The following is a 57,671-nucleotide window of genomic DNA, read 5'->3' as shown; positions in this document are numbered from 1 at the left end:
TTCCACTCACCGGCCGATCCGTCCCGCGGTGACGCCGCCCTGTACAACAGCAACGACGCCATCGAGACCTACCTGCAGCGCGGCGTGCCAGCTGCCAAGTTGAACCTGGGCGTGGGCTTCTACGGCCGTGGCTGGACCAATGTGGCCGCGACCAACAACGGCCTGTACCAGAGCGGGCGGCCGGCAAACGGCAGGTTCGAGGCCGGCATCGAGGACTGGAAAGTGCTCAAGAACCTCGGCTGGCCGGTGTATACCGACCCGGCCGCACAGGCCACCTGGCTGTACAACGGCAGCACGTTCTGGAGCGTCGATACCCCGGAAATGCTGGGCCGCAAGATGGCCTACGTCAAAGCGCAGGGCCTGGGCGGCGCCTTCTTCTGGGAGTTCAGCGGCGATGACGCCCAGGGCACCCTGGTCAACAGCATCGGCAAGGGCCTGAAATAAGCCTCAGCCAAAACTAAAACGCCCCTCTCGTTGCCGGGAGGGGCGTTGCCTGTTCATGCCTTGGCCTGCTGCAGCGCTATCAGCGGCTGCCGCTGCCTTCCAAACGGTCCAGCGCAGCCTTGAGCTGGGCCGGCGGCAGGTAGCCACCCAGCTGGGTGCCATCGGCGGCAAAAATCGCCGGCGTGCCATTGATACCCAACTGCTGGCCCAGGTTGTACTGCATGGCCACCGGGTTGGTGCAGTTCTTTGCCGGAACCGGCTGGCCGGTCTTGGCCGCGGTCAGTGCGGCCTTGCGGTCGCTTGCGCACCAGACCGAGATCATGTCGGTGGCGTCCTTGCTGGCCAGGCCCATGCGCGGGAACGCCAGGTATTCCACCGCAATGCCGTTGCGGTTCAGCTCGGCAATGTCCTGGTGCAGCTTGCGGCAGTAGCCGCACTCGATGTCCGTGAACACGCTGATGGTGTGCTTGGCATTGGGCGGCGCAAACACGATGCGGTCCGAATGCGGCAGGGTTTCCAGCAGACCGCGACGGTAGGCCAGCAGGCCCGGGCTGGTGGCCTGGGTCTTGTTGGCGATGTCATACGGCGTGGTCTGCAGCAGGTAGCGGCCGTCGTCGGTGACGTACAGCACCTGCCCGGACACGATCACCTCGCGGAAACCGGCGAACGGTGCCGCGCCGATGTAATCGGGCTTGAAATTCGGATCGAGTTCCTTGAGCGCATCGCGCACGCGCTTCTCGACCGCCGCATCGGTGGCCGGGGCGGCAGCTGCGGTGGCGGTTTTGGAGGCTGCGGGCTGTTGTGCACAGGCAGTAAGGCTCAGCGCTCCCAACAGCGCGGCAATGGCAAATCGGAACATGGCGACCCATCGAAAGAGAACGGGGAGATTCTCGCACACCCGCCGTGCACAGCTCCGCAACCGGCAGCTCACCGGCGGCGCGGGTTGCGTAAGAGCGCAGGCCTGTAGGAGCGGCGTCAGCCGCGAAGCAACTGAACCCGAAGCCAGTCTGTAGTGCCGAGCCACGCTCGGCAGAGGCTTTCCCGGTAGTGCCCCAGCCGAACATGGCTCGGCTCTACAGGGCATTTCAGGCTTTACGTGCTTCGCGGCTTACGCCGCTCCTACAAAAACACACGGCGGCCTGCAACGCAGCCTCAGCCGCGCGGGTGGTGCTTGCGGTGCAGCTTCTGCAGGTGTTCGCGAGCCACCAGGGTATATATCTGGGTGGTGGACAGGGAGCTGTGGCCGAGCAGCATCTGCAGCGCGCGCAGATCGGCGCCGTGATTGAGCAGATGGGTGGCAAAACTGTGGCGCAGGCCGTGCGGGCTGATCTTGCCGGGATCGATGCCGGCCACCGCCGCACTGGTCTTCACCAGCGCCCAGAACTGCTGGCGACTGAGCGGGGTACGGTCCACATCGACAAACAAAGGCACCTGCCCGCTCGGGGTCGCCGCGACCGGCTTGCCACCGGCAAGCTGTGGCCGTGCGGTGGCCAGGTAGCGCTCCAACCAGTACTGCGATTCTTCGCCCAACGGCACCAGCCGCTCCTTGCTGCCCTTGCCGGTCACCCGCAGCACGCCCTGACGCAGATTGACCGCATTGGCCGGCAGATTGACCAGTTCGCTGACCCGCAGGCCGGCCGCATACATCAGTTCCAACATGGCGCGGTCACGCAGGCCGACCGGTGTCTCCACATCCGGCGCCGCCAGCAAGGCCTCGATCTGGCTCTCAGCCAGCGCCTTGGGCAAGGAGCGCGGCAGCTTGGGCGATTCCAGCAGCGCAGCGGGGTCTTCGCTGCGTTCGCCGCGCTTGAGCGCCTGGCCGAAGAAGGCCCGCAGCACCGACAGCAGACGCGCGTTGCTGCGCGCGGTCCAACCGTGCCGGGTACGCCAGGCCAGGTAATCGAACAGGCCGGCGCGATCGATCCCGGCCAGGCCGTCATTGGTGCCATCGCGCCAGCGCGACAGGCCTTCCAGGTCACGCCGATAGCTGTCCAGCGAGGCCCGGGCCAGGCCGTGCTCGGCCCAGATCGCATCCAGGAAACGTTGGATCAGGCGCTCATCGGCAGCGCGCAGGGGCGGCAACTGCTGTACCAGCTGGCGGCGTTCGGCGGGAGTAAGTGCGGCAGACATCGGCGCAAGGATAAGCGCTGCGCCCGCGCCTGCCCATGCACGCCGACAGCCACAAATCGTATGCTCGGCGCATGAGCACACCTGCCCTCGCCCAGACGCCCCGTCCTTCCGCGTTGTTGCTGCGCCGCCTGGCCGCGCTGTTCTATGACCTGTGGCCGGTACTGGCCTTGTGGATGCTGGTCTCGGCACTGTTCACCGTCGGCTACGCGCTGGCCGGACACGCCAGCCGCGAGAACATCCACCCGTTCAGTGCCCTGCAGTGGCTGCTGTGGCTGAGCTGCTGGCTGATTGCCGGGCTCTACGCCACCGAAAGCTGGAAGCGTGGCGGGCAGACCCTGGGCATGCGGCCATGGCGCTTGCGCCTGCAGACCATGGACGGGCAGTCGCCAAGCCGGGCGCTGCTGTGGAAACGCTATGCGCTGGGCAGCCTGTCGCTGCTATTGGCAGGGCTGGGATTCTTCTGGGCACTGGTCGACCGCGAACGCCTGACCCTGCACGACCGCCTGAGCGGCACCCGCCTGCAAAAACTGTAGTGCCGAGCCATGCTCGGCAGGGGCATTACCAATATTGCCGCCTGTAGTGCCGAGCCATGCTCGGCAGAGGCCTTACCGATATTGCCAATGTAGTGCCGAGCCATGCTCGGCAGGGGCCTTCCACGCAGCCTATGTAGGAGCGGCGTAAGCCGCGAAGCTGGAGATCCCTACGATGGCAGGGATGCCGGTGATTTCATTGTCACCGGCTTCGCGGCTTACGCCGCTCCTACAACAACCTTGCTATCAGCCGACCCGCCGTCGTGACAGCCAGGCGGAGATGCCCAGCATCATGATCGGCGGCAATGCGTAGGCAATGCGGTAATCAAATTTCAGCGCACCGGCCATGCGCCCGAAGAACATCTGCAGCAGCAGGAAGCCCAGCGCGAACAGCATGCCCAGGAACAGGCGCTTGCCCATGCCACCGCTGCGCAGCGAGCCAAAGGCGAACGGCACCGCCGCCAGACACAGTGCCAGCACGTTCAGCGGGTAGAACCAGCGCCCCCAATAGGTGTCTTCGTAGTCGCGCGCGTCCAGGCCATTGCGCTTGCGGTAGTCGATGCTGGTTTTCAGCTCGCCGGCACTGAGGTTGCGTGGCTTGGCCAGGCCGGAAGCCAGCGCTGCCGCATCCAGCTTGGAGGCCCACTTCTCGGTGGGCAGCTCCTGGCGGCTGACCGAACGCTCGCCGAAGGTGTCGCGACGCACCGTTTCCAGCACCCAGCCCTGATGGTCGTGGCGCGCGGTCTTGGCGTAGGTCAGGCTCAACAGACGCCCGTCTTCACCCAACTGGTACAGGCGCACGTCATGCAGCAGCAGGATCGCCTGCCCATCAGCGCTGACCTGCTCTTCGCCGGTCTGCGCATTGAGGAAAATATCGCCTTCGCGCGCCCACAGGCCCGAATAGCGGGCCGTGGCCATATCGGTGTTGTAGCGGGCACTGGTCTTGAGCGCATCGGCGCGGTTCTGCGCCCAGGGCGACAGAGTCTCGCCGTTGACCACCATCAGCACGGTCAGCAGCGACAAAGAAATCGCCACAGAGACGGCTATACGTCGACGCGACAGGCCAACCGCACGCAATGCGGTCAGCTCCGAGGTGGCCGCCAACTGGCCCAGGCCCATCAGCGCACCGATCACCGCCGCCATCGGGAACACGGTGTAAGCACGGCGCGGCAAGGTATAGGCCAGCCAGGCCAAGGCGTGGCCGAAGCTGTAATGCCCCTGGCCGATTTTCCCGGCCTCGCCGGACAAGGCCATGATCGCGTCCAGGCCCAGCAACACCATCCACACCACCAGCACCGTGAGCAGCACGGTACGGCCTACGTAGATATCGTGAATCCGCGGCAGCAGCCTCATGCCTTGGCTCCCACGCGGCGGCGGCCCAGGCGCCCATCACGGAAATACAGCCACAACGCCAGGATCAGCAGGGGCAAGGTCAACCACCACATGCCCGCCTCCACCGGCAGTTTGCCTGCTGCCAACCACTGTTTGCCGAGAATGCTCAGGCTCACGCCCAGCGTATAAGCGAGGAAGGCCATCATGATGCGGCCGTAGCGCTGCTGGCGCGGTGCGCTGCGGGCAAGCGGCAGGGTCAGCAGGGCAAAGGCCAGGGCCAGCAGCGGCGGGGTCAGCCGCCAATGCAGCTCAGCCTTGGCCTCGGACCGTGCATCCCCCAGCAACTGACGGGTGGGCAGCATTTCCGGATCATTCTGGTCGCGCACTTCGTCACGGTCCGGCAGGGCGACTTCATTGCGCGCATAGCGCATCAGCCGGTAGTCCAGGGCGCCGTTTTCCGGGCCTTCGACCCGATAACCGTCTTCCAGCCGGAGGTAGCGCTGGCGCTCGCCTTCAAAGAACATCGCGCCGCTGTTGGCCGATACCACGTCGATACGCCCTTCCTTCTGCCGCTGCATGAACACCTTGCCCATCTTGGTGCCGTCGCCCGCCAATGAAGACAGGTAGACCACGCCACCACCGGACAGCGGCGTGAACTGGCCCGGCTCCAGCCCGGCCACCACCATGCTGCGACTGGCTTCCTGCAGCATCCGCTCGGCGTTGCGGTCGGCCCAGGGGCCCAGCCACAGCGAACAGGCCGCGACCAGCGCCACGACCGGCACGGTCAGCAGCAGGATCGGCTTGAGCAGGCGCTTGGGGCCGACACCGACACCGGTGAGCACCGCCATTTCCGAATCGCGGTACAGCCGCGCGATCGACAGCGCCAGCCCCAGCATCAGGGCCAGCGGCAGGATGATGGGCAGGTAGACGATGAACTGCAGGCCCAGCTGGGACAGCATCAGCCCGGCAGGGATGCGCCCATCGGCGATGCGGCCGAGGATGTCGACCAGCACACCGCCCATGCTGACTACCAGAAGTACGGTCAAAGTGGCCAGAAAGCTCTGGAGGAAGTCACTCAGCAGGTAGCGGTCAAGCTTCGCCATAGGGTCGGTGGTTTAAACTCTCGGTTTAGTCCGCAGAACGCCCGGCCTCGATGGCCCCGCGTATACAGCCTGCGATTGTACGGATTTGGCAACGGAATCTGATCAATGTCTCTGGAATTCACCCTGAACCACGCCGCCCCCGCCTCTGCCGAGGTGGATTGCGTCATTGTTGGCGCCTTCTCTGACAAGTCGCTGTCACCGGCCGCAAAGGCCCTGGATACGGCCTCTGACGGCCGTTTGGCGGCGCTGATTGAGCGCGGCGACGTCGGCGGCAAGACCGGCAACACCACCTTGCTTCACGATCTGGCCGGCGTCAGCGCCGCGCGCGTGCTGGTGGTTGGCCTGGGCGACCCGGCCAAATTTGGCGTGGTGCAGTACCTGAAGGCCGCCGGCGACGCCGCCCGCGCCCTGAAGAGTGGCAACACCCGCAGCGCGCTGTTCACCCTGAACGAACTGGACGTCAGCGGCCGCGACAGCGCCTGGAAGGTGCGTCAGGCGGTGATCACCGCCAACCACGCCAGCTACCGCTACACCGCCACCCTGGGCAAGAAGAAGCCCGAAGCCCCGGGTCTGGAGTCGCTGGCCATCGCCAGCAGCGACGAAACCGCGCTGCTGCAGGGCCAGGCCATCGCCGCCGGCGTGGAATACGCCCGCGAACTGGGCAACCTGCCGCCGAACTACTGCACCCCGGCCTATCTGGCTGAATCCTCGGTCAAGTTCGCTGCCGAGCACGATGGCGCCGAAGCCGAGATCCTGGACGAGGCGCAGATGGAAGCGCTGGGCATGGGCTCGCTGCTGGCCGTGGCCCGTGGCTCGGCCAACCGCCCCAAGCTGGTCGTGCTGAAGTGGAACAACGGCGGTGAGGCCAAGCCCTACGTGCTGGTCGGCAAGGGCATCACCTTCGATACCGGCGGCGTCAACCTGAAGACCCAGGGCGGCATCGAGGAAATGAAGTACGACATGTGCGGTGGCGCCAACGTCATCGGCACCTTCGTCGCCACGGTCAAGGCCAAGCTGCCGCTGAACCTGGTGGTGGTGGTGCCGGCGGTGGAAAACGCCATCGACGGCAATGCCTACCGTCCGTCGGACGTGATCACCTCGATGTCGGGCAAGACCATCGAAGTGGGCAATACCGACGCCGAAGGGCGTTTGATCCTGTGCGATGCGCTGACCTATGCGCAGCGCTTCGAGCCGGCCGCACTGATCGACGTTGCCACGCTGACCGGCGCCTGCATGGTGGCCCTGGGCCACCAGACCGCCGGACTGATGAGCAAGCACGACGACCTGGCCAACGAGCTGACCGCCGCCGGCGAGAACGTGTTCGACCGCGCCTGGCGTCTGCCGCTGTGGGACGAGTACCAGGGCATGCTGGATTCGAGCTTTGCCGACGTCTACAACATCGGCGGCCGCTGGGCCGGCGCCATCACCGCTGGCTGCTTCCTGTCGCGCTTCACCGAAGGCCAGCGCTGGGCGCACCTGGATATCGCCGGCGTTGCCAGCGATGAAGGCAAGCGCGGCATGGCCACCGGTCGCCCGGTCGGCCTGCTGACCCAGTGGTTGCTGGATCGCGTTGCCTGAACAAAGCCGGGCTCGAAAGCAGGGCCAGCGTCGGGGCTTACCCGGCGCAGGCCCCTGCTGACCCTGCTGTTTCACCCTCTTCCCTCCACTTCCTAGTGACCTGATGCGCGCCGACTTCTACCTGATCGCCAAGCCGCGTTTTCTCACCGAACCGTTGAAGCTGGTGTGCGAGCTCGCACGCAAGGCCAACGACGGCGGTCTGTACACGCTGGTGCTGGCCCGCGACCAGGCCCAGGCCGAGGAACTGGACGAGCTGCTGTGGTCGTTCGACCCGGACGCCTATATCCCGCACCAGATCATCGGTGAGGACGTGGACGAGGAAGAAGCCATCGTGCTGATCGCCGCGCCCGGCGCCGAAGCACCGGAGCGGCCACTGGTCATCAACCTGCGCAATGAGCCCTACCTGGGCAGCTGCGACCGTGTACTGGAAGTGGTGCCGGCCGATCCGGAAGCCCGCGAACCGCTGCGTGAGCGCTGGCGCCAGTACAAGGCCGCCGACTACACGCTCAACAAATACGACATGTAAGGGATTAGACGCATGCGCCTGCTGATTGCCATCCTGCTGCCGTGGCTGGCCTTTTTCACCATCGGTCGTCCGATTTCCGGCATTGTCTGTCTCATCCTGCAGATCACCTTGATTGGCTGGCTGCCCGCAGCCATCTGGGCTGCCTATGCCGTCAGCCAGTACCACACCGACAAAAAGATCCAGCGCGCACTCGGCCGCTGATCCCCCTCCCGCTTTTACCGGTTCCCCCGCATGACCCAACTCGCCTCCAGCTACGACCCCAAATCCTTTGAAACCGCGCTCTATGAGTCGTGGGAGAAGGCCGGCCTGTTCAAGCCGTCCGGCAAGGGCGAGCCGTACACCATCCTGCTGCCGCCGCCGAACGTCACCGGCACCCTGCACATGGGCCATGCCTTCCAGCAGACGCTGATGGATGCGCTGATCCGCTACCACCGCATGCGTGGCTACGACACGTTGTGGCAGGTGGGTACCGACCACGCCGGCATCGCCACCGAAATGGTGGTCAGCCGCAACCTGGCGCTGGAAGGCAAGGGCGAAACCCGCGATTCGCTGGGCCGCGATGGCTTCATCGGCAAGGTCTGGGAGTGGAAGGCGCACTCCGGCAACGTGATCGAAGGCCAGATGCGCCGCCTCGGCACCTCGGCCGACTGGTCGCGCAGCACCTTCACCATGGACCCGGGCCCGAGCGAGGCAGTGATCGAGTCCTTCATCCGCTGGCATGAGCAGGGCCTGATTTACCGTGGCCAGCGGCTGGTCAACTGGGATCCGGTGCTGAAGACCGCCATTTCCGACCTGGAAGTGGAGAGCGTGGAAGAAGACGGCTTCATGTGGTCGATCGCCTACGCGCTCAACGACGGTGCCAGCTATGAGCACATCGAAGTGGACGCCGACGGCAACGAAACCCTGCGCGAAACCCGCAACTACCTGGTCGTGGCTACCACTCGCCCGGAAACCCTGCTGGGCGACACCGCGGTGATGGTGCACCCGGAAGACAGCCGCTACGCGCACCTGATCGGCAAGAGCGTGACCCTGCCGCTGACCGGCCGCAGCGTGCCGGTGATCGGCGACGACTACGTCGACAAGGCGTTCGGCACCGGCGTGGTCAAGGTGACCCCGGCGCACGACTTCAACGACTACCAGGTGGGCGTGCGTCACAGCCTGCCGATGATCAACCTGTTCACCACCACCGCCACGCTCAACGAGAACGCCCCGGAACAGTACCGTGGCCTGGACCGTTACGACGCGCGCAAGATGATCCTGGCCGAGCTGGAAGACCTGGGCATCCTGGTCGAGACCAAGGCGCACAAGCTGCAGGTGCCGCGCGGCGACCGTACCGGCCAGGTGATCGAGCCCTACCTGACCGACCAGTGGTTCGTGAAGATGGACGGGCTGGCCAAGCGTGGCTTGGAACTCGTCGAGAACGGTTCCATCAAGTTCGTGCCGGGCAACTGGATCAACACCTATCGCCACTGGATGGAGAACATCCAGGATTGGTGCATCAGCCGCCAGCTGTGGTGGGGCCATCGCATTCCGGCGTGGTTCGACGAAGCCGGCAACTGCTACGTGGGCCGCAACGAAGCCGAAGCCCGCGCCAAGGCCGCGCTGGGTGACGACGTTGTGCTGACCCAGGACAGCGACGTGCTGGAGACCTGGTTCTCCTCGCAGCTGTGGCCGTTCTCCACCCTGGGCTGGCCGAACGAAGCAGCGATGGCCGAGCGTGGCTTTGACCGCTACCTGCCGTCAAACGTGCTGGTCACCGGCTTCGACATCATCTTCTTCTGGGTGGCGCGCATGATCATGGCCACCGACAGCTTCACCGGCCAGATCCCGTTCAAGGACGTCTACATGACGGGCCTGATCCGCGACGGCCAGGGCCAGAAGATGTCCAAGTCCAAGGGCAATGTGCTGGACCCGCTGGACATCATCGACGGCATCACCATCGACGACCTGGTTGCCAAGCGCACCCATGGCCTGATGCAGCCGAAGATGGCCGAGAAGATCGAGAAGGCCACGCGCAAGGAATTCCCGGACGGCATCCTCGCCCACGGTGCCGATGCGCTGCGCTTCACCATCGCCGCACTGGCCACCCACGGCCGCGACATCAAGTTCGACATGAGCCGCGCCGAGGGCTACAAGAACTTCTGCAACAAGCTGTGGAATGCCAGCCGCTTCACCCTGATGAACACCGAGGGCTTCGTGCTCCCCTCTCCCACCGGGAGAGGGGCTGGGGGTGAGGGTATGCCCGCCGCCAAGACCGATGCCGAAAAGTGGATCCTCGCGCGCCTGGCCAAGGTCTCGGCCGAAGCGCAGCAGCACTTCGCCGACTACCGCTTCGACCTGTTGTCGCAGGCACTGTACGAGTTTGTCTGGAACGAGTTCTGCGATTGGTTCCTGGAACTGACCAAGCCGGCGCTCAACGGCGACAACGCCGAAGACGCCGCCAGCACCCGCCACACCCTGCTGTACGTGCTGGAAGCGGTGCTGCGCCTGCTGCACCCGCTGACCCCGTTCGTCACCGAGCAGCTGTGGCAGCAGGTGGCACCGCGCCTGGGCATCACCGACGCGTCGCTGTCACTGCGCGCCTACCCGACCGCAGCGGAGTTTGCCGGCGACTATGCGCAGGCCGAAGTCGACGTGGAGTGGTTCAAGGTCATGGTCAGCGCCCTGCGCCGCGTGCGCAGCGAGTTGAACGTGCCGCCGTCCAAGCAGGTACGCCTGTTGTTGCAGGGCGGCCAGGATGCTGATCGTGCACGCGTGGAGCGCTTTGCCTCGCAGCTGCGCTTCCTGTTGAAGCTGGAGAGCATCGACTGGCTGGCGGCTAATGCGGTGACCCCGCCCGCTGCAGCCGCAATTGTCGGCGAGCTGAAGCTGCTTGTGCCACTGGAAGGCCTGGTGGATCTGGACGCCGAGCGTGCACGCCTGGACAAGGAAATCACCCGCGTTTCCTCGGAGAAGGAAAAGAGCGAAACCAAGCTATCCAAGTTCACCGACAAGGTGCCGGCGGCGGTGGTCGAGCAGGAGCGTGTGCGTCTGCTGGATTGGAACAGCCAGCTGGCCGGCCTGCAGGAACAGCGCGCGAAGCTGTAAGGCTTGCTGATTGCTGTTGTGGAAAACGCCGCCTTTTGGCGGCGTTTTCTTTTGTGCGTATTTGACGCGAAGAGCTGAACGCCAAGAACAAAGAGCCCCCTCATCCGCCCTGCCGGGCACCTTCTCCCGCAGGCGGGAGAAGGGAATGCAATGCAACATGCACTTCTGCGGGGTGACTGAGCAATCGGCTTTGCGTGCTTCGGCTTCGGCTTCGGCTTCGGCTCGAGCGTGATCGCGCGGCCACCCATCACAGCGCAAAAATCATTGCAGTCCCTTCTCCCGCACGCGGGAGAAGGTGCCCGACAGGGCGGATGAGGGGGCTTTTGCCTCTTGCCTTTTGCCTTTTGCCTTTCACTCCCCACAACCCCAACACCCCTCAATCCCAGCTACGCTCCACAAGCCTCCAAACCACCAACAACAATGTCATTCGGCATCTTCTGCGCCGTCCTGTTCGCCGCCCTGCTCCACGCCAGCTGGAACGCCATCGTCAAACTCGGTGGCGACAAACTGCTGACCACCCTCCTGGTCACCGGCTGGGCTGCCGTGCTGTCGGCCATGATCCTGCCCTGGCTGCCAGCACCTGCAGAACAAAGCTGGCCCTGGCTTGCTGCCTCCGCCGTGCTGCAGACCGGCTACTACGTGCTTGTCGCCCGCGCCTATCACAGCGCCGACATGAGCCTGTCCTACCCGTTGATGCGCGGTTGCGCGCCGCTACTGGTCGCCATCGCCGGCACCTGGCTGTTCAACGAACACCTGCCCGCCGCTGCCTGGGCAGGGATCGCCCTGATCAGCGGCGGCATCCTGTGCATGGCCGGCAGCGGCAAAGGCGGCAACATTCGCCTGCCGCTGGGCATCGCCGTGGTCATCGCCACCTACACCCTGGTCGACGCACAGGGCGCGCGATTGTCGGGCAATGCCTTGAGCTACACGCTGTGGTTGTTCCTGCTATCCGGCCTGCCGCTGCCGCTGTGGGCGCTGTTCGCCCGCCGTGCGCAATTGAACAGCTATCTGCGCGGCAACTGGCAGCGCGGTCTGATCGGTGGCATCGGCACCACCGCCTCCTATGCGATCGCACTATGGGCAATGACGCTGGCGCCGGTGGCGGTGATCGCCGCGCTGCGCGAAACCTCGATCCTGTTCGCGTTGCTGATATCGGCGTTGTTGCTGAAAGAGCACATCAGCCGCCGGCGCCTGCTGGCCGCCGGGCTGATCGTCGCCGGGGTAATGCTGCTGCGGCTGGCCTGACAAGCTCGTCTTGAAAGCGCGGCTTACAGCGGCGGCATCACGCTGATGTCGTCGTCCACCAGCTCCATCGCCATCACCAGCGCATCCTCGCGCCCGTTGCTGGTGGGGTAATAACGCGGCCGGCGGCCAATCTCGTTGAATCCTTCGCTGTGGTACAGCGCGATGGCCGAGGTATTGGAAGGGCGCACTTCCAGGAACACACGCAGCGCGCGGCGTTGGCGGGCAACCCGCACCAACTCGCGCAGCAGGCGCCGGCCATGGCCGCGCGACTGGCACAAGGGATCAACACAGACATTGAGCACATGCGCCTCATCGGCGGCGAGGCTGAGTACGCCGTAGCCGACGATGCCATCGTCCTGCACCAATACCCGGCTCGGGTAATCGGCACGCAGGCAATCCTGGAAGATGCCACGCGTCCACGGGAATGGATAGGCGCGCAGCTCCACCTCCATCACCGCATCCAGGTCCCCGTCATACATGGGACGCAGGACCGTGCCCAGCGTGCTCATTGCCGCGATTTCCGCCGCAATGCGCGCAGCTGCGGCCACAGGGCGCGCTTGGCTGCCGGATTGGCGCGCAGCTCGGCCAGCGGCCAGCTGTCCATCAATGCCCGCGTCTGTGGCTCATTGGGATTGCAGCCTGAAGCCCGCAACAAGGCAATCTGCAGGCGATCGGGCATGCGCAGGCCACCGCTGCGGCGCACCCCGCCGGCCGCGTTCGCCGCAAACACCGGCGCCGCTGCGGTATTCGGAGCCTCTGGCGCCTTGGCTGCGGTTTCGCGCGGCGGCGCAGCGGCTACCGGCTCGTTCATCACCGCCGCCTGCGGCTGCGGCGTGCGCTCGGCCGCCTCCACCGGAGCGTCAAACGCCGGAGTGGCAGCGACAACTGGCGGCGCGTCCAGCGCGCCGCCTTCCAGATACACGGTGTAGCCCATCGCCTGCAGCCATGCCTGCTGCTCGGCGGTCCACACCGGTTCGGGCGAGAAGCCGATCACTGCACCTTGCCAGCCGGTTGCCGCCAGCGCTGCAGCAGCCACATCACCGGCCCGGACAGCGCATAGATCACGCCAACCACCAGCAAGGTGCGGGCCGGATCCAGCACCACGATCGAAATCACGATCGGCACCAGCGCCAGCACCATGAACGGCACCCGCTCGGAGCGCGGACCCTTCTCACTGCCGCCCTTGAAGCTCCAGAAGCGGATCCGGCTGACCATCAGCAGGCCGGACAGGATGGTCACGCCCAAGGCCACATAGCGCAGCTGCTCGCCGTTCCAGCCCAGCTCGCCGTCGGCAAAAGCCCAGACAAAGGACATCATCAAGCCGGCTGCGGCCGGGCTTGCCAGGCCGACAAACCAGCGCTTGTCGACCGTACCCACCTGGGTATTGAAGCGGGCCAGCCGCAGCGCGGCGCAGGCGGCGTAGAGAAACGCTGCCGACCAGCCGACCCGGCCCAGCACGTCACCGTCGAACTTCAGGGAAGACAGGGCCCAGTGATACATGACCAGCGCCGGCGCCATGCCGAAGCTGACCAGATCGGCCAGGGAGTCGTATTGCACGCCGAATTCGCTGCTGGTGCCGGTCAAACGCGCAACCCGGCCATCCAGCCCATCCATCACCGCCGCCACGAACACGGCAATACTGGCGTTGACGAACTGCCCGTTGGAAGCGGCGATGATCGCGTAGAAGCCGGCAAACAGCCCGGCGGTGGTAAACAGGTTCGGGAGCAGGTAGATGCTGCGCGAACGGGGTGGTGGTCTCAATTCGTCCATACCGGCCAGTTTAATCGACTTGCCAGCCACGTCACCGGGTGCTGCAATCGCCCCCTGCCCTGTTTCGGTGTCTGGAGTTGCCATGCTCGCCCTGTCCCGCCTCTGCTGCCTGCTCATGCTCACAGCCGCCGCCGGCGCCCACGCCGGCAATCTCTACAAGTGGAAGGACGCCAATGGCGTCACCCAGTACTCGGAACGGCCGCCGGCCGGCAAGCCCTACGAAACCCGCCGCATCACCGCCAGCGGCGCATCGGCTGCCGAACCAGCGGCACCGGCCGAAGCCGCCGAATCGGCCCAGTGCCTGGGCGCGCGCAAAAACCTGGAGCTGCTGAACGGCAGCGACCCGGTGATGCAGGACACCGATGGCGACGGCAAGCCGGATACGCCGCTGGATGACGCCCAGCGCGTCGCGCAGAAGCATCTGGCCGAGGCGACTGCCGCGGCTTATTGCAAGCCAGCACCGAAGACTTGAGCCAGGCGGCAACTGCCGGGCGGTGATTTTGCGTTGGTGAAGCCTGCCCGGCGATAAAGCTGCGGGGCTGCGGGGTTGTGGGAGGGGCGTAAGCCGCGAAGCTCGTAATCCCTGCAATTGCCAACACTTCCGCCAACCTGGATCGGCTAGCTTCGCGGCTTACGCCGCTCCTACAGCTCTGTTGCCTCCCTTTGGCCACAGGCCAAGGGGAGGGCTGGGGAGGGGGGTTGGCTTTTGAGGCCTTTCTGTATTCCCAGCTTCGCGGCTGACGCCGCTCCTACAGTCAGTTTCCCCCTCGCCGCTGCCCTGACCTGCTCGCGGCGGTACGCAGGGGCCTGCAAGGCTGGCAAAATAGCGGATCGTCCGTTCTGCGAAGCCCCCTGCCATGCGCCTTTCCCGTTTCCACCTGCACACCACCAAGGAAACCCCTGCCGACGCCGAGCTGGTCAGCCACCGGCTGATGCTGCGCGCGGGCATGATCCGCAAGCTGGCATCGGGCCTGTACACCTGGTCGCCGCTGGGCCTGCGGGTGTTGCGCAAGGTGGAAGCCATCGTTCGCGAGGAAATGAATCGCGCCGGCGCGGTGGAGTTGCAGCTGCCGACCATCCAGCCCAAGGAATTGTGGGAAGAAACCGGCCGGTGGGAAAAATTCGGCGGCCAGCTGCTGAAAATCAAGGACCGCAAGGAGCAGGAATACTGCTACAGCCCCACGGCCGAGGAAGCCATTACCGACTTCGCGCGCCAGGAGCTGTCCAGCTACAAGCAGCTGCCGGTCAATTTCTACCAGGTGCAGACCAAGTTCCGCGACGAAATCCGCCCGCGTTTCGGCGTCATGCGTTCGCGAGAGTTTTTGATGAAGGATGCCTATTCCTTCCATCTGGACGACGCCAGCCTGGTGGCCGAATACGAAAACATGAAGGCGGCCTATAGCCGCATCTTCACCCGCCTGGGCCTGGAATTCCGCGCCGTACAGGCTGATTCCGGCGCCATCGGTGGCGACGCCTCGCAGGAATTCCACGTCATCGCCGATTCCGGTGAAGACGCGCTGGTGTTCTCCACCGGCTCGGATTACGCCGCCAACGTGGAAGCGGCCATCGCCGCCGACCCGGCCGCGCGCGGCGCCGCCAGCGAAGCCCTGCGCAAGATCGATACCCCCACCCAGAAAACCTGTGAAGAGGTGGCCGCGCTGATGGGCATCGCCCTGCTGCGCACGGTCAAATCAATCGCGGTAATGAGCACGGATAATCAGTTCGTGCTGGCACTGGTACGTGGCGACCACGAAGTCAATGAAATCAAATTGGCCAAGGTGGCTGGCCTGAACGATTACCGCATGGCCAGCGAAGCCGAGATTGCCGATTATCTGGGCAGCGAGCCGGGTTTCCTCGGCCCCTTGAATCCGCGCAAGCCGATCCGCGTGGTGGCTGATCGTGAAGTGGCGGCAATGGCGGATTTTGTGGTCGGCGCCAATGAGAAAGGTCTGCATATTGCTGGCGTCAATTGGGGCCGCGACCTCGCCGAGCCGGAGGTTGCCGATATCCGCAACGTCAAGGCCGGCGACCGCGCGCGCGACGGCGGCGAGCTGAAGATTACCCGTGGTATCGAAGTCGGCCATGTGTTCCAGCTGGGCCGCCAATATGCGCAGGCATTGAAGGCCACCGTGCTGGACCAGAACGGCAAGGCTGCGGTGATGGCGATGGGCTGTTATGGCATTGGCGTTTCGCGCATCGTCGCCGCAGCGATCGAGCAGAACCATGACGAAGTCGGCATTATCTGGCCGGTGAGCATGGCGCCGTGGCAAGCGGTTGTCTGCATGATCAACCCGAAGCAGGACCCGACCGTCACCGCCGCCGCCGAAGCCTTGCTGGCCCAGCTGCAGGCGGCTGGCGTGGATGCCGCACTGGACGACCGTGGCCTACGCCCGGGCCAGATGTTTGCCGATATGGAACTGATCGGCATTCCGCATCGCATCGTCGTCTCCGAACGTGGCCTGGCTGCAGGCACCGTGGAATACCGCGCACGCAACGCCAGCGAGGCGGAAAACCTGGATCAGGCAACGGCGATCAGCCGGATTACCGGCTGAGCCAACGCCCTTATAACGCCGGGACAAAGTCCCGGCGTTTTCATTTGCGGATAACATGGAACACGGTATTTATTTGTCATTCCCGTAACAGGCCCGGTATGCTTTGCCGCGCTGCCACGGAATGGCATTCACCCCCAACCCATTATCCGGAGTAGTTATTCGATGAGTATCGATCTGTCCCAGCTGTCGGCCAAAGAACTGGCCGTACTGATCCGCGACGCACAGAAGCGCAAGACCGTTGTCGCCAAGCGCCAGCCGATTGCCAAGGCCCGTGCCCTGGTTGCCGCTGCCGCCAAGAAGGCTGGTTACACCGTCGAAGAGCTGTTCGGCACCGGCGCCGCCGTTGCAGTAAAGGCCCCGCGTGGCGCCAAGGCCAGCAAGGGCACCGCCAAGACCGGCCGCAAGCTGCCCAAGGTTGAGCCGAAGTACCGCAACCCGGCCAATGCCGCTGAAACCTGGACTGGCCGTGGCAAGCAGCCGCGCTGGCTGGCCGAATACACCAAGGCAGGCCGCAAGGTTGAAGATTTCCTGATCCAGAAGTAAGTAATCTGGAACGGAAATTACAAAACGCCGGCAGCTGCCGGCGTTTTTTATTGGCTGGATTTAATGGCCCTGCCGAGCCTTGGATTTGCCGATTCCGGCACTCAAACGCCAGGGATTATCTGAAAGCAACGTAGCCCGGGTAAGCGCAGCGCACCCGGGAAGCAGGAAAAGCCGGAATATGCAGATATTTCCCAATGCCCGCAGACAGCCCCGGGTGCGCTGCGCTTACCCGGGCTACCTTGATCGCTTCAAATGCACCGCGTTTGCGGCGCATCGCGGTACTTTCGTGAGCAGCATCACAGCCAACAGTGCTTTAATGGCTGACCGTGCACCCGCGCATCAGAGATTCTTGCGCGCCGGCACCAGCAGATTACCGAACAGCAGCCCGGCCACCAGCGCCATCACCACGTTGACCACGGTCAACAATGCCGACTCACCGGCATTCACGTTCTGCTGCTGGATCAGGCTCAGCACCCCGCGCAGACTGGTACTGCCGGGCACCAGCATGATGATGCCGGGCAAGCGGATGATCGCCCCCGGCCGCTGCACGATGCGCCCGAACAGATTGCCGGCGGCCGTCACTGCCATTGCCGCCAGAAAGATACCTGCCGGCGCGCCCCACAACTGGCCGCCATAGCGGGAGATGGCGTAACCGGCCACCGATGCAGCCATCACCCACACATAGTCGCGCTTGCTGGCCCGGAACAGCATGGCGAAGGCAAACGAGGCCACCAGCACCGAGCCCCATTCCACCCAGTTGGATTGCGGCCGCGAGGCGCGGATAACCGGCTCCAGGCCGATGGAGTTGGCGATGGTGACGGCGATCATCGCGCCCACCGTGAGCTTCATGATGGTGGTCAGCGCACCGGCGAACCGCGCCGTGCCCGATACCCAATGCCCGCTGGCCAGTTCGTTGACCGAGTTGGTCAGCGCCATACCCGGCAGCAGCACCACCAGCGACGCGATGATGGTGGAATTCAGATTCAGCGGCCCGATGAAACTGGCCACCAGCACCGCGACGAAGCCCGCCAGCAACGCCGCCAGCGCCTCACCGGCCTCACGCGTTGCTACCCGCCGGTCGGTATAGAACAGCATCAGGCCGATCAGCAGACCGGTAATACCCGCGGTGGCGATATCCAGCCACGGCAGCCGCCACAGACCGGCCACGCCGGCCGAGCCCAGGGTGAACGAGGCCAGCAACTGGATCTTGCTGCGCAGGCCGCCATCCTTGTCGAGCTGGCGCAGCGCGGTGTGGCCCTGGGCGATGGACATCTGCCCGGCCGCCACCGCATCGGCGATCTGGTCGGCCATGGCCAGCTTGTGCAGATTTGTATCGCCCGGCCCCAGGCGGATGACGCGGGTGATATCACTGGAGCCGATGGCGCGGGTGGGGTCGCTGAAACTCAGAATCAAACCGGTCGGGTTCGACCACGGCTCGCAATCCAGATCCAGCTGCTGCGCCAAGGCGACCACCGCTGCCTCCAGACGCTGGGCGGTGGTGCCATAGCTGTGCAGCCGCCCGGCCATCTCCGAAACGAAGGCCACACGTTGCGCATAGGTAGCCCGATTGGAAGCAGTGGCCGGGGCAGCGGCAAGGGTTTCGGCAGACATGGCCGTTAGTATCACCTGAAGCGGATGAAATACTCATCCGGGTTGAAGGACGGACAGGTTATTCTCCGCAGTCAATGGTCACCATGAAAGACATTCCCCCACCCGACTGCGTACTTCCTCCCGATGCGGATGGCCTGCTCAGGCTTTCCGGCAACTGGACCTTGGCCACTGCCTTGCGTTCGGGCGAGGTATTGCATGCGCAGACCGGCACGGTGACCGGTATCGATGCGCGCGCCATTGATCGGCTGGATTCGGCCGGGGTACTGCTGTTGCTGCGTTACGCGCACAAGCTGGGCCTGGCCGATGAGGCGCTGCAGTTCCGCGACGATCACCAGGCGCTGGTCTGCACCATCGAGGAAGTCGCCGACGAACGCCCCAAGCCGCAGCGTGATTACGGCGTAGCCGCCGCGCTGGATCGACTGGGCCGCTCGGTGCATGCCATTGCCGGCAACGTCGTGGTGCTGGTCAACTTCCTCGGCGAGAACCTGAGCAAGCTGGCACGCCTGATCCGCCAACCGCGTCGCTTCCGGCTGACCGCAGCGGTCAACCAGATGGAAGAAGTGGGCCTGAACGCCGTGCCGCTGGTGGCGCTGCTGTCCTACCTAGTGGGCGCGGTGATCGCCTTCCTCGGTTCCACCATCCTGCGCGACTTCGGCGCAGAGATCTATGTGGTGGAGTTGGTCTCGATTGCCTTCCTGCGCGAGTTCGCGGTGTTGCTTACCGCCATCGTGCTGGCCGGGCGTACCGCCAGCGCCTTTACCGCGCAGATTGGCGCGATGAAGGCGCGCGAGGAAATCGACGCCATCCAGACCCTGGGCCTGGACCCGATCGATCTGCTGGTGCTGCCGCGGGTGGTCGCGCTGCTGATCATGCTGCCCCTGCTCACGTTCATCGCGATGATCGCCGGCCTGGCCGGTGGCGTCACCGTCGGTGCATTTGATCTGGGTATTCCGCCGCAGATGTATCTGGCGCGCATGCACGACACCATCGAGGTGCGGCACATGCTGGTCGGTCTGTCCAAGGCGCCGGTGTTTGCGTTGATCATCGCCCTGATCGGCTGCCTGGAAGGCTTGAAGGTGGAAGGCACCGCACAATCGGTGGGCGAACGCACCACCTCCAGCGTGGTGCAGACCATCTCGCTGGTCATCATCCTCGACGCGCTGGCCGCGTTGTGGTTCATGCACATGGGTTGGTGAGCCGATGAACACCCCTGAAGCCACCACCGTTGAAGACACCGAGCTGGCCATCCGCGTGCGCGGGCTGGTCAATCGTTTCGGCAGCCAGACCGTGCACGATGGCCTGGACCTGGATGTGCGGCGTGGCGAAATCCTTGGCGTGGTCGGCGGCTCGGGCACCGGCAAATCGGTGTTGATGCGCTCCATTCTCGGCCTGCGCACGCCCGATGCCGGGCAGATTGAAGTACTGGGCGTGGATGCGCGCTCGGGCAATCCGGCCGACCGCCTGCGTATCGAGCGCAATACCGGCGTACTGTTCCAGGACGGCGCCCTGTTCTCCTCGTTGACCGTGGGCGAGAACGTGCAGGTGCCGCTCAAGGAACATCACCCCGAACTCAGCGAACGCTGGCATTACGAACTGGCCCTGCTGAAAGTGAAGCTGGCCGGCCTGCCTGCCGACGCCATCAACAAGCTGCCCTCGCAGCTGTCCGGCGGCATGCGCAAACGCGCCGGCCTGGCCCGTGCGCTGGCGCTCGACCCACCCTTGCTGTTCCTGGACGAACCCACCGCCGGGCTCGATCCGATCGGCGCGGCCGCCTTCGACCGCCTGATCAAGACCCTGCAGGAAGCACTGGGCCTGACCGTCTTCCTGATCACCCACGATCTGGACACGCTCTACGCCATCTGCGACCGCGTAGCGGTGCTGGCCGACCACAAGGTCATCGCCAACGCCCCCTTGCCCGAAATCGAACAACTCGACCATCCGTGGATACGCGACTACTTCCACGGCCCCCGCGCCCGCGCTGCGCGCGGCCTCCAGCACGAGCCCGCTTGATATGGAAACCAAAGCCAACTACGTCCTGATCGGTGCCTTCACCCTGCTTGCCGGCATTGCCCTGCTGGCGTTCGGGTTGTGGGCCGCCAAATATTCCTCCGACCGCACCTGGCAGGAGTACCGGGTGGTGTTCAATGAAGCAGTGACTGGTTTGTCGGTCGGCAGCCCGGTGCAGTACAACGGCATCGCGGTGGGCTCGATCACCGAGCTGACCCTGGCCCCGGACGACCCGCGCAAGGTAGTGGCCAAACTGCGGCTCAATTCCACCACCCCGGTCAAGACCGATACCCGCGCCAAAATGGCCATCACCAGCCTGACCGGGCCGTCGATCATCCAGCTCAGCGGTGGCACCCCGCAGGCCGCCGCACTCACTGCGGTCAGCAAGGAGCCGATACCGACCATCGCCGCCGCACCGTCGGCGTTGCAGAACATCACCGACGTTGCCAACCGCGTGGTCGAGCGCATGGACGAACTGCTCAGCGACGACAACGTAAACAAGATCTCGGCCACGCTCGCCCACCTGGAAACCATCAGCGGCGGCCTGGCCGACCGCGACCAGGGCACCCAGGCATTGCTGGTGGAAGCCCGTGATGCCGCGCGCAACCTCAACACCACCCTGGGCACCGCCAACGGCGCCATCAAGAACCTGGACCAGAACGTATTGCGGCAGCTGCCGGCCACCCTGGACAAGCTCGACACCAGCCTCAGCAAGCTGGACTCGGCCGCCGGCAACGCCGATGCCATCCTTGGTGAGAACCGTGCCGCCATCAATAGTTTCGCCAACGATGGCCTGGCCCAGCTCGGCCCGACCCTGACCGAACTGCGCGGCCTGATCCGCGACCTGCGCCGGGTCAGTGACCGGCTGGAGAACAACCCGGCACGCTACCTGCTCGGTCGCGACGCCCCGAAGGAGTTCGAACCCAAATGAAGTCCATCACGATGCTCAAGCTGCTCGCCCCCGCCTGCCTGCTGGCCCTGGCCGGCTGCTCGGTGCTGGCCGGCGGCGACCGCCAGTCCACCACCATCTATGCGCCGCAGGTGCGGGTACAGGCCGATCCATCCTGGCCGCAGGTGAACTGGCAGCTGGCCATCGCCAAGCCCAGCGCCGCACGCCTGATCGACAGCCCGCGCATCAACGTGCGGCCGACGCCCGGTGAGCTGGAGGTCTATCGCGGTGCCACCTGGTCGCAGCCGGCCACCGACATCCTCGAAGACACCGTGCTGCGCGGCTTTGAAGACTCCGGCCGGATCGATGCCGTTGCGCGCATTGCCACCGGCATCCGCTCGGATTACAAGCTGACCACCGACCTGCGCCGCTTTGAATCGGACTACCGCGGCGGTGAGCTGCCATCGGCCACCATCGAGCTCAACGCCAAGCTGATCTACAGCCTGGACCAGCGCGTGGTCGCCGCACGCACCTTCATCGTCGCCGAGCCGGCCACCTCCACCGATATCGGCAGCGTCGCCAGCGCCTTTGAAACCGCGCTGGACAAGACCGCCACCGAGCTGATCGGCTGGACCCTGCTCAACGGCCAGCGCGACGCGGCACAGCAGCGACCTGGCGGAAAGTGAGGTTGATGCGCTCGCCGGCCACCCGCGCGGTTTTCGGCAAGGCATGCTGGTAATCGCGCTGGCAATGCCCACGCATCAGCAACAGGTCGCCGTGACCGAGCCGGTATTCGAACTTGCGCGTGGCGTCATCGCGGCGTCGCAATAGAAAACGCCGCTCAACGCCCAGGCTGAGCGAGGCAATCATCGGCGTCGGCCCCAGCTCGGGCTCGTCATCACTATGCCAGCCCATGCTGTCGCGGCCATCGCGGTAGCGGTTGAGCAGTACGCTGTTGAAGCGCGCATCACAGGCCTGCTGCAGCAGATTGCGCAGTTCCTGCACCGCCGGCACCCACGGCTGCGGAATGAAGTCCGCCCCCGAATAGCGGTAATGCGCATCGGCATCACCCATCCAGCAGCTCAGCCGCGGCGAATCCAGCCAGCGCCCGAACATGCGGATGCGGTGAACGTCCCAAGACACCTGCGTACGCAAGGCCAACAACAAGGCATCGGCCTGCACTGCAGGCAACCAGCAGGGAAGATGCTGGACGTCGGCCAGGGTCGATGTATCGGGAAACAACATCACGCGATGCGGGGCGACCACGCCGCCCCGCTCTCTCACTCAGGCACGGCGGAATGCAACGCCGGTCTTTTCCTTCAACTCGTCATCACTGACACCCGGCGCGGCTTCCACCAGCACCAGGCCATCGGCGCTGACATCGAAGATCGCCAGATCGGTGATGATGCGGTCAACCACCGCCACGCCGGTCAGCGGCAGGGTGCAGTCCGGCAGGATCTTGTGCTCGCCGTTCTTGGCGGTGTGCTCCATCAGCACCACCACGCGCTGCACGCCGGCAACCAGATCCATCGCGCCGCCCATGCCCTTGACCATCTTGCCGGGCACCATCCAGTTGGCCAGGTCGCCCTTGTCGGTCACCTGCATGGCGCCGAGGATGGCCAGGTTGATATGGCCGCCACGGATCATCGCGAACGAATCATGGCTGCCGAAGTAGCTGGCACCGGCACGCGCGGTGACAGTCTGCTTGCCGGCATTGATCAGGTCGGCATCCACCTCGGCCTCGGTCGGGAAGGGGCCGATGCCAAGCAGGCCGTTCTCCGACTGCAGCCACACATCCACACCTTCCGGGATGTGATTGGCCACCAGGGTCGGCAGGCCGATGCCCAGATTCACGTAGGCACCATCGGTCAGCTCGCGCGCGGCGCGCTGTGCCATTTCGTCACGGGTCCAGGCCATCTCAGTTCCCCTCCTGACGCACGGTGCGCTGTTCGATGCGCTTCTCCGGCGTTGCGTTCAATACGATGCGATCGACGTAGATGCCCGGCAGATGGACCTGGTCCGGATCGATCGCGCCCACCGGCACGATCTCTTCCACTTCCACCACGCAGACCTTGCCGGCCATGGCGCAGGCCGGGTTGAAGTTGCGTGCGGTCTTGCGGAACAGCAGGTTGCCAGCCTCATCGGCCTTCCATGCCTTGACCAGCGACACATCGGCCTTGAGTGCGGTTTCCAGCACGTAGTGCTTGCCGTCGATCTCGCGGGTTTCCTTGCCTTCGGCAACGATGGTGCCGTAGCCGGTTGCGGTGAAGAACGCCGGGATGCCTGCACCGCCGGCGCGCAGACGCTCGGCCAGGGTGCCCTGCGGGTTGAATTCCAGCTCCAGTTCACCGGCCAGGTACTGGCGCTCGAACTCCTTGTTCTCGCCCACATAGGACGAAATCATCTTCTTGATCTGGCGCGTTTCCAGCAGCTGGCCCAGGCCGAAGCCATCGACGCCGGCATTGTTGGAGATCGCGGTCAGGCCCTTGACCCCGCTGTCGCGCAGGGCGGCAATCAGTGCCTCGGGGATGCCACACAGGCCAAAGCCACCTACGGCAAGGGTTTGCCCGTCGGCCACGATGCCAGCCAGGGCATCGGCAGCGCTGGCAAAGACCTTGCCGCGTTGCCGGGCCGGAGAGGAGAGATCGCTCATCGCATCACGCTCACAGTACTGAAGATGACCATATTCTAGCCATACTGCGGTGACGGCCCCCTTGGACCTTCGTCCAGCGCATCCTGTCCATTCCGGAACTTCCATCCAGCCGGCAGACAGCCTGGGAACGCGTACCCGACTAAACTAGGCAATCTTTCACCCAGCAGGATGCATGCATGCCCCTCCCCGCGTTCAAGGCCTATGACATCCGCGGCCGCGTGCCCGAAGAGCTCAATGAAGACATGGCCCGCAAGATCGGCAAGGCACTGGCCGCCGAACTCGGCGCCGGTCCGGTGGTGCTGGGGCATGACGTGCGCCTGACCAGCCCTGCGCTGCAGGAGGCACTGGCTGCGGGTCTGCGCGGACAGGGCCGCGAGGTCATCGATATCGGCCTGTGCGGCACCGAGGAAGTCTATTTCCAGACCGGCCATCTGCAGGCCGCTGGCGGCGTGATGGTTACCGCCAGCCACAACCCGATGGACTACAACGGGATGAAGCTGGTACGCGAACAAGCGCGTCCGATCAGCTCCGATACCGGCCTGTTCACCATTTCAGATGCAGTCGCCGCCGATGACTCACTGCCGCAGCCCGCGCGCGCCGGCCAGAGCGAGCAACACGACAAGAGCGCCTACATCCAGCACCTGCTCAGCTACATCGATGCCAGCCAGCTCAAGCCGCTGAAGCTGGTGGTCAATGCCGGCAACGGGGGTGCCGGCGCCATTGTCGACCTGCTGGCACCGCATCTTCCGCTGGAGTTCGTACGTATCTGCCACGAACCCGATGGCAGCTTCCCCAACGGCATACCCAACCCGCTGTTGCCGGAAAACCGCGATGTCACCGCCAAGGCCGTGCGCGAGCATGGCGCCGACTTCGGCATCGCCTGGGATGGTGACTTCGACCGCTGCTTCTTCTTTGACCAGAACGGCCGCTTCATCGAAGGCTATTACCTGGTCGGCCTGCTGGCCCAGGCCATCCTCGCCCGCAATCCCGGCGGCAAGATCATTCACGATCCGCGCCTGACCTGGAACACGGTCGAGATGGTCGAGGCCGCCGGCGGTGTACCGGTGCTGTGCAAGAGTGGCCACGCCTTCATCAAGGAAAAAATGCGCGCCGAGAACGCCGTCTATGGCGGCGAAATGAGCGCGCACCATTACTTCCGGGAATTCGCCTATGCCGATTCCGGGATGATCCCGTGGCTGTTGATTGCCGCACAGGTGTCCAGCAGCGGCCTGTCATTGGCCGAGTTGGTCGAGGACCGCATGGCGCGCTTCCCGTGCAGCGGCGAAATCAACTTCAAGGTTGCCGATGCCAAGGCGGCCGTCGCCCGGGTAATGGCACACTTCGCCGCGCAGTCGCCGGCACTGGACCATACCGACGGCATCAGCGCCGACTTCGGCAACTGGCGCTTCAACCTGCGCAGTTCCAACACCGAGCCATTGCTGCGCCTGAATGTTGAAACCCGCGGTGATGCAGCCCTGCTGGCAGACCGTACTGCTGAAATCTCCACCTTGATCACCGCCTGAGAAACGCCATGAGCCAGATCCTGCCCGTCATCCTTTCCGGTGGTTCCGGCACGCGCCTGTGGCCACTTTCACGTGAGGCCTATCCCAAGCAGTTCCTGCAGCTGGCCAGCGAGCACAGCATGCTGCAGTCCACCTGGTTGCGGGTGGCCGATGTCGCCACGCAGGCACCGATCGTGGTGGCCAACGAGACGCACCGGTTCGTTGCCGCCGAGCAACTGCAGCAGGTGGGGACCACACCGTCGGCGATCCTGCTGGAGCCGGTCGGCCGCAATACCGCACCGGCCATTGCTGCCGCTGCATTGGAAGCCTGCCGCGACGGCGCCGACCCGCTGCTGCTGGTGCTGCCTTCAGACCATTTGATTCGTGATGTGGGGCATTTCCACAGCGCCATCATGGACGCGGCGGATATCGCCGAACAGGGCAAACTGGTTACCTTCGGCATCCAGCCAACTGCGCCGGAAACCGGCTATGGCTACATCAAGGCGGTGCCCGGTGACGGTGCACGGGCCATCGAGCGCTTCGTCGAAAAGCCCGACCTGGCCACCGCACAGGCCTATGTGGCTTCCGGCGAGTACTACTGGAACAGCGGCATGTTCCTGTTCCGTGCCTCGCGTTACCTGCAGGAACTGGAACGCCTGCAGCCGCAGATCCTGGCCGCCTGCCGCGCTTCGTGGGAAAAGGCACGACGCGAAAGCGACTTCATCCGCCTGGATGCGGAGGCCTTCAAGGCCAGCCCATCGGATTCGATCGATTACGCGGTGATGGAAAAGACCGCCGACGCTGCCGTGGTTCCGCTGGATGCCGGCTGGAGCGATGTCGGCTCGTGGACCGCGCTGCGCGATGTCTCCGAACAGGACGCCAACGGCAACGCGCATCGCGGCGATGTCATTGCCATCGACTGCCATGACACCTTCGCGTATGGCGAACGCTTGATTGCGATGGTGGGGCTGGATGACGTGATCGTGGTCGAGACCGACGATGCGGTGCTGGTCGGAAAGTCCGACCGCATGCAGGAAGTAAAGGACGTCGTGGCGCGACTGAAGGCCGATGGCCGCAGCGAAGCCACCTGGCATCGCAAGGTCTATCGCCCATGGGGCGCCTACGATTCCATCGACCACGGTGAACGCTTCCAGGTGAAGCGCATCACGGTCAAACCTGGCGGCACCCTGAGCCTGCAGATGCACCATCACCGCGCCGAGCACTGGATCGTGGTCAGCGGCACCGCCGAGGTCACCCGCGGCGATGAAGTGCTGCTGCTGACCGAGAACCAGAGCACCTATATTCCGCTCGGTGTCACCCACCGTCTGCGCAACCCGGGCAAGCTGCCGCTGGAGCTGATCGAGGTGCAATCCGGCAGCTACCTCGGTGAAGACGATATCGTGCGCTTCGAGGATACCTACGGTCGCACCTGAGATAACGAGCAGGCCGCACAGAAAAAGCCCCGGGCATCCCCGGGGTTTTTTCCATCTCAGCGCCGGCATGATGACCCATCGCCATGCGCATGAGCGCAAGTCAGGCGTTTGCGATCTCAGCGATCACGTGGCGCAGGCCCTCGCGCCAAGCCGGCAGGGTGATACCAAAATCCCGCTGCAGCTTGCGGTTGTCCAGCACCGACCAGGCCGGGCGTTTGGCCGATGTCGGGTATTCCGCGCTTGAGATTGCCTGCACGTTCGGCGCCTTCGCCAACACACCTGCGGCAACTGCCTCGGCGAAGATCGCCTCGGCAAAACCATGCCAACTGGTTTGCCCCGATGCGGTCAAATGCCAGGTACCGGACAACTGCCCCGGATGTTGCAAGGCCTGCGCAGTCACATCGGCGATCAAGGCTGCCGGTGTCGGCGTGCCAATCTGATCAGCCACCACCCGCAGTTCATCGCGTTCAGCGCCTACCCGCAACATCGTGCGCAGGAAGTTGCTGCCGTGCGAGGCATACACCCACGCGGTGCGGAAGATCAGGTGCCGGCCGCCGGCTGCACGTACCGCCTCCTCGCCGTCGCGCTTGCTGCTGCCATACACGCCCAACGGTGCCGTGGCATGGTCTTCAGCATAAGGCGCAGTGCCCTGCCCATCGAACACATAGTCCGTGGAGTAATGCACCATAGGTACGTCGTGAGCCGCACACCATTGCGCAATCACGCCCGGTGCCTGCGCATTGGCCCGGAACGCCGCTTCGGGCTCCTGTTCGGCCTTGTCGACAGCGGTGTAGGCCGCAGCATTGACGACTATCGAAGGCTGCAGCCGATCCAGCAAGGTCGGCAGACCTTCAGGCGAATCGAAATCCGCCACCTCGCAAGCACGGCCGTCCGCCAATGTTCCACTGCGCGTGGTGGCGATGACGGGCCCCAGTGGAGCCAGTGCCCGCAGCAACTCCCGGCCCACCTGGCCGTTACCGCCAAAGACCAATACGGTCATGGCACGTAGACCGGCAGACGGTCTTCGGCGATGTCTTTCAGGAACGGTGCGTTCTCATCCTTGGCAGACAAGACAGGGCCACTGATCGGCCAATCCACTGCGATGTCGGCATCGTTCCAGCGCACACCAGCATCGAATTCTTTCAGATACACCTCGGTGCACAGATAACTGAACACCGCGCGCTCGGACAGCACCGCGAAACCGTGTGCAAAACCTTCCGGTATCCAGAACTGGCGCTTGTTCTCGGCACTCAGGACGACAGCTTCCCAACGACCGAAGGTAGGCGAGCCACGGCGGATATCCACCGCCACGTCATACACCTCACCTTCCAGCACACTGACCAGCTTGCCCTGCGGACGCGGCCACTGGTAATGCAGGCCGCGCAGCACACCCTTGCTGGAAGCCGACACATTGCTTTGCACGAATTTGTCGGGCAAGCCCAGCGCACTGAAACGCTCGGCGTTCCAGGTTTCAAAGAAAAAACCACGTTCATCGCCAAACACGGCCGGCTCGATGACCACACAGCCGGGCATGGTGGTTTGAATTACCTTCACGGAACAATTCCTCGCTGAACAAGCTTCTGCAGATACTGCCCATAGCCGTTCTTGGACAGGGGTGCCGCCAACGCCATGAGCTGCTCGGCGGTAATCCAACCCTGTCCATAGGCGATTTCTTCGGGGCAGCAGACCTGCAAGCCTTGCCGGGTCTGGATGGTTTCGATGAAGTTCGAGGCTTCCAGCAAGGACTGGTGCGTGCCGGTATCCAACCAGGCGTAGCCACGGCCCAGCGGTTCCAGCTGCAACTTGCCTTCGTCCAGGTAACGCTGATTGAGGTCCGTGATCTCCAGCTCACCGCGCGGTGACGGCTTCAACGCAGCAGCGTAATCGCTGGCATTTCCGTCATAGAAATACAGGCCGGTCACCGCATAGTTGGATCGCGGTTCGGCAGGCTTTTCCACCAAGCCAACGACCTTGCCATCCTTGCCGAACTCGGCCACGCCGTAGCGCTCCGGGTCATTGACCCAGTAGCCGAACACCGTCGCTCCATCGTCACGCGCATCGGCGCGCTTGAGCACTTCGCGCAGGCCCGTGCCGTGGAAAATATTGTCACCAAGCACCAGGCAGCTGGGCTTGCCGCCGACGAAGTCGCGACCGATCAAGTAGGCCTGCGCCAAGCCGTCGGGGCTGGCCTGCACCGCGTACTGGATGTCCATTCCCCACTGCGAACCATCGCCCAACAGCTGTTGGAACAACGCCTGTTCGTGCGGCGTATTGATGATCAGCACTTCACGGATGCCCGCCAGCATCAACACGCTGAGCGGGTAGTAGATCATGGGCTTGTCATAGACCGGCAGCAATTGCTTGCTGACACCCTTGGTGATCGGATAAAGCCGCGTACCGGAGCCGCCAGCCAGGATGATGCCTTTACGTTGCGTCATGGTTGTTCCCTTGTTGGCCCGCAAAACCCTGCAGGCGCTGGATCTGCGCTATCAGGCGTCGATTCCAATACGCTGCAGGCGGTAGCTGCCATCCAGTACACCATTCACCCATTGCTGGTTGTCCAGATACCAATCGACGGTAAATTCGACGCCCTGTTCAAAGCTGTGCTTCGGCTCCCAGCCCAGTTCGTTCTTGAGCTTGGACGCATCGATGGCATAGCGGCGATCATGGCCGGGACGATCGGTGACATAGGTAATCTGCTCACTGCGCGACTTGCCGTCCGCGCGTGGGCGGCGCGTATCCAGCAATGCACAGATCGCCTGCACCACTTCGATGTTCTGCTTCTCGGAATTTCCGCCGACGTTATAGGTTTCACCCACCTTGCCCTTGGCCAGTACGGTGCGGATCGCTTCGCAGTGGTCGGCCACGAACAGCCAATCACGCACCTGCTTGCCGTCGCCATACACCGGCAACGGCTCGCCGGCCAGCGCCTTGGCGATCACCAGCGGAATGAGTTTCTCCGGGAAATGATACGGGCCATAGTTGTTGGAACAGTTGGTGGTCAACACCGGCAGGCCATAGGTGTGGTGGAAGGCACGCACCAGATGATCTGAAGCCGCCTTGGATGCCGAGTACGGCGAGTTCGGGGCGTAAGGCGTGGTTTCGGTGAACTTGCCGGTTTCACCCAGCGTGCCATAGACCTCGTCGGTGGACACATGCAGGAAGCGGAATGCATCGGCCTTGTCGGCGGGCAGCGCCTTCCAGTAGTCGCGCACGGCCTCCAGAAGACCAAGCGTCCCGACCACATTGGTCTGAATGAAGGCCCCCGGGCCGTCAATAGACCGGTCCACATGGCTCTCGGCGGCAAAATTCAGCACCGCATCGGGGCGGTGCTCGGCCAGCAGGCCAGCCACCAGCGCACTATCGCCGATATCGCCGTGTACGAACACGTGGGCCGGATTGCCCTCCAGCGGAGCCAAAGTCCTCAGGTTGCCCGCGTAGGTCAGCGCGTCCAGGTTGACGACACGCACACCTCTGGCGACAGCCTCCAATACGAAGTTACCGCCAATGAATCCGGCACCGCCGGTGACAAACCATGTAGGCACTACCTGTTCTCCTGTTCAAATTGTGTCAGCGGGCGGCCTTGAATCCGCCCGACGTCAGTCTGAAAGCATACAACGACGCTATGCAGGAGGCGCACCAGGTGCTCAGGTACCAGCCCGGAGCATCCATACCTTGATGTCGGCCGGCAGCATTTTAAGGGCAGGGCTTGCCAGGGTCAGCACCGAAGCCACCCCCGCAGCCTTCGCAAAGGACACGTTGCGATCAGCGCGAATACGCGCATACAACCCACGCGTGCTCAGCGATGGCAGCGTACTTACGTCCGCAACGGTCAGACCGGCATGGGCGGCGATGGCCTGAATACTGACATCGTCCAGGTAATGCACATGCGGTGAAGGAAACCCCTTCTGCCACATGCGATCGAACGATGCCGGCAGGCCCAGCCGCGCCATCAGTACGGACAATTGATAAAGCACCCCGGTACGTGCCGGAGAATTGACCACCACCCAGCCGCCGGGCTGCAAACGCTCCACACACGCGCGCAATGCCGCGCCAATATCAGGGATATGCTCGAGGACGTCGTTGAATACGATCACGTCGAAGCGCTCATCGGCCTCCAGCGCCTCGGGAAAGAATCCGCTGCGTATGGCCAGTCCTCGCGCCGCGGCAGCATCGGCGACCCGCACATCTGGCTCGATGCCGATGACATCGAAGTCGGCATGGCTCGCCTCCAGGAACCAACCATGCGCGCAGCCGACATCAAGCATGCGCGCACGCCCCTCTTCAGCAGCCGTGACCCTCCTAGCCAGATCAGACTCCAGGGTGGCGAAATTACGCTTGCGCAGGTCATTCAACCCCTCTTCGCGCATGGCTTCGTCTATCACGTCCCTGACGCCTGCCACATCGATATCCACCAGCAACGTGCTGCCTTCGTAGCTGCAGTGATCACAAACGCGGTGCCATGACGCCAGTCCCGTGCGCATCATCCTAAGACAGGCAGGACATTGCTCCCCTACCTGGAACGCTACCGAATCGAATACAGTCACTTCGCCTCCATTGCGATGCATTCAGAGTTGCGAGCCGCATTCTGTCCGAATGACACGGACAATGTCACCGACTTTCACGTCACTGCGGCCGATCTCCCAACGACGCTATTACGACACCTAGCAGAATCACCCCACCGCCGACCCAGGTCTGCGGCCGGATCGGCTCGTGCAAAAGCCACCATGCAAAAGCGGGTACCAGCAGAAACGACAGTCCATAGAACGGAAACGCCAACGACAGCGGCACTCGTGAAAGCACCGCCAGCCAGAGCAGTGTTGCTGCGCCGTAGACGAACAGCGCGATGATCAATGTTGCGGACAGGAAACTGGCTGGACGTGCGAATGACACCTGCGTCGACGCCTGCTTGAACAGCACTTGCCCGCACGCCAGCATGGCCAGAGTGACCAGGATCATCACGATGACAGTGGGGGTGAGTGTGGCATCTGAACGCGGCATGGTGAACTCCTGAACCTGACACATCAGCTTACCCTGCAGGGATACGCGAGGGGGCGGGTGGGGGCACGGTGCGACGTCCACCGTGGCTGCATACCAAGCACATTCACACGGTAACGCAGAGACAGTTAGAATCCAGATCCCACCCCCGAACCGGCTGCCGTTTTCGGCACCGAACGTTCTCCGTTTACAGTGAACCGACCCTGGTCGGCATTACAAAGGATCTAGCGCCAGATGAAAATCCTCGTCGCATACAAGCGCGTGGTGGACTACAACGTCCGCATTCAGGTAAAACCGGATGGTTCCGGCGTGGTCACCGATGGCGTCAAGCTTTCGCCGAACCCGTTCGACGAAATCGCCCTGGAAGAAGCCCTGCGCCTGCGCGACAAGGGCATCGCCACGGAAGTGGTGGTCGCCACCATCGCCCCGGCCGACGCCCAGGCGCACCTGCGCAACGGTCTGGCCATGGGTGCCAACCGCGCCATCCACGTGGTCACCGACCAGGCCATCCAGCCGCTGACCGCCGCCCGCACCCTGCTCAAGCTGGTCGAAAAGGAACAGCCGGACCTGGTCATCCTCGGCAAGCAGGCCATCGACGACGACGCCAACCAGACCGGCCAGATGCTGGCCACGCTGTGGGCGCGTCCGCAGGCAACTTTTGCCTCCAAGGTCGAGATCGCCGACGGCAAGGCCACGGTCACCCGTGAAGTCGACGCCGGCCTGGAAACGCTGGAAGTCGACCTGCCGGCCGTCATCACCACCGACCTGCGCCTGAACGAGCCGCGCTTCATCAAGCTGCCGGACATCATGAAGGCCAAGGCCAAGCCGCTGGAAACCCTGCAGCTGGCCGACCTCGGCGTTGAAGCCGCCGACACGTTCAAGACCACCCACTACGCAGCACCTGCCAAGCGCAGCAAGGGCGTGATGGTGAAGGATGCCGCCGAACTGGTGGCCGCACTCAAGCAGAAGGGGTTGCTGTAATGGCCAAGATTCTCGTCATCGCCGAACACCTGGACGGCAAGCTCAACAGCGCCGTCGCCAAGACCGTCTCGGCCGCGGCCGTCGTGGGTGGCGACATCGACGTGCTGGTGCTGGCCGCCGACCCGGCTGCCATTGCCGCGGAGGCCGCACAGATTGCCGGCGTCAGCAAGGTGCTGACCGTCGCCAACCCGGCTAACGCGCACGCCCTGGCACAGGTGCAGGCGCCGCAGATCGCCAAGGCGGCCGCCGGCTACAGCCATGTCTTCGGCCCGTCGACCACCACCGGCAAGGATCTGATGCCGGCCGTGGCCGCCCTGCTCAGCGTCAACCAGGTCTCGGACCTGATGGCTGTTGAAGGCAGCCATACCTTCAAGCGCCCGATCTACGCCGGCAACGCCATCATTACCGTCGAGGCCCCGGCCGATCAGGTGGTCGTGGCCACCGTGCGTGCCGCCTCCTGGCCGGAAGCGGCCAAGGGCAACAGCGCCCCGGTCGAAGCCCTGGCCATCGACGCTGCCCTGCCCGGCCACACCCGCTTCATCGGCCTGGCTGCCGGCAAGAGCGACCGCCCGGACCTGCAGAGCGCCAAGCGCGTGGTCTCCGGCGGCCGTGGTGTCGGCTCGGAAGAGAACTTCAAGGTGATCTACCATTTGGCCGACAAGCTCGGCGCCGGCGTTGGTGCCTCGCGCGCCGCGGTGGATGCCGGCTATGTGCCCAGCGACATGCAGGTCGGCCAGACCGGCAAGATCATCGCCCCGGAGCTGTACATCGCCGTGGGCATCTCCGGTGCCATCCAGCACCTGACCGGCATCAAGGACGCCGGCACCATCGTCGCCATCAACAAGGACGGCGATGCGCCGATCTTCGAGATTGCCGATATTGGCCTGGTGGGCGACCTGTTCACCTTGCTGCCTGAACTCGAAAAAGCATTGTAAAGCCAGCTGGTTTTTCACCTAAACAGCGGCCTCCTCCTGGGGGCCGCTTTTTTGATAAACCGCCCCCTGAAAAAACATCAATGCAGGAAGCGTAGAATGCCCGGACTTGAACACCGCCAGTCAACAACGGTCATTGCATCCCGTACGTGATATGAGCGAGTGCAAAACCTAAGGAGTACTCTGCACCATGACGTGTCGTAAGAAGGTAATGGTGGTTTTCGGCACCCGCCCGGAAGCCATCAAAATGGCTCCCTTGGTCACCGCTCTGAAAAAGCGGCCTGAACTGGAAACCATAGTTGCCGTAACTGCCCAGCACCGCCAGATGCTGGACCAAGTGTTGGAGCTCTTCGAGATCACACCCGACGAAGATCTCAACGTCATGCAACCTGGCCAGACGCTCTCTGGCCTGACCTCCCGCATCGTGCAGGGTATGCAGCAGGTCATCGCCAAACATGCACCCGACATCGTGCTGGTCCACGGCGATACCACGACGACATTCGCCACATCCTTGGCAGCCTTCTACCAGCGCACCGTCATTGGTCATGTGGAAGCGGGGCTGCGTACCGGCGATCTCTACTCACCATGGCCGGAAGAGGCAAATCGCAAGTTGACCGGCGTTCTGGCCAACCTGCACTTTGCGCCGACACAGAGATCCGTCGACAACCTCCTTGCGGAGAATGTGCCTGCTGACAGCATTCATGTCACAGGCAACACCGTGATTGATGCGTTGCTGGCCGTCGTCGAGAAAATCAACAATAACCCGGGCCTCGAAGCCGAGCTATCAGCCCGCTTCCCATTTCTTGACCCGTCCAAACGTTTGATTCTTGTTACCGGCCATCGGCGTGAGAATTTCGGGGATGGCTTCGAGCAGATCTGTCGCGCGCTCAAGGAAATCGCCGCTCGTGGCGACACGCAGATCATCTATCCGGTACACCTCAATCCAAACGTGCAGGAGCCGGTAAAGCGCATCCTCGCCGATCAGCCTGCTGTGCACTTGATCGATCCGCAGGAATACCTGCCTTTTGTCTATCTGATGAGCCGCTCGCACATCATCGTCACTGACTCTGGCGGCATCCAGGAAGAGGCGCCCTCGTTGGGCAAGCCGGTTCTGGTCATGCGCGACACCACCGAGCGCCCGGAAGCAGTAAGCGCCGGCACGGTAAAACTCGTCGGCACTGATGCCAACCGCATCGTCAACGAGGTCAAGGAACTACTGGACAACCCAGCCGCCTACCGGCAAATGTCGAAGGCGCACAATCCTTATGGCGATGGCTTCTCCTCGAATAACATCAGCGAGATGATCTCCCGTTTTTTGGCCACAACGGAAACACCCGCCAGCAATAATCAACAAACCTGATCACGAAGATAATGTGAAAGCCCGTTGACAGCACAATATTCATTCGGGCCTGTCTGGCTACTCTCAACCACATCATGGAGCCCGCTGACGCAAGCGGCTCCATGATGGATGTAATCTGCATTTTCTTTCTGAAAGACCGCCTGCACCGGCGGCTATGCCGCTGCTGACAAGCGCTGGTCATTCTGTTCTTTTCAGCAGTCGCCGAGAACTGCCGTGGTGCAGAGGCCGGGCATGCGATATACAACAATAATGTCATGCGATCCCGCGCCGACGTCAATTTTCGCGAAAGCGACGAACGCGTGAGTGGCGGGCAAAACCGCGAATTGCTGAAGGCTCGATGCAGGCCAGCTCGGAACACTGGATGATCCAAGGCAGAAAAACAGCGGCAGCCTCCATCTCGACCCAACCCATTCAGAAAGACCCGGAACCGCTGGCAACGCGGCCAATACCCCGCCGGCATCCGATGCACCAGGACGCCTGCAGCACCACAGTCAAGGCTTTGTCGAACGAGCGCCGCGACATGACTTCGAAGACCCTTGCCTGACGAGGACCACCTGCCTTCGCACCAGGAAAAGCATTGATTGATGGCTTCGGCGAAGCTTGAACTGGGCAACGGATCCGACACGGTCGTCCATGCGGGCTTCGGCTTGGAACAACCACAACCACCCGCCACACGCCGAGCTGGCTCACGACAGCATGATGAAGACGGCATGCCCCAGGAACAAGAACAGAGCACCTGCTGGCTCAGGAGCAGTCAGCTCAGCAACCTCCAGCCTCTCACGTTGCCCCCGGCAGCTGGGATGCAGGCACCGGCTTCCATAGCCGACAACCCGCGCTGCGAGAATCGCCCCAATAAAGCCTTTGCCGCCGGAAAAAAGCAACGTCCTCGTTGATCTGTCACCAAATATCGCTACTCTGTCATCCGCCGCTCTAGGCATCGACGGCGCCGATCCACCACCCTCAGATACCCTTCTCCCATGCATAACCGTCTCGCCGGGGCAGCGCAGATCCGCTATGTGCTCCCCATTGCGGCATTCGCACTCACGATTATTGGCTACTTCAATCAGTCGGTGTTTGACCCCCTGCAGGTCAAGCCAATCAAGCTATTGATTTACATCGCGTTTGTTCTAAACGCACTGGCCTTTTTCGTCTGGCTGCTGAGGCGGAACACTCCCTTGACGGTCTTTGTTGCCATCGCCTGGCTGGCAGCGGCGGTGTACCACGCTGGCCTTGGGCCAAGCGCCGCAGTCCTGGCTCTTGCGGCGACAGCGGCGGGCTTGGGCACCATTCTGCTTCCCCGCAACCAGGGAGGCCTGGCCGCTGCAACATTGTGCGGCCTGGCGTTGATCGTCAGCCTGATCAGCTGGACTCTTCCCTTTCGCATTCATCACGCTGGAGTCTATTTCCTCGCTGCCGCAATAGTTGTGACCTGGCGGTTCCGGGAACTTGCAACTGCAGCGAACCAGGCGGGCCAACATTTTCTGAGGATTCTGCGCGTCTCTCCGATCGCTGCGTTCCTTGTGGTCAATGTGGTGGGGTTGTGCTCAACCCCGCTTTGGTTGCCCACCATGCAATCGGACGATATCGCCTATCACCTCGCGCTTCCGACACAGCTTGAGCTGCTGTCCTATTACCGCATGGACATTGACAGCTCGCTATGGGCACTTTCTCCGTGGGCGGCAGACATCGTACAGGCGATTCCGCAGGTGCTTACCGGCACGGAAAGCCGAGGCGCCACCAATCTGTTCTGGATGCTGTGCCTGTACTCCGGGATGTGGCGCCTGGGCCGCCAGGTCCGGCTTCCTCCATCACTCATCCTTCTTGTAATTGCCTTGTCTGCCAGCTTGCCGACTTCCAGTTCGATGCTGGCTGGCATGCAGACGGAACTACCCAGTTCGGCAGTCCTCATCAATCTTCTATGCCTGATCGGCGGCCGCCGCGCGCTAGGCGGGAGGAGATTGATTGCCATCGCCGCTCTGGCCGCTTTTCTATTGGCGATCAAACTCTCCAATGCATTCTTCCTGCTGCCAACCGGCTGTTGGTTCATTGCGCGCTATTGGCGTCGGCTGCCTGTTCGGCAGCTGCCAATAGCGGTTCTTCTTGGCATTTTCATCGCACTGCCGAGCTATGCCTACGCAGCAATAATCGGAGGAAATCCGTTCCTCCCGTTCCTCAACGGATATTTTGAGTCACCTTATCTACCAGCCGAGAACTGGACCGATAAATCCTGGCAGCGCGATATCAATCTGATGCTGCCATGGTTGCTGATGTTCAACACGTCCGAATTTCTCAGCGCAACAAATGGCGCGGGGGGCTTCATATATATTTTCTGTGCAGCCGGGATTCTGCCAGGACTCTATTTTCGAAACACCCGTGCACTCAGTCTGGTTGGCATTGTCGCCTTCGCCGCCATTTTCTCCCAGATGCAGTATCTGCGTTACGTCCAACCGGTGATCATTATTCTATTGATTACCGCCACTGCCGGATTTCACCGACTTGTGCGTGGCCATCGGCTGCTCCCCATCGGCATGGCTATCTTGTGCGTTCTCAACCTGAGTGTCATCGCGAGTGGTTACTGGCACCTGCGCCACGGCGCGTTGAGGATACTCATAAAGGATGGCCCGCAAGCCACGCTTGATCGCTTTGCCCCACAGCGAACGATTGCGGCATTCCTGGCTTCAAGGCGCGATTCGCATATGAAAGTCATCTTTCACAATGTGGATTCACAGGGCAATGCCGAGCTTGTCATCCCCACACTGACGACCTCCTGGTACGACCCGGATGTCGCCGCGCAGCGGATCGTCGCCGACGCCGATCCAAGCGGCAGCGCATGGATTGCACTCTTTGCTGCACATGGCGCAACTCACATTGTGACCCACCGCAATCAGGCCACCCCAGGACTAAAGGCAGCACTGCAGAAAGTTGGTAAAGGCATCATCTACAGCCAAGGCATCTATGATGTCTGGAAGATCAACTCGTTGAACGCACTTGACCACGAGGTAATTCACGCTGGCGATGACTACCTCAAGCTACGCTACCCTTCACCTGACAAGCCTGGGACCTTCGCGGTGGATGTCCGCTTCACCTGCTCTCTACCGGGAGAGCCAATCGTAATCAGCGTGTCTTCGCGCAGCCTTTCAAGCAACAAGGACGAGAATCTCCTCTCTCGTTGGGCGGTATGTGGGCCGGACATGATTGCAAAAGGAAACATGGAAGTCACCGTACCCGAACACAACCGCTCGCTGACCTTCACGGCGGTACCGCGCAAGCCGATGCAGTTTGAACTGCAGAACATTTCCACTCGGCTTGATACCTCTCGATCTGCTGAGCATGCAGATCCTGCAACTCAGCTGGCACAACAAGTTCTCCAATCAATCGGCTTTGGCAAGCCAAAGAGAAGCAATTGATAATGGCCATCCTCAACCCTCCCGGTGTGTCCGTAGCCGTTGTGATTCCTTGCTATAACGTCGGAAAACTTGTCCTCGACGTGATCGCCAGCATTCCAGATTCAATCGCCGTGATCTACGTCATAGACGACCGCTGTCCTATCGGCACTGGCCAACTGGTCGAGCAGAACTGCCAGGACCCGAGAGTAAAAGTTCTTTTCCACGAACAGAACCAGGGCGTCGGTGGCGCCGTGATAACCGGCTATCGCGCTGCTTTGCAGGCTGGCCACGATATCGTGGTCAAGATTGATGGTGACGGTCAGATGGATCCACGCCTGATTCAGGGATTCATCACTCCAATCCTGGAAGGGCGTGCTGATTACACCAAGGGTAACCGCTTCTATCGGTTGCGCAATGTACGCCGGATGCCACCGGTGCGCCTGATCGGAAATGCGGCACTTTCATTCATGACCAAGATATCCAGCGGTTATTGGCAGATATTCGACCCGACCAATGGTTATACCGCTTGCCATCGAATTGCGTTGAATGAGTTGGATCTGGATACGCTGTCACGTCGCTACTTTTTCGAGTCGGATATGCTTTTCCAACTCAACCAGGCCCGCGCCGTGGTAATCGACGTACCGATGGTCGCAAAGTACGACGACGAACCCAGCAGCCTCCGCCCCTCCCGCATCCTCATCCCCTTCCTGCGCGGACACTTCAAGAATACTGTAAAGCGGATGTTCGGCAGCTATTTCCTGAGAGGCTTTTCGGTAGCTTCAGCAGAGTTGATCGCTGCTGGATTGCTTATCTCGTTCGGAGTCATCTACGGCAGCCATGCCTGGGCACGCTCGGTATTTGATGCTGTTCCAGCTACAGCTGGCAGTGTCATGCTGGCAGCGCTACCCCTGATCCTCGGGATGCAACTGTTGCTATCCTGGCTTCATTTCGATGTTTCTTCCGAGCCCAAGACCCCTTTGCAACGGATCATTGGAAGCTTCCACGCTCGCTAGGTTGAAAAGACCACACGGCCAGGTGCTTTCCATATCCGATTGAAAAGCACCTGTCTCGCTTGCGTGTACTGATCCCCGGATACAGCCCCATTTTTGAAGCTGCATACGAGGGAGCTCCAAACACTGGCGCTCCCTCATATCGGAACTGGGTTTGGCGGCGGGCTCCGGCGTTGATCGATCATCATGCGGCCAAAGCAACGTAACAGCCCCCGCCTCCATCAGTTAATTCGGCGCAATCTTCAGTTTCCCGAAAGAAACGCGCTCCTCATCCTCACATTGATAGCTGATCCGGTGTTCGCCCTCAGTGTGTATGAACTGCGGCGAGGTAAATGAGGCAGACGCACTGCCATTGGCGACAACAATCTCCGCACGCTCATCATCTACAAACAAGACCGGATCGCCTCGAACACGGCGCACCTTGAACCAAAGCGCTGAGTTACCGCTAGCCTGCTGGTTCATGGCTTTTCCTTTGCCACCGGTCTGCGGCCCCCAAGCTTCCACATCGAATACGCAGCCATAGTGGTCACGGTTGATGGTCATGCCATGCTTACCGACAAGTAGCGTACCCCATATCTGCAAGGCATGCTGTTTGCCCCAGACGAGATCATCTCGCAACGCCCGTAGATCATTCCGACTGCCTCTGCCGGCCTCGCATGATGCGTCATCATCGCGGCCACACATTCTCCAACCGCCTTTGTCTGGCACCAGCAACGAGGCAAGAAAGTTACGGGTCCTGACCTCCGGATGCAGAACCAGATCAGCGTAGGGCAGCGACACCGCGCCCGCTGTGGCCATTTCGGATATTTTTGGGGCCAGCTCGTACAAAGGCTGCGTTCCCATTGCCTTGGGGCCGTTCCGGCCATCAATGACGATCAATGGAGTGAGACTTAGACGAGCAAAACCGTTCGGTAACGTTGCTCCTCCCTTTCGCAGACCTGCAATCTCATAAGGATCAGGAGACGAGTCCAACACGGGCGCATGATCACCAAAGAGCACGATCAACGCATCGGGATCAGCTTCTCTCAACGCCTCGATATAGTCAGCCAGAGCCTCTGTGCTGTAGGAGACTGCATTTGCATAATTTGCCAATGCCGTTGTCGCCGGCGTGACCACAATTCGATCGGGGCGTTTCGTACGGTCCCGCTCATATGGATAGTGCGAGCTGAGGCTGACAATATAGGACAGATAAGGACGATCCTTCTTGAGAAGATTCACCCTGCCCAGAGATTGGAACAGCGTGGATCGATCATTCAGGAACATTCCGTCTCGATCATCCATTTCAAAAGCTTGATCAGGAAGATACTGCTCAAAACCTACCTTGGCGTAGGCCGTATCCCTGTTCCAGAACGCCTTCTTATAGGGATGGCTCGCCATCGTCAGATATCCGAACTGGCGCAGCACAGCCGGCAGACACGGCAGATCATTGGTGATGCCTTCAGAAAAGACAACCCGTCCGCCGCCAGTTGCTGGCAACCCACAAAGCACCTCGAATTCCGCATTCGCGGTTGCACCGCCAAAAACCGGACTCAATACACCGGAACGTCCACCTGCAATCCACCATTCGCGGATGCGCGGATCCCAGGGATCGGCACTCATTTTGAATCCGTCCAGGGTAGTAACGTCCCAAAAACTCTCCATGAGAATCAGGTGGACATTCCGCGGGTTTGCCGGTGCCGACGAGACCCTCGCCTTCACTGATCCCAGAGCATGGGCCACGCTGGACCTGCTCGGAACCTTTTCATTGCGTATGTATCTGACAGCGTCGCTGGCCAGGTACAGGAAGCCTCCGCGTTGTTTCAACACATCAACGCGGCTTGTGCCGGTTCCGCCGGCCAGCACCGCATCTCCATTGGTCAGCCAGACCGCGCCAAGGATTGAAAGTCCAAGCAGCGGAAGCAGAACCAGCCATATCAAGCGCCGCCATCCCGGCCACAGCCCCCAGACCACCAGGCATAGCAACAATGCAAACCCGCCAATAGCCGCGGCCAGCCGTCCTCCTTCAAGAACACCCAGCAAGGCCAGCGCCGGTTTCATGTCTGCTATGCCCAGTGGCATGCCCAGCAGGACGCTCTTGATTCCGTTCCCGGTAATAAAAAATGCGGCCAGCGCGACACCAAGCGCACATGTCGCCACATTCCTCTTCGTTATCCAACGTACTACCGTCAAAATTGCCGCCAACAGCAACGAATCCAACAGCAGCGCAGCTGGGCCGTAGCTGAAGCCCACGGCCAAGCGCGCGGCAAACGCAGCAAGCAGGACCACTATCACGGCAACAGCAGAAAATACCAAAACCTGCCGCCAGCCATTTACGTTCTTAAAACCAGACCAACTAGTCAATACATTCCCCTGTTTTAGCCTGCCGGATCTAGCACGGCGGGCGTCGATAATCGTGCGGAACCCAAGGGCCCCACTTGGCTTCATACAAAGCCTTGTTCTTCTCAAATAGTGCCTGTCTCGCCTCGGCCTTCAGCTTCCCGAAACTTGCTGACAAATGGTGATGCACAAAGACATCTTCCGCGCACAACCGGCTGAAACCAGCCTGCTCAAGGCGACGGCAATAGTCGTCATCCTCGAAGAACCCTACACCAAACTGCTCGTCCAATCCCCCGACACGCTCGTATGCCTGGCGAGTGAGCATCACACAGAAGAAAGCACTGGTATGGATATCAAATGAGCGCCCCGCGTGCAGGCGGGTATATTTCCCGGCACGCTCCAGCATTTCATCCATCGAGTCATAACTGATTTCGATTCGTGCCTCGTTACCGATGTTATTGGTAACCGGGCCAGCCAACCCAGCCCCCGGGTGCCGCGACAGTTGATTGCGCAGGGTGCGCAACCAGCCTGGGGTCACATAGGTGTCGTTATTGAGAACGACAAGATACTCACCCTTGGCAACACGCAGACCTACGTTGTTTCCTGCGGAGAAGCCAAGATTGCTCTCGTTGGCGATGAAGGTATAGCGCGGGTCGTTCGCCGCCCAATCCGCAAGGAATTCCTGGCTGCCATCGGACGAAGCATTGTCCACGACAATGATCTCGACGTTCTCATAGTCCGAGTAAGTCTCAAGGCTATGCAGGCATTGCTTCGTGTAATCCAGGTTGTTGTAAGTCAGCACAATGATGCTGATCAACGGTTCCTGCAGTGCAACCAACGCATTGTCCAGGGTTGTTGCCCTGTGCAGCCACGTCTGCCTCGAAGCAAACTGCTTGCGCGGCAGCTCCAAAGCCTGGTCCCCGCTTGGCTCGGCAAGCGCCAACTTTACCTGCTCCAGAAAGCCCTCATGGTCCGCTGCCAAACGCACAAGACCTTCGAACTGCGATAGCTCCGGCAAATCCACCGACACGACCGGCTTGCCAGCGCTCAAATACTCATACACCTTGACCGGATTGGTTGCCAGAGTCAGCGGAATGACCTTGAAGGGCAGCAGGCATACATCAAAGCCGTACAGCCAATACGGAAGTTCCGCATAGGCAACCTCTCCCACGAACCGGACATTGCTCAAATCGGACAGCGCGCCAGCTACACCCGCCGTGTCACGCCCGACCATCAAGACCAGTGCGTCTGGGTTATCCAACGCCAGCTTGCGCAGCAGATCTGCATCAAACCACTCGGCAATTGCACCGTAGTAGCCTATTACGCGCCGGCCTGCACTATCAGCGAAGACCTTCGACGGGCGTTCCGAAAAATGCGTGTACTCCGTTGCATTCCGCACCATCGCGATACTTCGCGCCGATGAACTCAGCTCATCATGGAGCCACTGGGAAGTGACGATCAGAAGATCTGCCTGCCGGATCAACTGGTTCTCACCAGCAAGAATCTCATCGGCATTGTCCTCAAATCCGCCATGGTGATCCATGCAGTCGTAGACCAACTTGCTGTTCGGTAGAAACTGAGCCGGTTCCAACCAATACGGATGCTGGACAAACGAAATGCAACTGTTTGAACGCGCCCATCCAAGCAATGCAGCCAGACTTGAGCGAATGGCAGCCACAGCCTTCGCACCAGGCATGGCGTGGTAAATCTGTGGCGCCCCCGCCTGGTTGAGATTGACCTGAAACAAGCGACCTGATTGATCCAGCGCCTCAACCTTGAAGCCGGCATCGGAGCTGTCAACAAAGTTGTTGGAGATATAAAAAACACGATGTCCTTTCGCAGCCAGCGCCGCAGCCAGATGCTGCGGGCGCTGGGTACGGAAGTTCCAGTCAATGACCGCCCAGACATATACATCCGGGAGCCCGCCATTTACCGGCGCCAGCATTGGCAGATGCGAATAATCAACGGGAAGTGATGGATCAGCCATCGCAATCCGCGGCGAGGGCGACAGCATTTGCTTGAGCTTCGCCTTGTCACTGGGATCGAGGCGACCAGAGCGCAGCGTACGTGCACTGAACCTTGCCATGCCTTGGAGCGGGCGAGGTGCCTTGCCGACGATATTCCTGATTTCCTGCACCGGGTGCGAGAGCAGACGCCGCAATACCCTTATCGGCGTTGTAACCCGCCATGAGGTACTTGCATAGACGTCACTCAACTCTTTGTCGACCGAGGCCAAATGCAGCCGCGTCCGTTGGTAGCGAGCGTCATCGCTGTCACCCGCAGGCCCATGCTCAACGAGCTGCTGGCCAACTGAAGGCCCCAGCAATGCAATAGCTTGCTCACTCAGCCGCAGCGCAACCTGCATGGCCCTTTCTGCATCAACGCGCGCGATATCAGCTGCTGATCGTTGGTTCTCCACCTCACTCAACAGCTGCGATGCGTCCGCCACGAGCTGCTGACGAGAACGCACCTCCTGCTGAACTTCATTCAATGCCAGCTGCTGTCGCCTTTTCGCGTCCTGCAGTGCGGTCAGCAAATCACTTCCAAGCAACAATGGCTCAAGCTTGTGCAGGGCTTCATCAAGCACGGCCGCATCACGCTCGCTCCGCTGCCGGGCCTCATTCTCCCATGCAGGTCCTGTAGCGGCATTGGCAGCTTCGAACACCAATCTCCAACGCGACAGCGCGTCGCGGATCGAGTCCATTGCTGCAGTCTGTTCCGATGACGCAGCTACATTGGACCGGATCTTTGCCAAGCCGCCGCTCAGCTCTGCGGCGAGGTTGGCAACAGTATCGCCCTGCGCACGAAGGGTACTTTCGGGTTCCGGATCGAGATGCACGTCCTGCAAATACAACTGCTGCTCAGCCAGCCAGTTCGGCTCAGCCCAGACCAACATCACCTGCTCGCCCGGCCAGAAGCAGGGCTGGTCAGCTCGAGTGTCCCTCACCTGGACATGAACCAGCACCTTGTCGCCCACAAACTGGGGGATATTTTCAGGCATGAAAGACGCATGATGTTCCTCAATGCGCTCTCGTTCCCGGTAAGGAAGCATCATTACCAGGCAGTGCCGTGCGTGCGCAGCCACGGAATCAAGTACCGCCCAAGGCTGATGAAAGTGTTCAAGCGTGTTGGAGCTGAAGACCACGTCATAGCCAGCCACAGTAGAACCAGCAGCCGTGTCCAACCAGTTTTCGGTCACAAAGTGCTGCCCGGGAAATCTCGCATTGGCGTCTACAATCGCCACCTCGGAAAAATCCACACCGGTCATCTGCACTCCCGGCAACCCTTGGGCCAGCTCATTGGTGCCGTCGCCGAGCGCACAACCCCAATCACACCACGCCAACTGCCGCTGCCTGCTTACACGAGCAAGCCAACTCGGAAGCATGTTCAGCGCCACCGCGCCAAAGAAGCGCGATTGTTGACGCCCGCCCAATACTTCCCAATCTTCGCCGAAGCGCCCGTCCCAATATCCCTGTGAATTGATCTGGTTGTCAGACACCAGGGACCTCCTTGAATTCATGTGTGATTTTCGGCTGATAAATGCCGAAGTAGCGCCGCTCACTTGCAACCGAGAAGAAGCGCACGCCTTCGATGTACTCGTAATATTCCACGACGGCCCCCATCCGTCGCTCGACAGCAGCAACGAGAAAATATTTCCCCTCAACGAGGCCGTTCTCGAACTCGAAATCAAGCTGCACGACATCGCCGGCCCGCCACCCTGCCGGCAGGTCTGCATCGGCATCTGCGGTGCTGGATACAACGATGTCGTGCCCGCGCAGGTCCTTTATCGAGAACGCAATGCAAAACGTCTGCGCCGAATAATCCTCGGGCAACCTGACTGCCATGCTTACTCTGCAGCGCTTTCCCCACTGGAGCACGTCAACAGCACCAGTGTCAGCGCCAACGCTTTCCAACGTCACGCTGCGGATCAAGCCGACATGCGATCCCCAGTGCGCCAATGGCTTACCGGCAGGGACAACAACGGGCACGTCTTCAGCAGGAAGTTCCAAAGATTCCTCGCCAGCAACTTCCACACCAGGCTGCGGAAGCTCCTCCGCCGGCGCCGCGTCCGGGTCATCGGCGAAGATGGACTCCATGTAACGGGAACTGACCCGCAGCACCGGCCCGAGGTCCTTCAGTGTGCCGCGTTCGAGCCACAGCGCACGCTGGCACAATGTCCTCACTGCCGCCACGTCATGACTGACGAACAGCACCGACGCACCATCGTCCTGGATCCGTCGAATACGTTTCATGCAACGAGCCTGAAAACGTGCGTCACCGACCGCCAGTGCCTCATCCACGATGAGTACATCCGCATCCACTGAAGTAGCCACGGCAAAAGCGAGACGCACGAACATGCCGCTGGAGTAGGTTTTGGTTGCCTCGTCTATGTAAGGACCGATATCTGCAAAGGCACAGATGTCATCGAAGCGTTCTTCTATGACAGCCTGCTCCAGGCCGAGCAGACGCCCGTTCAGAAAGACATTTTCTCGCCCGGTGAACTCTGGATTGAAACCAGCACCCAGCTCGAGCAATGCCGATATCCGCCCGGCCACATGGACTTCCCCCTCCGTGGGCCGGAGGGTCCCGCAAAGCATCTGCAACATGGTGCTTTTGCCAGAGCCATTGCGGCCCATTACGCCCAGAGCCTCTCCACGCGACACTTCGAAACTGACGTTGCGTAACGCCCATATTTCCTTGCTGTGCACCTTCGGCGCCAATCCCAGACCGCTACGTATTGGCTCGGCGACAAGCTGCAGCAAACGATCTGCCGGCTTGGCAAACATGTCGTAGCGCTTACCGAGATTATCCACACGGATCAAGGATTCAGAGGACATCAGCAAACCCTCTGCGCAAGTATTGGAAGACCGCCAAGCCGACGAACATCAGCAACAAGCCCGGGAGTACCTGCCAGAACAGCAGGCCGAAATCCGGCCATATCCCGAATATCAAAGTATCGCGAACACCATCCATCACGCCGGTGATCGGATTAAGCTTGACCACCCGTTGAAATGATTCGGGAACCGCCGTGATTGGATAGAACACCGGCGAAAGGAAGAGCAACATGGTGGTGGCAAGCGGCATGATCTGCGACAGATCCCGCAGATAGACACCCAAGGCACAAAACAACCACGTCAACCCCAGCGTCGCGAACAGCAGCGGCAACATCACCAGCGGGAAAGCAACCGCAGTAACCGGGATATTGCCTTTCAAGATCAGCATCGCTATGAGCAGCACAACCAGACTGACAAGCATGTGAAACAACGCCGCCAATGCCGTGGAAAGTGGCAATACTTCAAGTGGAAAAACAACCTTTTTCACAAACTGCGCGTTTGCCGAAATCAGGCCAGGTGCCTTATTGAGACATTCGGAAAAAAAACCATAGACCACCAAGCCGGAAAAAAGGATCAGTGCAAACTCACCGGTCAGCCCTTCGCCATTCTGCGTGCTTTGGGTTCCACTCCAACGCGAGCGGAAGATCACCCCGAAGACGAAGGTGTACACAGCCAACATCAGAACCGGATAGAAGAAGGACCAAGCCAATCCAACAACCGAACCTTTATACCTGGCGAAGACGTCGCGCTTGGCCATTTCACAGGCCAAGCTGAGCCGCATCATCACCGAGTTACCACCTTGAATCTTATGGCTCTGGCTCAAGCCAACGCCCTCTTCAGGTCGTTTTCAAGGTCTTCAACTGCCTCCACCCCCACGCTCAACCGCACCAGCGCATCGCTGATGCCCAGCTGCTCGCGGCGGGCTACCGGGATCGAAGCATGGGTCATCACCGCCGGGTGGTTGACCAGGCTTTCCACGCCGCCGAGGGACTCGGCCAGGGTGAACAGTTCGGTTCGCTCGCAGAAACGCTTGGCAGCTTCGAAACCGCCCTTGAGCACGATCGAGACGATGCCGCCGTAGCCGGCCATCTGCTTGCCCGCCAGTTCATGCTGCGGATGCGAGGCCAGGCCCGGGTAGATCACCTTCTCGACGGCAGGATGGGTTTCCAGCCAGGTGGCCAGTTCCATCGCATTGGCGCAATGCGCCTTCATGCGCAGCGGCAGGGTCTTCAGGCCACGCAGGGCCAGGAAGCTGTCGAACGGGCCCTGCACGCCACCGATGGAGTTCTGCAGGAAGGCCATCTGCTCACCCAGCTCGGCGTTGTCACCCACCACCACCATGCCGCCGACCATGTCGGAATGGCCATTGAGGTACTTGGTGGCCGAATGCAGCACCAGGTCCGCGCCCAGCGCCAGCGGGCGCTGCAGCATCGGCGAGGCGAAGGTGTTGTCCACCACCACGGTCAGGCCGTGACGCTTGGCGATGGCGGCCACCGCAGCGATGTCGACGATCTTCAGCATCGGGTTGGTCGGGGTTTCGATCCACACCATCTTGGTCTTGGGCGTGATCGCAGCCTCGAACGCGGCCAGGTCGGTCAGGTCGACGAAGCTGAAATCCAGCGCGGCGGTGCGGCGACGCACACGCTCAAACAGACGGAAGCTGCCGCCGTAGATGTCATCCATCGCCACCACGTGGCTGCCGGCATCCAGCAGCTCGATCACGGTGGAGCTGGCCGCCATGCCCGAGGCGAAGGCGAAGCCGCGCGTGCCGCCTTCCAGCGAGGCCACGCAACGCTCGTAGGCGAAGCGGGTCGGGTTGTGCGTGCGTGAGTATTCAAAGCCCTGATGCTCGCCCGGGCTGGACTGCGCATAGGTCGAGGTGGCATAGATCGGCGGCATGACTGCGCCGGTGCTGGGGTCAGGCGACTGCCCGCCGTGGATGGCCAACGTGGCAAGCGACAAGGCGCGCTCGCCGTCCTGGCTGCGTGAATGCTGATCCGTCATAAGGGCTTCCAGCTAAAGGGGCGAAATTCTATCAGTGCTGTCTGAATCTACCGTGGCCCCCTCTTACGAGGGGACCAGCCGGGCCTACTGAACGCGGCGACGCAGGTAGTTCAGCAGGTCGATGCGGGTGATCAAACCGAGGAACACATCACCATCGGTGATGATCGCCACCTGGCCGCGGTCGAACACCGGCAGCAATGCCTCGATCGGCGATTTGACGTCCAGCCGGTCCAGCTTGCTGACCATGGCCACCGAGACCGGGTCGCGGAAACGGGCTTCATCGCCGTATACATGCAAAAGCACGTCGCTTTCGTCGATGATGCCGACCAGTTGGCTGCCATCCATCACCGGCAGCTGCGACACGTCGTACAGCTTCATGCGCTGGTAGGCGGTGGTCAGCAGGTCCTTCGGACCCACCACCACGGTGTCGCGCTGGCTGTAGGGGCGCAGGATCAGGTCGCGCAGGTCGCCGAACTGCGGGCGCTCCAGGAAACCGTTGTCCAGCATCCAGTAATCGTTGTACATCTTGGACAGGTACTTGTTGCCGGTATCGGGCACCAGCACCAGCACCTTCTTCGGCGTGGTCTGCTCGCGGCAGTACTTCAGCGCGGCGGCCAGCAGGGTGCCGGTCGAGGAGCCACCGAGGATGCCTTCCTTGCCCAGCAGCTCGCGCGCGGTATGGAAGCTCTCGGCATCAGTGATGGCATAAGCCTTCTTGACCCGGCTGAAATCGGCGATATCCGGCAGGAAATCCTCGCCGATGCCTTCCACCAGCCAGCTGCCCGACTTTTCGTTCAGCGTGCCCTCGTTGATGTACTCGGCCAGGATCGAGCCGACAGGGTCGGCCAGCACCAGCTCGGTCTTGGGCGAGAGCTTGGCGAAGGCGCGCGACAGGCCGGTCATGGTGCCGGAGCTGCCGCAGCCGAACACGATCGCGTCCAGGTCACCGCCCATCTGCTTGATGATCTCCGGGCCGGTACCGAACTCGTGCGCGGCCGGGTTGTCCGGGTTGCCGAACTGATTGATGAAGTAGGCGCCCGGGGTACGGTCAGCGACGGTCTTGGCCAGGTCCTGGTAGTACTCCGGGTGGCCCTTGGCCACGTCCGAACGGGTCAGCACCACTTCGGCGCCCATGGCCTTCAGATTGAAGATCTTTTCCCGGCTCATCTTGTCGGGAACCACGAGGATCAGCTTGTAGCCCTTCTGCTGCGCCACCAGCGCCAGGCCCAGGCCGGTATTGCCGGCCGTGCCTTCCACCAGTGTCGCACCCGGCTTGAGATCACCGCGTTTTTCGGCCGCCTCGATCATCGACAGACCAATACGGTCCTTGATCGACCCGCCCGGGTTGGCGCTCTCCATCTTGAGGTACAGCTCGCACACGCCGGCATCCAGGCGCTGGGCCTTGATGATGGGCGTATTGCCGATGAGTTCGAGGATGGAGGAATGGATGGGCATCGGTTTGGTTCAGATCGCGCCGCACAGCGGCCGGACCGATGATTATCCGATGGTTGTGAAGGAAAGTCAGGTAATAGCGCTTTCCGGCACCGGAACCACCCTGGCAAGTGGCGCGGACAATGACGGCCGACGAGGAGGCCGCCACCGTCCGCGACATAAACGGTGAAGCGTGGGGAAGGTTTAGTTGAGGCTGTTTTCGTAAATCCGCAGGAGCTTCTGCTTGGCCAGCAGTTTTTCCCGTTTCATCTGTCCCAGGGTGACCCCGTCAATCGGGAGCACACCCAGCTCCGCGTCCATGCATTTCTTGTTCAGCTTCTTATGCTGTTGGTAGAGCTGCTTGAACTCCGGGTTGGCCTTGGCCAATGCGTCGATTTCACTCTGCGGCTGCCCTTCGAACATGACTACCTCCTTCATGCAGAAACAAGAACGCCCCGGCCGGATGGCACGGGGCGTTGCTGGATTGGAAAGCCGGGACCGCTCAAGGCGGCACCACCAACCGTCCTCCAGCCAACCTGCCAGGAGTTATCGGTTACTGGTTCGCGCCACGCTTGCACCGGCTCGGCCCTCCGTTGTCCGGGCGACGGAGTTGCCGCCCGGACAATTGACCCTACGCCTGCAAAAAGGTTCCGGCAAGGTTTCTGCGCAAACGTTTGCTGAATATCCAAACCGGGCCGCATTCAGCCGCAAGCGAATGACAAAAACCTAACAACTTCAGCCATTTAGGTTTGTCATGGAGCAATAATGACTTCCGCTGAACGGGCCCGTGTCGAGGCTGCTTTCTTGCCCGTCACCTGGATCCGGCTGGCAGCCACACCGGCCTCGACCAGTGCGTCCTTGAGCGCCTGCGCACGCCGTTGGCCGACGCCGTTGGCGCTGTCGTAGGCCTCGATGGTGACCCGGCCCTTCTTGCCGATGTTCAGGTACTCGGCCAGGGCCTTGGTCTGGTTGCGGGCACCGCCGGACAGCGCCGCCTGACCGGCCGCGAAGGCATCGCCGGCGAAGGTATAGACCTCACCGCGTCCGTCAAACTTCGATGCAGGCAGCTTCTGCCCGGACACCAGCTCGGCCTCTTCGCGGGCCAGTTTGGCGGCGTTCTGCTGGGCGGCGCTCAGGCGCTGCTGCTGACGGCCGGCAACACTGGTGAGCGCGGTTTCGGCGTCCTGACGGGCCAGGGTCTCGGCCTCGGCGGCCAGACGCAGGCGTTCGGCCTCCTCGGCCTGGATCTGGGTCTGTACCCGCAACTGCTCCGCTTCCTGGCGCGCGCGGGCCGCATCACGCCGGCTGGCCTCGATCAGCAGTTCGCTGCGGGTGCGTTCAAGCTGATCGACTTCGCGCCGCGCCAGCGCCGTGCGGCTGGCCGCCTCGGCAATGGCAACCCGGCGTTCGGCCAGATAACGGGCATCTTCCACGTCCTTGCGCTTGGCCTTGGCCAGCGCCGCGATGGCCTGTTGTGCCTGCAGCTTTTCAAACGGCGCCACGTCGGCCGTGGCCATGTCCGCCTGCAGCACCAGCAGACGCTGGTTCAAAGCGCCCACGGCCGGGTCTTCCGCCGCCAACGCCAGCATCGGCATGGCCAGCAGGCCCACAACCACCAGATTCCTGATCCGCATCAACGTCCCTCCCCTGTCGCCAACTGGCGTTGCAGCTGGGCAACCTCGGCCTTGCGCTGGGCCAACTGGGCCTGCGCCACGGCCTCTTCACTCTGCGCCCGCGCCAGATCGGCATCGGCCGCCGCACGCAGCGCCAGCACCGGCGCCTGCTTGCGCAGCCGGCGGTCCGCGGCGGCCTGCTGGGCCTGCCCCAGTTGCTGGCGGGCCATGGCCATCGTGTCCGGCGCGTATTGGTCGGCGTCGGCGCGGTCGGCCTTTTCCACGGCCTGTTGTGCGGTGAGCAGTTCCATTGCGCCCGGATCCTGTGCCAGCGCGCTGCCGCTTAGCACGAATATGCAGGCGGTGACACACAGGAATCTTCTTAATTGTGCGAAGCTAGGTTTCATTGGGGAGCCGTGGCTTGGGAGACTGAGCGCGGCCATTGTGGTCAAGCCAGAGGCGTGCTTGCAACGGCAGGCCGCCGTTTGTTGGGGAAAAATTTCGCATGGATATCGGCTATTTCCTGAAGCTGATGACCGAAAAAAACGCTTCGGACATGTTTTTGACCACCGGAGCGCCGGTTTACATCAAGATTGAAGGCAAGTTGTACCCATTGGGCAATACCGGCCTGCCGCCGGGAATGGTCAAGAAAATCGCCTATTCGCTGATGGACGAGGGCCAGGTGCCGCAGTTCGAGCGCGACCTGGAACTGAACATGGCCATCGCCCTGGCCGACGCCGGGCGTTTCCGCGTCAACGTGTTCAAGCAGCGCGGCGAAGTGGGCATGGTCATCCGTGCGATCAAGAGCCGCATTCCCAGCATCGAGGAGCTCAACCTCCCGCAGGTGCTGAAGGACGTGATCATGACCCCGCGCGGGCTGGTGCTGGTAGTGGGCTCGACCGGCTCGGGCAAGTCGACCTCGCTGGCCTCGATGATCGACCACCGCAACACCACCTCGACCGGTCACATCCTCACCATCGAGGACCCGATCGAGTTCCTGCACAAGCACAAGCAGTCCATCGTCAACCAGCGCGAAGTCGGCCTGGACACCCATGCCTTCCACAACGCGCTGAAAAACGCGATGCGTGAGGCACCGGACGTGATCCTGATCGGCGAGATCCTGGACGCCGAAACCATGGAAGCGGCCATCGCCTTCGCCGAAACCGGCCACCTGTGTCTGGCCACGCTGCACTCCAACAACGCCGACCAGACCATCGAGCGCATCCTCAACTTCTTCCCCGAGAGCGCACACAAGAACGTGTTGATGAACCTCTCGCTGAACCTGCGCGCGGTGGTTTCGCAGCGTCTGGTCAAGGGCAAGGACGGCCGTCGCCGCCCAGCCACCGAGGTATTGCTCAACACGCCGATGATCCGCGACCTGCTGCGCCGTGGCGAAGTCCACGCGATCAAGCAGGCCATGGAAGAGTCGCTGGAAGAAGGCATGCAGAGCTTCGACCAGTGCCTGTTCCGCATGGCCAAGGACGGCATCATCGAGCAGGAGGAGGCGCTGCGCGCCGCCGATTCGCGCGATGGCCTGGCCCTGAAGTTCCGCCTGTCCGAAGGCGGCAGCGGCGAGCACGACCCGTATGCGGATTTCGCGGTAGCGGCACCGGCGGCAATCACCCACGGCTTCTGAGCCAGCGGCGTAGCCCACGACAAAGCCCCGCGATGCGGGGCTTTGTTGTTTGGGGTGATTCAAGAAGCCCCTCGTGCAGGAGATCTTGTAGGAGATCTTGTAGGAGCGGCGTAAGCCGCGAAGCCACTGCTGGCTCTGAGCTGCAGGCCTGCTTCGGCGGGCCTTTGGTTGAGCTGCTGCTTCGGAGGGGATGTCAGCTTCGCGGCTTACGCCGCTCCTACAACAGCCTGGGGATCCAACTGTCGTTCTGAACCACACACCGAGCAGCGGAGAAACGACATCGTTTTTTGTGGGAGCGGCGTAAGCCGCGAAGCTACTGCCGGCTCCGAGCTGCAGGCCTGCTTCGGCAGGCATTTGGTTGAGCTGCTGCTTCGGAGGGGATGTCAGCTTCGCGGCTTACGCCGCTCCCACTAGAGCGAAGCCGGCTTCGCGGCTTGCGCCGCTCCCGCAACGGTTTGGGCCGGGCTGATTGCTGCGGCTGTTCAGACCGCGTCGATCTGGTTTTCCGGGCGGGCGGCATCGAATGCCGGCAGCGCCAGGCAGGCCGCTTCAATCCGCTGCAATGTCGGGTACGGCGCCAGGTCCAGGTGGAAGCGGCGAGCGTTGTACAACTGCGGGACCAGACAGCAATCGGCCAGCCCCGGTTCGGCACCATGGCAGTAGCGGCCGGTGTCGAACGAGCCTGCCACCATCGCCTCGAGCGCGGTGAAGCCCTTGCGCATCCAGTGCAGCGTCCATTCGTCACGCTCGGGCTGCGGCACATTCCATTCGCGATCGAAGAACTGCATCACCCGCAGGTTGTTCAACGGATGGATGTCGCAGGCCACCTGCTGCGCCAGCGCACGCACGCGGGCACGGCCGCCGGCATCGGCCGGCAACAGCGCCGGCTCCGGGAAGACTTCCTCCAGGTATTCAAGAATGGCCAGCGACTGGGTCAGTACGCGCTCACCATGGCGCAGCGTCGGCACCAGTTCCTGCGGGTTCAATGCGGCGTAGTCCGCCGCGTGCTGCTGGCCGCCATCACGTACCAGATGGACCGGCGTGACGGCATACGCCAGGCCTTTCAGATTCAAACCGATACGCACGCGGTACGCGGCGCTTGAGCGCCAGTAACTGTAGAGCGTCAGCCCTGCTTCCATGTCGGATTTCCCCCTTCCCGTGCGCCAAAACAATAACCGTTGGTGGTGAGGACTCCTTCACCACCAACGCGATGCCAACACGTTGTATACCGCCTCAGGGGCGCGATGCCTGCTCGATGCGCTGTTCGATCGCACCAAAAATGCTGACGCCGTCACGGTCCAGCATCTCGATGCGGACCACGTCGCCAAAACTCATGAACGGCGTGGACGGCTTGCCATCACGCAGCGCCTCGACGGTGCGCTGCTCGGCGAAGCAGGAAGCCCCCAGGCTGGTGTCTTCATTGGCGATGGTGCCCGAGCCGACAATGGCACCGGCCGACAGCGGACGGGTCTTGGCGGCATGCGCCACCAGCTGGGCGAAGTTGAACTGCATGTCGACGCCGGCTTCCGGGGCGCCGAACCACTTGCCGTTGATATGGGTAAGCAGCGGCAGATGCACCTTGCTGTCCTGCCAGGCGGCGCCCAGTTCGTCCGGGGTCACGAACACCGGGCTCAGCGCCGAGCGCGGCTTGGATTGCAGGAAGCCGAAACCCTTGGCCAGTTCGCCCGGGATCAGGTTGCGCAGGCTGACGTCATTGACCAGGCCCACCAGCTGGATATGGCCGGCGGCCTGCGCTGGCGTTGCTGCCATCGGCACGTCGTCGGTGATCACCACGATCTCGGCTTCCAGGTCGATGCCGTAGTCCTCGCTGATCACCTTGACCGCATCGCGCGGGCCGTAGAAGCCGGCGCTGGTGGCCTGGTACATCAACGGGTCGGTGTAGAAGCTCTCCGGCACCTCGGCACCGCGCGCCTTGCGCACCCGTGCCACGTGCGGCAGGTAGGCGCTGCCATCGACAAACTCATAGGCGCGCGGCAACGGCCCGGCCAGCGCCTGCATGTCCACGGCGAACTCGCCTTCCACGCTGCCGGCGTTGAGCTGCTCGGACAGGGCGTTCAAGCGCGGCGCCAGGTTGGACCAGTCCTCCAGCGCCTGCTGCAGGGTGGCGGCAATGCCAGTGGCCCGCACGGCGCGGGTCAGGTCACGCGAAACCACGATCAGGGTGCCGTCGCGGCCGCCTTCCTTCAGGGAACCAAGCTTCATGGGAGTGTCCAGTCTGCGTAGAAATAAGTTTCAATTGTAATGAATAAGCCGGCCGCGACCAGCCTTCCGATGGAAAGCTGAACAGGGGTTTTTGTGCCGGCGCCAACAATCCCTTAGACTAGCGCGGTCTGCCAGCGGCCGTCCGTTTCCCTCAGGGACCGCCGGCGGTGCAGGATCAGCGGCCATCTGGCCCATCCGCCCGCCCGCCCCCACTCCGACGCCTATCGTCACGCATTCCAGCCAGCGCACCGCGTTGGTTGCATCCAGATCTTGCAGCGCGGTTTACGGGAACGCTCCGAGATCAGCTGGTCTTCAATGATCAGCAACGCCAGCCCCTTCGGGCGCGCGTTATTCATGTTTCGGAGCACTCCATGTCGTTTGAAAACCTGGGCCTTGCGCCCTTCCTGCTGCGCGCGCTCGCCGAGCAGGGTTACGAAAACCCGACCCCGATCCAGGAGCAGGCCATTCCGCTTGCGCTGGACGGCCGCGATCTGTTGGCCGGCGCCCAGACCGGTACCGGCAAGACCGCCGCGTTTGGTCTGCCGCTGCTGCAGCACCTGGCCACCTCGCCGCAGAGCGTGGGCAACGGCCCGCGCCGTCCGCGCGCCCTGGTGCTGGCCCCCACCCGCGAGCTCGCCACCCAGGTGCATGACAGCCTGCGTGGCTACAGCAAGTACCTGCGCATCCCCAGCGCCTGCATCTACGGCGGCGTCGGCATGGGCAACCAGCTGGACATCCTGCGCCGTGGCGTCGACCTGCTGGTCGCCTGCCCGGGCCGTCTGATCGACCACCTGGAGCGTCGCAGCGTCGACCTGTCCGGCGTCGAGATCCTGGTGCTGGACGAAGCCGACCGCATGCTCGACATGGGCTTCCTGCCCTCGATCAAGCGCATCCTGGCCAAGCTGCCGCGCCAGAACCGCCAGACCCTGCTGTTCTCTGCGACCTTCGAAGAGAGCATCAAGCAGTTGGCGCTGGAGTTCATGCACAACCCGGAGCAGATCCAGGTTACGCCGAAGAACACCGTTGCCGAGACCATCACCCACCGCGTGCACCCGGTTGATGGCGCGCGCAAGCGTGAGCTGCTGCTGCACCTGCTGGCTGAAGACTCCCGCGTGCAGACGCTGGTGTTCGGCCGCACCAAGCATGGCTGCGACAAGCTGGCGCTGTTCCTGGAAAAGTCCGGCATCAAGACCGCGGCCATCCACGGCAACAAGAGCCAGGGCCAGCGCCTGCGTGCACTGGCTGACTTCAAGGCCGGCCGCGTGACCGTGCTGGTGGCTACCGATATCGCCGCTCGTGGCATCGATATCAACGAGCTGCCGAAGGTCATCAACTACGACCTGCCGATGGTGCCGGAAGACTATGTGCATCGCATCGGTCGTACCGGCCGCAACGGCTCGACCGGTGAAGCCGTGTCGCTGGTTGCACAGGACGAAGCCAAGCTGCTGCGCCAGATCGTGCGTCTGCTCGACCGCGACATGGACATCCGCGATGTGCCGGGCTTCGAGCCGCATACCCCGATCCGTTGGGGCAACAGCGCGCCGGGCAAGGCTGAGCATCCGGGCGGCCAGAAGGCCCCGCGTCGCGGCAACGGCGGCCATGCCGCACGTCGTCCGACCGGCGATGCCCCGCGCGGTGGCCGTGGCGGCCAGCCTCAGAAGCCGGGCGGCCAGCGCAATGGCGGCAATGGCCAGCAGCGTCGTGATGCGCACCCGGGTGGTGGCCAGCGTCGTGGCGGTGGCGGCCGCAGCCAGAGCCGCACCAGCGCCTGATTCCAGCGTTCTGCTGGTGTGAGCTGTAAAGGAAAGGCCGACGCATTGCGTCGGCCTTTCTGGTTTGTGGGTGCTGTGGGCTTCAGTTGTGCAAGATCAAAGGCTCCCCTCATCCGCCCCTGCGGGGCACCTTCTCCCGCAAGCGGGAGAAGGGAACGCTAGTCATTGCCATGTCGAGAACCGGGCACCGCGCTTGCCCCTCTGGCTTTGTCTCTGGCTTTGCCCTTGCCTCTGCCCTT

The 57,671-nt window shown here is 62.4% G+C and carries 50 protein-coding genes and 1 pseudogene (1 of these 51 running past the window's edge); 23 read left to right on the top strand and 28 right to left on the bottom strand.

Annotation, left to right across the window (positions count from 1 at the left end):
• Positions 1–444 carry the 3' portion of a glycosyl hydrolase family 18 protein gene (locus ABB27_RS20450; RefSeq protein ID WP_057627537.1) on the top strand. 1,653 nt of this gene lie to the left of the window's left edge, so only the last 444 of its 2,097 coding nucleotides appear in the window; the start codon falls outside the window, past its left edge; its stop codon occupies positions 442–444.
• A 79-nt stretch (positions 445–523) separates the two neighbouring features.
• On the opposite strand, the gene ABB27_RS05985 is transcribed toward ABB27_RS20450, so the two are convergent.
• Positions 524–1,303, bottom strand: a complete 780-nt coding sequence (locus ABB27_RS05985) for a DsbC family protein (protein WP_057627328.1) — start codon at positions 1,301–1,303, stop codon at positions 524–526.
• 293 nt (positions 1,304–1,596) lie between these two features.
• Positions 1,597–2,574, bottom strand: coding sequence for a site-specific tyrosine recombinase XerD (gene xerD, locus ABB27_RS05980; protein ID WP_057627327.1), 978 nt, complete (start codon positions 2,572–2,574; stop codon positions 1,597–1,599).
• Between the two features lie 71 nt (positions 2,575–2,645).
• Here xerD and ABB27_RS05975 point away from each other — a divergent pair, with 71 nt between their 5' ends.
• The gene (locus ABB27_RS05975) at positions 2,646–3,107 is read left to right on the top strand and encodes an RDD family protein (RefSeq protein WP_057627326.1); all 462 of its coding nucleotides are present in this window, start codon (positions 2,646–2,648) and stop codon (positions 3,105–3,107) included.
• Between the two features lie 243 nt (positions 3,108–3,350).
• On the opposite strand, the gene lptG is transcribed toward ABB27_RS05975, so the two are convergent.
• Positions 3,351–4,457: an LPS export ABC transporter permease LptG gene (gene lptG, locus ABB27_RS05970; protein ID WP_057627325.1), complete on the bottom strand. Its 1,107-nt coding sequence runs from the start codon at positions 4,455–4,457 to the stop codon at positions 3,351–3,353.
• A complete protein-coding gene (gene lptF, locus ABB27_RS05965) occupies positions 4,454–5,539 on the bottom strand; it encodes an LPS export ABC transporter permease LptF (protein ID WP_057627324.1) in 1,086 nt (361 codons plus the stop codon). The genes lptG and lptF overlap by 4 nt, the downstream gene beginning before the upstream one ends.
• Positions 5,540–5,644: 105 nt before the next feature.
• On the opposite strand from lptF, the gene ABB27_RS05960 reads away from it, so the two are divergent.
• The 5 genes from ABB27_RS05960 (at position 5,645) to ABB27_RS05940 (ending at position 11,975) form a co-directional block, all read left to right on the top strand.
• Positions 5,645–7,117 (top strand): leucyl aminopeptidase, encoded by a 1,473-nt coding sequence (locus ABB27_RS05960; RefSeq protein WP_057627323.1) that lies wholly within the window; start codon positions 5,645–5,647, stop codon positions 7,115–7,117.
• 100 nt (positions 7,118–7,217) lie between these two features.
• The gene (locus tag ABB27_RS05955) at positions 7,218–7,643 is read left to right on the top strand and encodes a DNA polymerase III subunit chi (protein WP_057627322.1); all 426 of its coding nucleotides are present in this window, start codon (positions 7,218–7,220) and stop codon (positions 7,641–7,643) included.
• 12 nt (positions 7,644–7,655) lie between these two features.
• Positions 7,656–7,844, top strand: a complete 189-nt coding sequence (locus tag ABB27_RS05950) for a YqaE/Pmp3 family membrane protein (RefSeq protein WP_057627321.1) — start codon at positions 7,656–7,658, stop codon at positions 7,842–7,844.
• A 30-nt stretch (positions 7,845–7,874) separates the two neighbouring features.
• On the top strand, positions 7,875–10,730 hold the full coding sequence (locus tag ABB27_RS05945; protein WP_057627320.1) for a valine--tRNA ligase: 2,856 nt from the start codon (positions 7,875–7,877) through the stop codon (positions 10,728–10,730).
• A gap of 420 nt (positions 10,731–11,150) precedes the next feature.
• The gene (locus ABB27_RS05940) at positions 11,151–11,975 is read left to right on the top strand and encodes an EamA family transporter (RefSeq protein WP_057627319.1); all 825 of its coding nucleotides are present in this window, start codon (positions 11,151–11,153) and stop codon (positions 11,973–11,975) included.
• A gap of 23 nt (positions 11,976–11,998) precedes the next feature.
• Here ABB27_RS05940 and rimI read toward each other — a convergent pair whose 3' ends face one another.
• The 3 genes from rimI to pssA are packed head-to-tail and all read right to left on the bottom strand — an operon-like array spanning position 11,999 to position 13,745.
• Positions 11,999–12,484, bottom strand: coding sequence for a ribosomal protein S18-alanine N-acetyltransferase (rimI, locus tag ABB27_RS05935; RefSeq protein WP_057627318.1), 486 nt, complete (start codon positions 12,482–12,484; stop codon positions 11,999–12,001).
• Complete coding sequence (locus ABB27_RS05930; RefSeq protein WP_057627535.1) at positions 12,481–12,909, bottom strand: hypothetical protein; 429 nt, start codon at positions 12,907–12,909, stop codon at positions 12,481–12,483. The genes rimI and ABB27_RS05930 overlap by 4 nt, the downstream gene beginning before the upstream one ends.
• 56 nt (positions 12,910–12,965) lie before the next feature.
• Positions 12,966–13,745 (bottom strand): CDP-diacylglycerol--serine O-phosphatidyltransferase, encoded by a 780-nt coding sequence (gene pssA / locus ABB27_RS05925; RefSeq protein ID WP_057627317.1) that lies wholly within the window; start codon positions 13,743–13,745, stop codon positions 12,966–12,968.
• 82 nt (positions 13,746–13,827) lie between these two features.
• On the opposite strand from pssA, the gene ABB27_RS05920 reads away from it, so the two are divergent.
• From ABB27_RS05920 to ABB27_RS05910, 3 genes and pseudogenes are all read left to right on the top strand, one after another.
• Entirely contained in the window at positions 13,828–14,217 is a 390-nt protein-coding gene (locus ABB27_RS05920; protein ID WP_057627316.1) for a DUF4124 domain-containing protein, read from the top strand.
• Positions 14,218–14,602: 385 nt separating this feature from the next.
• Positions 14,603–16,297 (top strand): proline--tRNA ligase, encoded by a 1,695-nt coding sequence (locus ABB27_RS05915; protein WP_057627315.1) that lies wholly within the window; start codon positions 14,603–14,605, stop codon positions 16,295–16,297.
• Between the two features lie 162 nt (positions 16,298–16,459).
• Positions 16,460–16,837: pseudogene (locus tag ABB27_RS05910) on the top strand (H-NS histone family protein); the annotation flags it as partial.
• Positions 16,838–17,179: 342 nt separating this feature from the next.
• On the opposite strand, the gene ABB27_RS05905 reads toward ABB27_RS05910, so the two are convergent.
• Positions 17,180–18,451 carry a threonine/serine exporter family protein gene (locus ABB27_RS05905; RefSeq protein ID WP_057627313.1) on the bottom strand — a complete coding sequence of 424 codons (1,272 nt, stop codon included), beginning with the start codon at positions 18,449–18,451 and terminating at the stop codon, positions 17,180–17,182.
• 83 nt (positions 18,452–18,534) lie between these two features.
• Here ABB27_RS05905 and ABB27_RS05900 point away from each other — a divergent pair, with 83 nt between their 5' ends.
• Genes ABB27_RS05900 through ABB27_RS05885 form a run of 4 tightly spaced genes read left to right on the top strand, consistent with a single transcriptional unit; the run spans position 18,535 to position 22,033 of the window.
• Positions 18,535–19,647 carry an ABC transporter permease gene (locus tag ABB27_RS05900; RefSeq protein WP_057627533.1) on the top strand — a complete coding sequence of 371 codons (1,113 nt, stop codon included), beginning with the start codon at positions 18,535–18,537 and terminating at the stop codon, positions 19,645–19,647.
• Between the two features lie 4 nt (positions 19,648–19,651).
• The gene (locus ABB27_RS05895; protein ID WP_057627312.1) at positions 19,652–20,461 is read left to right on the top strand and encodes an ABC transporter ATP-binding protein; all 810 of its coding nucleotides are present in this window, start codon (positions 19,652–19,654) and stop codon (positions 20,459–20,461) included.
• A 1-nt stretch (position 20,462) separates the two neighbouring features.
• Positions 20,463–21,389: an MlaD family protein gene (locus ABB27_RS05890; protein ID WP_057627311.1), complete on the top strand. Its 927-nt coding sequence runs from the start codon at positions 20,463–20,465 to the stop codon at positions 21,387–21,389.
• On the top strand, positions 21,386–22,033 hold the full coding sequence (locus ABB27_RS05885) for an ABC-type transport auxiliary lipoprotein family protein (protein WP_057627310.1): 648 nt from the start codon (positions 21,386–21,388) through the stop codon (positions 22,031–22,033). Before ABB27_RS05890 ends, ABB27_RS05885 begins: the two co-directional genes overlap by 4 nt.
• Here the strand turns inward: ABB27_RS05885 and ABB27_RS05880 are convergent.
• Genes ABB27_RS05880 through ABB27_RS05870 form a run of 3 tightly spaced genes read right to left on the bottom strand, consistent with a single transcriptional unit; the run spans position 21,987 to position 24,000 of the window.
• Complete coding sequence (locus ABB27_RS05880; protein ID WP_057627531.1) at positions 21,987–22,592, bottom strand: alpha-ketoglutarate-dependent dioxygenase AlkB family protein; 606 nt, start codon at positions 22,590–22,592, stop codon at positions 21,987–21,989. The two genes, ABB27_RS05885 and ABB27_RS05880, sit on opposite strands and share 47 nt — an antisense overlap.
• Before the next feature lie 39 nt (positions 22,593–22,631).
• A complete protein-coding gene (locus tag ABB27_RS05875) occupies positions 22,632–23,264 on the bottom strand; it encodes a CoA transferase subunit B (RefSeq protein WP_057627309.1) in 633 nt (210 codons plus the stop codon).
• A 1-nt stretch (position 23,265) separates the two neighbouring features.
• Entirely contained in the window at positions 23,266–24,000 is a 735-nt protein-coding gene (locus ABB27_RS05870; RefSeq protein ID WP_057627308.1) for a CoA transferase subunit A, read from the bottom strand.
• Positions 24,001–24,176: 176 nt separating this feature from the next.
• On the opposite strand from ABB27_RS05870, the gene ABB27_RS05865 reads away from it, so the two are divergent.
• Together ABB27_RS05865 and ABB27_RS05860 are read left to right on the top strand one after the other, a co-directional pair.
• Positions 24,177–25,523 carry a phosphohexomutase domain-containing protein gene (locus tag ABB27_RS05865; RefSeq protein ID WP_057627307.1) on the top strand — a complete coding sequence of 449 codons (1,347 nt, stop codon included), beginning with the start codon at positions 24,177–24,179 and terminating at the stop codon, positions 25,521–25,523.
• 8 nt (positions 25,524–25,531) lie between these two features.
• Entirely contained in the window at positions 25,532–26,935 is a 1,404-nt protein-coding gene (locus tag ABB27_RS05860; RefSeq protein WP_057627306.1) for a mannose-1-phosphate guanylyltransferase/mannose-6-phosphate isomerase, read from the top strand.
• Between the two features lie 100 nt (positions 26,936–27,035).
• Here the strand turns inward: ABB27_RS05860 and rfbD are convergent, their stop codons facing one another.
• From rfbD to ABB27_RS05825, 6 genes are all read right to left on the bottom strand, one after another.
• Positions 27,036–27,935, bottom strand: a complete 900-nt coding sequence (gene rfbD, locus ABB27_RS05855) for a dTDP-4-dehydrorhamnose reductase (protein WP_057627305.1) — start codon at positions 27,933–27,935, stop codon at positions 27,036–27,038.
• Positions 27,932–28,489 (bottom strand): dTDP-4-dehydrorhamnose 3,5-epimerase, encoded by a 558-nt coding sequence (gene rfbC / locus ABB27_RS05850; RefSeq protein ID WP_057627304.1) that lies wholly within the window; start codon positions 28,487–28,489, stop codon positions 27,932–27,934. Before rfbC ends, rfbD begins: the two co-directional genes overlap by 4 nt.
• Positions 28,486–29,373: a glucose-1-phosphate thymidylyltransferase RfbA gene (gene rfbA / locus ABB27_RS05845; protein WP_057627303.1), complete on the bottom strand. Its 888-nt coding sequence runs from the start codon at positions 29,371–29,373 to the stop codon at positions 28,486–28,488. The genes rfbC and rfbA overlap by 4 nt, the downstream gene beginning before the upstream one ends.
• A 51-nt stretch (positions 29,374–29,424) precedes the next feature.
• Positions 29,425–30,480 (bottom strand): dTDP-glucose 4,6-dehydratase, encoded by a 1,056-nt coding sequence (gene rfbB / locus ABB27_RS05840; RefSeq protein ID WP_057627302.1) that lies wholly within the window; start codon positions 30,478–30,480, stop codon positions 29,425–29,427.
• A gap of 102 nt (positions 30,481–30,582) precedes the next feature.
• Entirely contained in the window at positions 30,583–31,482 is a 900-nt protein-coding gene (locus ABB27_RS05835; RefSeq protein ID WP_161809616.1) for a class I SAM-dependent methyltransferase, read from the bottom strand.
• Positions 31,483–31,561: 79 nt separating this feature from the next.
• Entirely contained in the window at positions 31,562–31,936 is a 375-nt protein-coding gene (locus tag ABB27_RS05825; RefSeq protein ID WP_161809615.1) for an EamA family transporter, read from the bottom strand.
• A 231-nt stretch (positions 31,937–32,167) separates the two neighbouring features.
• Between ABB27_RS05825 and ABB27_RS05820 the strand changes: the two genes are divergently transcribed.
• From ABB27_RS05820 to ABB27_RS05800, 5 genes are all read left to right on the top strand, one after another.
• Complete coding sequence (locus ABB27_RS05820) at positions 32,168–32,914, top strand: electron transfer flavoprotein subunit beta/FixA family protein (protein ID WP_057627298.1); 747 nt, start codon at positions 32,168–32,170, stop codon at positions 32,912–32,914.
• Positions 32,914–33,849 carry an electron transfer flavoprotein subunit alpha/FixB family protein gene (locus tag ABB27_RS05815; protein WP_057627297.1) on the top strand — a complete coding sequence of 312 codons (936 nt, stop codon included), beginning with the start codon at positions 32,914–32,916 and terminating at the stop codon, positions 33,847–33,849. The genes ABB27_RS05820 and ABB27_RS05815 overlap by 1 nt, the downstream gene beginning before the upstream one ends.
• Before the next feature lie 187 nt (positions 33,850–34,036).
• On the top strand, positions 34,037–35,206 hold the full coding sequence (wecB, locus tag ABB27_RS05810; RefSeq protein WP_057627296.1) for a non-hydrolyzing UDP-N-acetylglucosamine 2-epimerase: 1,170 nt from the start codon (positions 34,037–34,039) through the stop codon (positions 35,204–35,206).
• Positions 35,207–36,183: 977 nt separating this feature from the next.
• Entirely contained in the window at positions 36,184–38,613 is a 2,430-nt protein-coding gene (locus ABB27_RS05805) for a hypothetical protein (protein WP_057627295.1), read from the top strand.
• Positions 38,614–38,615: 2 nt separating this feature from the next.
• The gene (locus ABB27_RS05800) at positions 38,616–39,605 is read left to right on the top strand and encodes a glycosyltransferase family 2 protein (protein WP_057627294.1); all 990 of its coding nucleotides are present in this window, start codon (positions 38,616–38,618) and stop codon (positions 39,603–39,605) included.
• A gap of 222 nt (positions 39,606–39,827) precedes the next feature.
• On the opposite strand, the gene ABB27_RS05795 is transcribed toward ABB27_RS05800, so the two are convergent.
• The 9 genes from ABB27_RS05795 to ABB27_RS05755 form a co-directional block, all read right to left on the bottom strand.
• Positions 39,828–41,942, bottom strand: a complete 2,115-nt coding sequence (locus ABB27_RS05795; RefSeq protein WP_161809614.1) for an LTA synthase family protein — start codon at positions 41,940–41,942, stop codon at positions 39,828–39,830.
• A 28-nt stretch (positions 41,943–41,970) separates the two neighbouring features.
• Positions 41,971–45,417 (bottom strand): glycosyltransferase, encoded by a 3,447-nt coding sequence (locus tag ABB27_RS05790; protein WP_057627292.1) that lies wholly within the window; start codon positions 45,415–45,417, stop codon positions 41,971–41,973.
• Entirely contained in the window at positions 45,410–46,756 is a 1,347-nt protein-coding gene (locus ABB27_RS05785) for an ABC transporter ATP-binding protein (RefSeq protein WP_057627291.1), read from the bottom strand. Before ABB27_RS05785 ends, ABB27_RS05790 begins: the two co-directional genes overlap by 8 nt.
• Entirely contained in the window at positions 46,746–47,576 is an 831-nt protein-coding gene (locus ABB27_RS05780; RefSeq protein ID WP_244479152.1) for an ABC transporter permease, read from the bottom strand. Before ABB27_RS05780 ends, ABB27_RS05785 begins: the two co-directional genes overlap by 11 nt.
• Entirely contained in the window at positions 47,573–48,757 is a 1,185-nt protein-coding gene (locus tag ABB27_RS05775) for a cystathionine gamma-synthase (RefSeq protein WP_057627289.1), read from the bottom strand. Before ABB27_RS05775 ends, ABB27_RS05780 begins: the two co-directional genes overlap by 4 nt.
• An 84-nt stretch (positions 48,758–48,841) precedes the next feature.
• Positions 48,842–50,212: a pyridoxal-phosphate dependent enzyme gene (locus tag ABB27_RS05770; RefSeq protein WP_057627288.1), complete on the bottom strand. Its 1,371-nt coding sequence runs from the start codon at positions 50,210–50,212 to the stop codon at positions 48,842–48,844.
• A 180-nt stretch (positions 50,213–50,392) separates the two neighbouring features.
• A complete protein-coding gene (locus tag ABB27_RS05765; RefSeq protein ID WP_057627287.1) occupies positions 50,393–50,611 on the bottom strand; it encodes an HP1242/YdcH family protein in 219 nt (72 codons plus the stop codon).
• A gap of 329 nt (positions 50,612–50,940) precedes the next feature.
• On the bottom strand, positions 50,941–51,822 hold the full coding sequence (locus ABB27_RS05760; protein ID WP_057627286.1) for an OmpA family protein: 882 nt from the start codon (positions 51,820–51,822) through the stop codon (positions 50,941–50,943).
• Positions 51,822–52,208 (bottom strand): DUF4398 domain-containing protein, encoded by a 387-nt coding sequence (locus ABB27_RS05755; RefSeq protein WP_057627285.1) that lies wholly within the window; start codon positions 52,206–52,208, stop codon positions 51,822–51,824. The genes ABB27_RS05760 and ABB27_RS05755 overlap by 1 nt, the downstream gene beginning before the upstream one ends.
• A 98-nt stretch (positions 52,209–52,306) precedes the next feature.
• Between ABB27_RS05755 and ABB27_RS05750 the strand changes: the two genes are divergently transcribed.
• The gene (locus tag ABB27_RS05750) at positions 52,307–53,437 is read left to right on the top strand and encodes a PilT/PilU family type 4a pilus ATPase (protein WP_057627284.1); all 1,131 of its coding nucleotides are present in this window, start codon (positions 52,307–52,309) and stop codon (positions 53,435–53,437) included.
• A 482-nt stretch (positions 53,438–53,919) separates the two neighbouring features.
• Here the strand turns inward: ABB27_RS05750 and maiA are convergent, their stop codons facing one another.
• Together maiA and ABB27_RS05740 are read right to left on the bottom strand one after the other, a co-directional pair.
• Entirely contained in the window at positions 53,920–54,576 is a 657-nt protein-coding gene (maiA, locus tag ABB27_RS05745; protein WP_057627283.1) for a maleylacetoacetate isomerase, read from the bottom strand.
• Positions 54,577–54,670: 94 nt separating this feature from the next.
• Positions 54,671–55,660 carry a fumarylacetoacetate hydrolase family protein gene (locus ABB27_RS05740; RefSeq protein ID WP_057627282.1) on the bottom strand — a complete coding sequence of 330 codons (990 nt, stop codon included), beginning with the start codon at positions 55,658–55,660 and terminating at the stop codon, positions 54,671–54,673.
• Positions 55,661–56,031: 371 nt separating this feature from the next.
• Between ABB27_RS05740 and ABB27_RS05735 the strand changes: the two genes are divergently transcribed.
• Positions 56,032–57,432 (top strand): DEAD/DEAH box helicase, encoded by a 1,401-nt coding sequence (locus ABB27_RS05735; protein WP_057627281.1) that lies wholly within the window; start codon positions 56,032–56,034, stop codon positions 57,430–57,432.
• The last annotated feature ends 239 nt before the right edge of the window (positions 57,433–57,671 follow it).

Origin of the sequence: Stenotrophomonas terrae, from assembly GCF_001431465.1 — a bacterium.
Taxonomy (GTDB): domain Bacteria; phylum Pseudomonadota; class Gammaproteobacteria; order Xanthomonadales; family Xanthomonadaceae; genus Stenotrophomonas; species Stenotrophomonas terrae.
This window is presented reverse-complemented; position numbering and strand designations above follow the sequence as displayed.

Excerpts from the sequence above, each read along its gene's own strand:
- ABB27_RS05985 (WP_057627328.1), bottom strand. The coding sequence starts at position 1,303 with ATGTTCCGATTTGCCATTGCCGCGCTGTTGGGAGCGCTGAGCCTTACT.
- xerD (WP_057627327.1), bottom strand. The coding sequence starts at position 2,574 with ATGTCTGCCGCACTTACTCCCGCCGAACGCCGCCAGCTGGTACAGCAG.
- ABB27_RS05975 (WP_057627326.1), top strand. The coding sequence starts at position 2,646 with ATGAGCACACCTGCCCTCGCCCAGACGCCCCGTCCTTCCGCGTTGTTG.
- lptG (WP_057627325.1), bottom strand. The coding sequence starts at position 4,457 with ATGAGGCTGCTGCCGCGGATTCACGATATCTACGTAGGCCGTACCGTG.
- lptF (WP_057627324.1), bottom strand. The coding sequence starts at position 5,539 with ATGGCGAAGCTTGACCGCTACCTGCTGAGTGACTTCCTCCAGAGCTTT.
- ABB27_RS05960 (WP_057627323.1), top strand. The coding sequence starts at position 5,645 with ATGTCTCTGGAATTCACCCTGAACCACGCCGCCCCCGCCTCTGCCGAG.
- ABB27_RS05950 (WP_057627321.1), top strand. The coding sequence starts at position 7,656 with ATGCGCCTGCTGATTGCCATCCTGCTGCCGTGGCTGGCCTTTTTCACC.
- ABB27_RS05945 (WP_057627320.1), top strand. The coding sequence starts at position 7,875 with ATGACCCAACTCGCCTCCAGCTACGACCCCAAATCCTTTGAAACCGCG.
- ABB27_RS05940 (WP_057627319.1), top strand. The coding sequence starts at position 11,151 with ATGTCATTCGGCATCTTCTGCGCCGTCCTGTTCGCCGCCCTGCTCCAC.
- rimI (WP_057627318.1), bottom strand. The coding sequence starts at position 12,484 with ATGAGCACGCTGGGCACGGTCCTGCGTCCCATGTATGACGGGGACCTG.
- ABB27_RS05930 (WP_057627535.1), bottom strand. The coding sequence starts at position 12,909 with ATGGGCTACACCGTGTATCTGGAAGGCGGCGCGCTGGACGCGCCGCCA.
- pssA (WP_057627317.1), bottom strand. The coding sequence starts at position 13,745 with ATGGACGAATTGAGACCACCACCCCGTTCGCGCAGCATCTACCTGCTC.
- ABB27_RS05920 (WP_057627316.1), top strand. The coding sequence starts at position 13,828 with ATGCTCGCCCTGTCCCGCCTCTGCTGCCTGCTCATGCTCACAGCCGCC.
- ABB27_RS05915 (WP_057627315.1), top strand. The coding sequence starts at position 14,603 with ATGCGCCTTTCCCGTTTCCACCTGCACACCACCAAGGAAACCCCTGCC.
- ABB27_RS05905 (WP_057627313.1), bottom strand. The coding sequence starts at position 18,451 with ATGTCTGCCGAAACCCTTGCCGCTGCCCCGGCCACTGCTTCCAATCGG.
- ABB27_RS05900 (WP_057627533.1), top strand. The coding sequence starts at position 18,535 with ATGAAAGACATTCCCCCACCCGACTGCGTACTTCCTCCCGATGCGGAT.
- ABB27_RS05895 (WP_057627312.1), top strand. The coding sequence starts at position 19,652 with ATGAACACCCCTGAAGCCACCACCGTTGAAGACACCGAGCTGGCCATC.
- ABB27_RS05890 (WP_057627311.1), top strand. The coding sequence starts at position 20,463 with ATGGAAACCAAAGCCAACTACGTCCTGATCGGTGCCTTCACCCTGCTT.
- ABB27_RS05885 (WP_057627310.1), top strand. The coding sequence starts at position 21,386 with ATGAAGTCCATCACGATGCTCAAGCTGCTCGCCCCCGCCTGCCTGCTG.
- ABB27_RS05880 (WP_057627531.1), bottom strand. The coding sequence starts at position 22,592 with ATGTTGTTTCCCGATACATCGACCCTGGCCGACGTCCAGCATCTTCCC.
- ABB27_RS05875 (WP_057627309.1), bottom strand. The coding sequence starts at position 23,264 with ATGGCCTGGACCCGTGACGAAATGGCACAGCGCGCCGCGCGCGAGCTG.
- ABB27_RS05870 (WP_057627308.1), bottom strand. The coding sequence starts at position 24,000 with ATGAGCGATCTCTCCTCTCCGGCCCGGCAACGCGGCAAGGTCTTTGCC.
- ABB27_RS05865 (WP_057627307.1), top strand. The coding sequence starts at position 24,177 with ATGCCCCTCCCCGCGTTCAAGGCCTATGACATCCGCGGCCGCGTGCCC.
- ABB27_RS05860 (WP_057627306.1), top strand. The coding sequence starts at position 25,532 with ATGAGCCAGATCCTGCCCGTCATCCTTTCCGGTGGTTCCGGCACGCGC.
- rfbD (WP_057627305.1), bottom strand. The coding sequence starts at position 27,935 with ATGACCGTATTGGTCTTTGGCGGTAACGGCCAGGTGGGCCGGGAGTTG.
- rfbA (WP_057627303.1), bottom strand. The coding sequence starts at position 29,373 with ATGACGCAACGTAAAGGCATCATCCTGGCTGGCGGCTCCGGTACGCGG.
- ABB27_RS05825 (WP_161809615.1), bottom strand. The coding sequence starts at position 31,936 with ATGCCGCGTTCAGATGCCACACTCACCCCCACTGTCATCGTGATGATC.
- ABB27_RS05820 (WP_057627298.1), top strand. The coding sequence starts at position 32,168 with ATGAAAATCCTCGTCGCATACAAGCGCGTGGTGGACTACAACGTCCGC.
- ABB27_RS05815 (WP_057627297.1), top strand. The coding sequence starts at position 32,914 with ATGGCCAAGATTCTCGTCATCGCCGAACACCTGGACGGCAAGCTCAAC.
- wecB (WP_057627296.1), top strand. The coding sequence starts at position 34,037 with ATGACGTGTCGTAAGAAGGTAATGGTGGTTTTCGGCACCCGCCCGGAA.
- ABB27_RS05805 (WP_057627295.1), top strand. The coding sequence starts at position 36,184 with ATGCATAACCGTCTCGCCGGGGCAGCGCAGATCCGCTATGTGCTCCCC.
- ABB27_RS05800 (WP_057627294.1), top strand. The coding sequence starts at position 38,616 with ATGGCCATCCTCAACCCTCCCGGTGTGTCCGTAGCCGTTGTGATTCCT.
- ABB27_RS05785 (WP_057627291.1), bottom strand. The coding sequence starts at position 46,756 with ATGTCCTCTGAATCCTTGATCCGTGTGGATAATCTCGGTAAGCGCTAC.
- ABB27_RS05775 (WP_057627289.1), bottom strand. The coding sequence starts at position 48,757 with ATGACGGATCAGCATTCACGCAGCCAGGACGGCGAGCGCGCCTTGTCG.
- ABB27_RS05770 (WP_057627288.1), bottom strand. The coding sequence starts at position 50,212 with ATGCCCATCCATTCCTCCATCCTCGAACTCATCGGCAATACGCCCATC.
- ABB27_RS05765 (WP_057627287.1), bottom strand. The coding sequence starts at position 50,611 with ATGTTCGAAGGGCAGCCGCAGAGTGAAATCGACGCATTGGCCAAGGCC.
- ABB27_RS05760 (WP_057627286.1), bottom strand. The coding sequence starts at position 51,822 with ATGCGGATCAGGAATCTGGTGGTTGTGGGCCTGCTGGCCATGCCGATG.
- ABB27_RS05755 (WP_057627285.1), bottom strand. The coding sequence starts at position 52,208 with ATGAAACCTAGCTTCGCACAATTAAGAAGATTCCTGTGTGTCACCGCC.
- ABB27_RS05750 (WP_057627284.1), top strand. The coding sequence starts at position 52,307 with ATGGATATCGGCTATTTCCTGAAGCTGATGACCGAAAAAAACGCTTCG.
- maiA (WP_057627283.1), bottom strand. The coding sequence starts at position 54,576 with ATGGAAGCAGGGCTGACGCTCTACAGTTACTGGCGCTCAAGCGCCGCG.
- ABB27_RS05740 (WP_057627282.1), bottom strand. The coding sequence starts at position 55,660 with ATGAAGCTTGGTTCCCTGAAGGAAGGCGGCCGCGACGGCACCCTGATC.
- ABB27_RS05735 (WP_057627281.1), top strand. The coding sequence starts at position 56,032 with ATGTCGTTTGAAAACCTGGGCCTTGCGCCCTTCCTGCTGCGCGCGCTC.